The 56,174-nt window shown below is 63.9% G+C and carries 58 protein-coding genes, 1 tRNA gene and 3 pseudogenes (1 of these 62 running past the window's edge); 36 read left to right on the forward strand and 26 right to left on the reverse strand.

Annotation, left to right across the window (positions count from 1 at the left end):
- Positions 1–30 precede the first annotated feature (30 nt).
- Positions 31–444 (forward strand): hypothetical protein, encoded by a 414-nt coding sequence (locus tag C486_RS22775; RefSeq protein WP_008454485.1) that lies wholly within the window; start codon positions 31–33, stop codon positions 442–444.
- Here the strand turns inward: C486_RS22775 and C486_RS21630 are convergent.
- Positions 438–605, reverse strand: a complete 168-nt coding sequence (locus C486_RS21630; RefSeq protein ID WP_169316573.1) for a hypothetical protein — start codon at positions 603–605, stop codon at positions 438–440. The two genes, C486_RS22775 and C486_RS21630, sit on opposite strands and share 7 nt — an antisense overlap.
- A gap of 269 nt (positions 606–874) precedes the next feature.
- Positions 875–948: transfer RNA gene (locus C486_RS06725), tRNA-Tyr, on the reverse strand.
- Positions 949–1,075: 127 nt separating this feature from the next.
- Between C486_RS06725 and C486_RS06730 the strand changes: the two genes are divergently transcribed.
- From C486_RS06730 to ftsZ, 3 genes are all read left to right on the forward strand, one after another.
- A complete protein-coding gene (locus C486_RS06730) occupies positions 1,076–1,690 on the forward strand; it encodes a double zinc ribbon domain-containing protein (RefSeq protein WP_008454486.1) in 615 nt (204 codons plus the stop codon).
- A gap of 195 nt (positions 1,691–1,885) precedes the next feature.
- Entirely contained in the window at positions 1,886–2,065 is a 180-nt protein-coding gene (locus C486_RS06735; RefSeq protein ID WP_006185704.1) for a ribbon-helix-helix domain-containing protein, read from the forward strand.
- Positions 2,066–2,067: 2 nt separating this feature from the next.
- Positions 2,068–3,255, forward strand: coding sequence for a cell division protein FtsZ (gene ftsZ / locus C486_RS06740; RefSeq protein ID WP_008454487.1), 1,188 nt, complete (start codon positions 2,068–2,070; stop codon positions 3,253–3,255).
- 310 nt (positions 3,256–3,565) lie between these two features.
- Here ftsZ and ncsA read toward each other — a convergent pair whose 3' ends face one another.
- Positions 3,566–4,525 (reverse strand): tRNA 2-thiolation protein NcsA, encoded by a 960-nt coding sequence (gene ncsA, locus C486_RS06745; RefSeq protein WP_008454488.1) that lies wholly within the window; start codon positions 4,523–4,525, stop codon positions 3,566–3,568.
- Between the two features lie 152 nt (positions 4,526–4,677).
- On the reverse strand, positions 4,678–5,397 hold the full coding sequence (locus C486_RS06750; protein ID WP_008454489.1) for an alpha/beta fold hydrolase: 720 nt from the start codon (positions 5,395–5,397) through the stop codon (positions 4,678–4,680).
- 177 nt (positions 5,398–5,574) lie between these two features.
- Between C486_RS06750 and C486_RS06755 the strand changes: the two genes are divergently transcribed.
- Positions 5,575–6,273, forward strand: coding sequence for a DUF7095 family protein (locus C486_RS06755; RefSeq protein ID WP_008454490.1), 699 nt, complete (start codon positions 5,575–5,577; stop codon positions 6,271–6,273).
- 54 nt (positions 6,274–6,327) lie between these two features.
- Here C486_RS06755 and C486_RS06760 read toward each other — a convergent pair whose 3' ends face one another.
- From C486_RS06760 to C486_RS06770, 3 genes are all read right to left on the reverse strand, one after another.
- Positions 6,328–7,116 (reverse strand): ABC transporter permease, encoded by a 789-nt coding sequence (locus C486_RS06760; RefSeq protein WP_008454491.1) that lies wholly within the window; start codon positions 7,114–7,116, stop codon positions 6,328–6,330.
- Positions 7,109–8,077 (reverse strand): ABC transporter ATP-binding protein, encoded by a 969-nt coding sequence (locus C486_RS06765; protein WP_008454492.1) that lies wholly within the window; start codon positions 8,075–8,077, stop codon positions 7,109–7,111. Before C486_RS06765 ends, C486_RS06760 begins: the two co-directional genes overlap by 8 nt.
- A gap of 109 nt (positions 8,078–8,186) precedes the next feature.
- Positions 8,187–8,837 carry a helix-turn-helix domain-containing protein gene (locus tag C486_RS06770; RefSeq protein ID WP_008454493.1) on the reverse strand — a complete coding sequence of 217 codons (651 nt, stop codon included), beginning with the start codon at positions 8,835–8,837 and terminating at the stop codon, positions 8,187–8,189.
- 559 nt (positions 8,838–9,396) lie between these two features.
- Between C486_RS06770 and C486_RS06775 the strand changes: the two genes are divergently transcribed.
- The 4 genes from C486_RS06775 to C486_RS06790 are packed head-to-tail and all read left to right on the forward strand — an operon-like array spanning position 9,397 to position 11,886.
- A complete protein-coding gene (locus C486_RS06775; protein WP_008454496.1) occupies positions 9,397–10,008 on the forward strand; it encodes a DUF6230 family protein in 612 nt (203 codons plus the stop codon).
- A gap of 6 nt (positions 10,009–10,014) precedes the next feature.
- Positions 10,015–10,581 (forward strand): DUF6114 domain-containing protein, encoded by a 567-nt coding sequence (locus C486_RS06780; protein WP_008454498.1) that lies wholly within the window; start codon positions 10,015–10,017, stop codon positions 10,579–10,581.
- Positions 10,582–10,618: 37 nt separating this feature from the next.
- The gene (locus C486_RS06785; protein ID WP_008454500.1) at positions 10,619–11,443 is read left to right on the forward strand and encodes a hypothetical protein; all 825 of its coding nucleotides are present in this window, start codon (positions 10,619–10,621) and stop codon (positions 11,441–11,443) included.
- Positions 11,440–11,886, forward strand: coding sequence for a hypothetical protein (locus C486_RS06790; RefSeq protein WP_008454502.1), 447 nt, complete (start codon positions 11,440–11,442; stop codon positions 11,884–11,886). The genes C486_RS06785 and C486_RS06790 overlap by 4 nt, the downstream gene beginning before the upstream one ends.
- Positions 11,887–11,934: 48 nt before the next feature.
- Here C486_RS06790 and C486_RS06795 read toward each other — a convergent pair whose 3' ends face one another.
- Entirely contained in the window at positions 11,935–12,732 is a 798-nt protein-coding gene (locus tag C486_RS06795) for a class I SAM-dependent methyltransferase (RefSeq protein ID WP_008454504.1), read from the reverse strand.
- 121 nt (positions 12,733–12,853) lie between these two features.
- Positions 12,854–13,738 (reverse strand): deoxyribonuclease IV, encoded by an 885-nt coding sequence (locus C486_RS06800; RefSeq protein ID WP_008454505.1) that lies wholly within the window; start codon positions 13,736–13,738, stop codon positions 12,854–12,856.
- A 214-nt stretch (positions 13,739–13,952) separates the two neighbouring features.
- On the opposite strand from C486_RS06800, the gene C486_RS06810 reads away from it, so the two are divergent.
- Complete coding sequence (locus C486_RS06810) at positions 13,953–14,624, forward strand: HAD family hydrolase (RefSeq protein ID WP_008454509.1); 672 nt, start codon at positions 13,953–13,955, stop codon at positions 14,622–14,624.
- A 31-nt stretch (positions 14,625–14,655) separates the two neighbouring features.
- Here the strand turns inward: C486_RS06810 and C486_RS06815 are convergent, their stop codons facing one another.
- Positions 14,656–15,492: a lipoate--protein ligase family protein gene (locus tag C486_RS06815; RefSeq protein ID WP_008454511.1), complete on the reverse strand. Its 837-nt coding sequence runs from the start codon at positions 15,490–15,492 to the stop codon at positions 14,656–14,658.
- Positions 15,493–15,959: 467 nt separating this feature from the next.
- Between C486_RS06815 and C486_RS22230 the strand changes: the two genes are divergently transcribed.
- On the forward strand, positions 15,960–16,346 hold the full coding sequence (locus C486_RS22230) for a GNAT family N-acetyltransferase (protein WP_008454513.1): 387 nt from the start codon (positions 15,960–15,962) through the stop codon (positions 16,344–16,346).
- Positions 16,347–16,477: 131 nt separating this feature from the next.
- Complete coding sequence (locus tag C486_RS06825) at positions 16,478–17,386, forward strand: serine/threonine-protein kinase RIO2 (RefSeq protein ID WP_008454514.1); 909 nt, start codon at positions 16,478–16,480, stop codon at positions 17,384–17,386.
- Positions 17,387–17,823: 437 nt separating this feature from the next.
- Here C486_RS06825 and C486_RS22780 read toward each other — a convergent pair.
- From C486_RS22780 to C486_RS06840, 3 genes and pseudogenes are all read right to left on the reverse strand, one after another.
- Positions 17,824–19,301: pseudogene (locus C486_RS22780) on the reverse strand (transposase).
- A 30-nt stretch (positions 19,302–19,331) separates the two neighbouring features.
- Positions 19,332–20,558, reverse strand: a complete 1,227-nt coding sequence (locus tag C486_RS20095) for an HAD-IIA family hydrolase (RefSeq protein ID WP_083866010.1) — start codon at positions 20,556–20,558, stop codon at positions 19,332–19,334.
- Positions 20,559–20,576: 18 nt separating this feature from the next.
- Positions 20,577–21,779: an MFS transporter gene (locus C486_RS06840; protein WP_008454518.1), complete on the reverse strand. Its 1,203-nt coding sequence runs from the start codon at positions 21,777–21,779 to the stop codon at positions 20,577–20,579.
- Positions 21,780–21,947: 168 nt separating this feature from the next.
- Between C486_RS06840 and C486_RS21635 the strand changes: the two genes are divergently transcribed.
- Complete coding sequence (locus tag C486_RS21635; RefSeq protein WP_008454519.1) at positions 21,948–22,097, forward strand: hypothetical protein; 150 nt, start codon at positions 21,948–21,950, stop codon at positions 22,095–22,097.
- Between the two features lie 300 nt (positions 22,098–22,397).
- Here C486_RS21635 and C486_RS06845 read toward each other — a convergent pair whose 3' ends face one another.
- The 3 genes from C486_RS06845 to C486_RS06855 all read right to left on the reverse strand — a co-directional run bounded on the left by C486_RS06845 (position 22,398) and on the right by C486_RS06855 (position 25,711).
- Positions 22,398–23,504 carry a FecCD family ABC transporter permease gene (locus C486_RS06845; RefSeq protein ID WP_008454521.1) on the reverse strand — a complete coding sequence of 369 codons (1,107 nt, stop codon included), beginning with the start codon at positions 23,502–23,504 and terminating at the stop codon, positions 22,398–22,400.
- Positions 23,505–23,510: 6 nt separating this feature from the next.
- Positions 23,511–24,650 (reverse strand): ABC transporter substrate-binding protein, encoded by a 1,140-nt coding sequence (locus C486_RS06850; protein WP_008454523.1) that lies wholly within the window; start codon positions 24,648–24,650, stop codon positions 23,511–23,513.
- Positions 24,651–24,829: 179 nt separating this feature from the next.
- Entirely contained in the window at positions 24,830–25,711 is an 882-nt protein-coding gene (locus tag C486_RS06855) for a helix-turn-helix transcriptional regulator (RefSeq protein ID WP_008454524.1), read from the reverse strand.
- 118 nt (positions 25,712–25,829) lie between these two features.
- On the opposite strand from C486_RS06855, the gene C486_RS06860 reads away from it, so the two are divergent.
- The 3 genes from C486_RS06860 to C486_RS06870 all read left to right on the forward strand — a co-directional run bounded on the left by C486_RS06860 (position 25,830) and on the right by C486_RS06870 (position 27,759).
- Entirely contained in the window at positions 25,830–26,360 is a 531-nt protein-coding gene (locus C486_RS06860) for a hypothetical protein (protein ID WP_008454526.1), read from the forward strand.
- A gap of 225 nt (positions 26,361–26,585) precedes the next feature.
- Positions 26,586–27,176, forward strand: coding sequence for a 50S ribosomal protein L15e (locus C486_RS06865; protein ID WP_008454527.1), 591 nt, complete (start codon positions 26,586–26,588; stop codon positions 27,174–27,176).
- A gap of 148 nt (positions 27,177–27,324) precedes the next feature.
- Complete coding sequence (locus C486_RS06870; protein ID WP_008454529.1) at positions 27,325–27,759, forward strand: universal stress protein; 435 nt, start codon at positions 27,325–27,327, stop codon at positions 27,757–27,759.
- 80 nt (positions 27,760–27,839) lie between these two features.
- On the opposite strand, the gene glmS is transcribed toward C486_RS06870, so the two are convergent.
- Together glmS and C486_RS06880 are read right to left on the reverse strand one after the other, a co-directional pair.
- The gene (gene glmS, locus C486_RS06875; RefSeq protein WP_008454531.1) at positions 27,840–28,286 is read right to left on the reverse strand and encodes a methylaspartate mutase subunit S; all 447 of its coding nucleotides are present in this window, start codon (positions 28,284–28,286) and stop codon (positions 27,840–27,842) included.
- Between the two features lie 191 nt (positions 28,287–28,477).
- Positions 28,478–29,188 carry a phosphoribosyltransferase family protein gene (locus C486_RS06880; RefSeq protein WP_008454533.1) on the reverse strand — a complete coding sequence of 237 codons (711 nt, stop codon included), beginning with the start codon at positions 29,186–29,188 and terminating at the stop codon, positions 28,478–28,480.
- Between the two features lie 481 nt (positions 29,189–29,669).
- Between C486_RS06880 and C486_RS06885 the strand changes: the two genes are divergently transcribed.
- Positions 29,670–30,107, forward strand: a complete 438-nt coding sequence (locus tag C486_RS06885) for a hypothetical protein (protein ID WP_241432471.1) — start codon at positions 29,670–29,672, stop codon at positions 30,105–30,107.
- 57 nt (positions 30,108–30,164) lie between these two features.
- Here the strand turns inward: C486_RS06885 and thrS are convergent, their stop codons facing one another.
- Positions 30,165–32,111, reverse strand: coding sequence for a threonine--tRNA ligase (gene thrS, locus C486_RS06890; RefSeq protein ID WP_008454537.1), 1,947 nt, complete (start codon positions 32,109–32,111; stop codon positions 30,165–30,167).
- 332 nt (positions 32,112–32,443) lie between these two features.
- Between thrS and C486_RS22240 the strand changes: the two are divergent.
- From C486_RS22240 to C486_RS21640, 3 genes and pseudogenes are all read left to right on the forward strand, one after another.
- Positions 32,444–32,551, forward strand: a pseudogene (locus C486_RS22240) (IS6 family transposase); the annotation flags it as partial.
- Between the two features lie 133 nt (positions 32,552–32,684).
- A complete protein-coding gene (locus C486_RS22245; protein ID WP_241432472.1) occupies positions 32,685–33,269 on the forward strand; it encodes a hypothetical protein in 585 nt (194 codons plus the stop codon).
- Positions 33,270–33,362: 93 nt separating this feature from the next.
- Positions 33,363–33,536 carry a hypothetical protein gene (locus C486_RS21640; protein ID WP_008454541.1) on the forward strand — a complete coding sequence of 58 codons (174 nt, stop codon included), beginning with the start codon at positions 33,363–33,365 and terminating at the stop codon, positions 33,534–33,536.
- A gap of 34 nt (positions 33,537–33,570) precedes the next feature.
- Here the strand turns inward: C486_RS21640 and pyrE are convergent, their stop codons facing one another.
- Positions 33,571–34,095, reverse strand: a complete 525-nt coding sequence (gene pyrE / locus C486_RS06900) for an orotate phosphoribosyltransferase (RefSeq protein WP_008454543.1) — start codon at positions 34,093–34,095, stop codon at positions 33,571–33,573.
- Positions 34,096–34,257: 162 nt separating this feature from the next.
- Between pyrE and C486_RS06905 the strand changes: the two genes are divergently transcribed.
- Complete coding sequence (locus tag C486_RS06905) at positions 34,258–35,217, forward strand: alpha/beta hydrolase (RefSeq protein ID WP_049910227.1); 960 nt, start codon at positions 34,258–34,260, stop codon at positions 35,215–35,217.
- A gap of 43 nt (positions 35,218–35,260) precedes the next feature.
- Here C486_RS06905 and C486_RS22785 read toward each other — a convergent pair.
- The 3 genes and pseudogenes from C486_RS22785 to C486_RS06910 form a co-directional block, all read right to left on the reverse strand.
- Positions 35,261–35,467 (reverse strand): annotated as a pseudogene (locus tag C486_RS22785) (RNA-guided endonuclease TnpB family protein); the annotation flags it as partial.
- Between the two features lie 9 nt (positions 35,468–35,476).
- The gene (locus C486_RS20105) at positions 35,477–35,686 is read right to left on the reverse strand and encodes a hypothetical protein (RefSeq protein ID WP_083866009.1); all 210 of its coding nucleotides are present in this window, start codon (positions 35,684–35,686) and stop codon (positions 35,477–35,479) included.
- A gap of 341 nt (positions 35,687–36,027) precedes the next feature.
- Entirely contained in the window at positions 36,028–36,573 is a 546-nt protein-coding gene (locus C486_RS06910; RefSeq protein ID WP_008454546.1) for a CDP-2,3-bis-(O-geranylgeranyl)-sn-glycerol synthase, read from the reverse strand.
- A gap of 175 nt (positions 36,574–36,748) precedes the next feature.
- On the opposite strand from C486_RS06910, the gene gdhB reads away from it, so the two are divergent.
- The 9 genes from gdhB to argS all read left to right on the forward strand — a co-directional run bounded on the left by gdhB (position 36,749) and on the right by argS (position 45,741).
- The gene (gdhB, locus tag C486_RS06915) at positions 36,749–38,056 is read left to right on the forward strand and encodes a glutamate dehydrogenase GdhB (RefSeq protein WP_008454548.1); all 1,308 of its coding nucleotides are present in this window, start codon (positions 36,749–36,751) and stop codon (positions 38,054–38,056) included.
- A 106-nt stretch (positions 38,057–38,162) separates the two neighbouring features.
- On the forward strand, positions 38,163–38,828 hold the full coding sequence (locus C486_RS06920) for a DUF502 domain-containing protein (RefSeq protein WP_014864205.1): 666 nt from the start codon (positions 38,163–38,165) through the stop codon (positions 38,826–38,828).
- A 442-nt stretch (positions 38,829–39,270) separates the two neighbouring features.
- Complete coding sequence (locus C486_RS22645) at positions 39,271–39,498, forward strand: hypothetical protein (RefSeq protein WP_338042879.1); 228 nt, start codon at positions 39,271–39,273, stop codon at positions 39,496–39,498.
- 127 nt (positions 39,499–39,625) lie between these two features.
- A complete protein-coding gene (locus tag C486_RS06930; RefSeq protein ID WP_008454554.1) occupies positions 39,626–40,228 on the forward strand; it encodes a hypothetical protein in 603 nt (200 codons plus the stop codon).
- A 32-nt stretch (positions 40,229–40,260) separates the two neighbouring features.
- Entirely contained in the window at positions 40,261–40,698 is a 438-nt protein-coding gene (locus C486_RS06935) for a DUF4870 domain-containing protein (protein ID WP_008454556.1), read from the forward strand.
- A gap of 239 nt (positions 40,699–40,937) precedes the next feature.
- Entirely contained in the window at positions 40,938–41,897 is a 960-nt protein-coding gene (locus C486_RS06940; protein WP_008454558.1) for a succinylglutamate desuccinylase/aspartoacylase family protein, read from the forward strand.
- A gap of 1 nt (position 41,898) precedes the next feature.
- Entirely contained in the window at positions 41,899–43,053 is a 1,155-nt protein-coding gene (locus C486_RS06945) for a pyridoxal-phosphate dependent enzyme (protein WP_008454559.1), read from the forward strand.
- Between the two features lie 159 nt (positions 43,054–43,212).
- The gene (gene udk, locus C486_RS06950) at positions 43,213–43,887 is read left to right on the forward strand and encodes a uridine kinase (RefSeq protein ID WP_008454560.1); all 675 of its coding nucleotides are present in this window, start codon (positions 43,213–43,215) and stop codon (positions 43,885–43,887) included.
- Positions 43,888–43,962: 75 nt separating this feature from the next.
- Positions 43,963–45,741 (forward strand): arginine--tRNA ligase, encoded by a 1,779-nt coding sequence (gene argS, locus C486_RS06955; RefSeq protein ID WP_008454561.1) that lies wholly within the window; start codon positions 43,963–43,965, stop codon positions 45,739–45,741.
- Positions 45,742–45,805: 64 nt separating this feature from the next.
- Here the strand turns inward: argS and C486_RS06960 are convergent, their stop codons facing one another.
- The gene (locus tag C486_RS06960; RefSeq protein ID WP_008454562.1) at positions 45,806–46,351 is read right to left on the reverse strand and encodes a hypothetical protein; all 546 of its coding nucleotides are present in this window, start codon (positions 46,349–46,351) and stop codon (positions 45,806–45,808) included.
- 298 nt (positions 46,352–46,649) lie between these two features.
- The gene (minD, locus tag C486_RS06965; protein WP_008454564.1) at positions 46,650–47,555 is read right to left on the reverse strand and encodes a cell division ATPase MinD; all 906 of its coding nucleotides are present in this window, start codon (positions 47,553–47,555) and stop codon (positions 46,650–46,652) included.
- Between the two features lie 180 nt (positions 47,556–47,735).
- On the opposite strand from minD, the gene prf1 reads away from it, so the two are divergent.
- Positions 47,736–48,995 carry a peptide chain release factor aRF-1 gene (prf1, locus tag C486_RS06970; protein WP_008454570.1) on the forward strand — a complete coding sequence of 420 codons (1,260 nt, stop codon included), beginning with the start codon at positions 47,736–47,738 and terminating at the stop codon, positions 48,993–48,995.
- 88 nt (positions 48,996–49,083) lie between these two features.
- On the opposite strand, the gene C486_RS06975 is transcribed toward prf1, so the two are convergent.
- Positions 49,084–50,175: a DUF2891 domain-containing protein gene (locus tag C486_RS06975; protein WP_008454571.1), complete on the reverse strand. Its 1,092-nt coding sequence runs from the start codon at positions 50,173–50,175 to the stop codon at positions 49,084–49,086.
- A gap of 121 nt (positions 50,176–50,296) precedes the next feature.
- On the opposite strand from C486_RS06975, the gene C486_RS06980 reads away from it, so the two are divergent.
- The 5 genes from C486_RS06980 to C486_RS07000 all read left to right on the forward strand — a co-directional run.
- A complete protein-coding gene (locus tag C486_RS06980) occupies positions 50,297–51,223 on the forward strand; it encodes an NAD-dependent epimerase/dehydratase family protein (protein WP_008454572.1) in 927 nt (308 codons plus the stop codon).
- A 136-nt stretch (positions 51,224–51,359) separates the two neighbouring features.
- On the forward strand, positions 51,360–52,526 hold the full coding sequence (locus tag C486_RS06985; RefSeq protein WP_008454573.1) for a lysylphosphatidylglycerol synthase transmembrane domain-containing protein: 1,167 nt from the start codon (positions 51,360–51,362) through the stop codon (positions 52,524–52,526).
- Positions 52,527–52,540: 14 nt separating this feature from the next.
- Positions 52,541–53,722, forward strand: a complete 1,182-nt coding sequence (locus C486_RS06990; RefSeq protein ID WP_008454574.1) for an alpha-1,4-glucan-protein synthase — start codon at positions 52,541–52,543, stop codon at positions 53,720–53,722.
- 39 nt (positions 53,723–53,761) lie between these two features.
- A complete protein-coding gene (locus C486_RS06995; protein WP_008454576.1) occupies positions 53,762–54,922 on the forward strand; it encodes an extracellular solute-binding protein in 1,161 nt (386 codons plus the stop codon).
- Positions 54,919–56,174 carry the 5' portion of an ABC transporter permease gene (locus C486_RS07000; RefSeq protein WP_008454577.1) on the forward strand. It continues 358 nt past the right edge of the window, so only the first 1,256 of its 1,614 coding nucleotides appear in the window; it begins with the start codon at positions 54,919–54,921; its stop codon lies off the right edge, out of view. The genes C486_RS06995 and C486_RS07000 overlap by 4 nt, the downstream gene beginning before the upstream one ends.

Below are 56,174 nucleotides of genomic sequence, written 5' to 3' on the forward strand. Positions count from 1 at the left end.
CTATCACTCGCTCGAGCGTCCCATCTGAGCATGGGAGCAGACAACCCGCCACCGACTGACGAGAAGCTTCCCGACGAGATCTACCACGATCGAAATCTCCTCGCGATCGCCTTCGCGAAGGCGATGCGACTCACCTGGGGACCGGACACCACGGGCTGGTATCGCCACGACGACTGGCCGGTCGTCTGGGTCGACACGCCAGCCGGCCAGCAATCCTGGCACGTCACCCCCGACCTCGAGGATGTCCTCGAGCGCTCACCACTCGACAAGCGTGAGCCGATCGGCGGCTACGACGGCCACNAATCCTGGCACGTCACCCCCGACCTCGAGGATGTCCTCGAGCGCTCACCACTCGACAAGCGTGAGCCGATCGGCGGCTACGACGGCCACTCGCGGACGCTCAAGAACTGTCGATTCGCCCGCTACATCACCGGGGCCTACTGATGACCGAACGGATCGAGTTCGGCTCGAAAGCGGCGGCCGACAGTTTCCGCGACGAGTACACGGACCACCTCGTCGTCGGGGCTGCCGTCGGTCGTCTTCACGTCGATCAGCTCGAGGAAGTCGATGGACTCCCCATCAGTAGGTTCTGGGAACGCGCTCATGGGCCGTGGAACACCTCCGGTAGGTCATGTGGCCCGTTCTCACAGACGCGACGGGGGAGGCCGCCGGGAGAGGTCTCAGTTGTCATACGGCCACCGCAGTGCGGACAATGCCGGCTCACACGTCCCACTCTCTGCTATGGGATTCGCCAGACGGCGCGGGGCCGTGTTTTGAAACAAGTTCCACTCCAAATTTTCGGCCGTCTCAAACAGGGTGAAATCGCAAGACGGCGGGCTCTTCGGTGTCTGCCACGAATCGACGAGGAAGGAAGTCCGCCCTCCCCGATTTGAACGGGGGGCAAGTCGATCTACAGTCGACTGCTCTACCAGTCTGAGCTAAGGGCGGGCGCACTCAAACGTAGCCGCCGTGGTACACATAAGGGTTATTATTCGAGACGAGGGAAACCTGTCAGCGATCGTGATCGGCAGCATGATTGATATAGCAGGCGTGATAACACGGGAGCAACTCGCCAATGAGCAAGATCACGTTCCGTGCCGACGACGATCTCGTCGAGCAACTCGAGGAGTTGGACCGCTCCAAGAGCGAAGCGATGCGGGAGGCGCTGCGCTCGTATCTCGAGTCCGACGGGTCGGCGCGGAGCGGTGGGGACCGGAACTGCGATTCGGAGGGCGCGATCGACGAACTGGTTCGGAACCGGGTCGACGAACGACTCGAGACGCGATTGCGTGAATTCGGACTCGAACGTGTGGACGCGCGACCACCGTCGACGGATCCACACGCCGTTACCGTCACCGTCTCGCTCGAAGGGGAACCGCGGTCCGACGAACGCGTCGATCTCGGGCGCACGCGTGAGACGCTAATAACTCAGCCGGCCGACGACGGGGACCCGGCACGGACTCACGAGCCGTCGGACACGCCGCCCGGTGACGGTGACATCCAGTGTAACCAGTGTGGCGACCACCTCGAGGAGGACCATGTATACTGCCCCAACTGCGGCGAAAAGGCCTCCCGACGGTTGTTCTGTGACTGCGGCGACGAGGTCCGTTCGGACTGGTCGTTTTGTCCTGGGTGTGGTCGTCGGACGCCGGCGGCGGATGTCCTCGAGTCCGACAGTCACCAGTACTGACCGGTGTAAGACACGGAAAGTCAGACTCGGCGAAAGTTTTATTATTCCGGCCGAACTTCCAATTATTCGCGTAAGACGGATTGTCTTACACCCGTCGAAAAGACGGAAAACCGCCCGATGTCGGGCAGTTCCGCCGTAAGACACGCCGCGTCTGACAGGGGCGCGCCACCGTCTTACCCAACGGGGAATACAACCATGGAGCGTGTGACACTGCGAATCCCGAAACAGCAGATCGAGGAAGTAGAGCAACTGGTCGACTCGGGCGAGTTCCCGAACCGGAGCGAGGCGATCCGGTCGGCCGTCCGTGAGATGATCAACGAGCAACAGGACGGACCAAGCGAACAGTCCGGTAAACGCAACTGGGCCAAGGTGTAACGATGCAGGATATCGTTCAGGATGCCTTAGAGAACGCGGAGGAAGAGGCCCGGGAGATGGACGCCCCGATGGACGACGACGAGTTCGGGGAGCCACGAATCGTCATCGTCGGCTGTGGCGGTGCCGGTAACAACACCATCAACCGGTTGTACAACATCGGCGTCGACGGTGCTGACACCGTGGCGATCAACACGGACAAACAGCACCTCAAGATGATCGAGGCCGACACGAAGATCCTCGTCGGCAAATCGCTCACGAACGGGCTCGGAGCCGGCGGCGACCCGTCGATGGGCGAACGCGCGACCGAGATGGCCCAGGGAACGATCAAGGAAGTGCTGGGCGATGCGGATCTCGTCTTCGTGACCGCGGGGATGGGCGGCGGGACCGGCACGGGTGCCGCCCCCGTTGTCTCGAAAATCGCCAAAGAGCAGGGTGCGATCGTCGTCGGGATGGTCTCGACGCCGTTCAACGTCGAGCGCGCCCGCACGGTCAAAGCCGAGGAAGGCTTAGAGAAGTTGCGCGATCAGGCCGACTCGATCATCGTACTGGACAACAACCGACTGCTCGATTACGTCCCGAACCTGCCGATCGGGAAAGCGTTCTCGGTGATGGACCAGATCATCGCCGAGACGGTCAAGGGCATCTCGGAGACGATCACACAGCCGTCCCTGATCAATCTGGACTACGCCGACATGTCCACGATCATGAATCAGGGCGGCGTCGCGGTGATGCTCGTCGGCGAGACCCAGGACAAGAACAAGACCGACGAAGTCGTCAAGGACGCGATGAACCACCCGCTGCTCGACGTCGACTACCGCGGCGCGTCGGGTGGTCTCGTCCACATCACCGGCGGCCCCGACCTCACGCTGAAAGAGGCCGAGGGTATCGCCGATAACATCACCGAGCGCCTCGAGGCCTCGGCGAACGTCATCTGGGGCGCGCGCATCCAGGAGTCGTACAAGGGCAAGGTGCGGGTCATGGCGATCATGACCGGCGTGCAGAGCGCGCAGGTGCTCGGTCCAACGACCCAGAAGCAGGCCGACAAGTCCCGCCAGAGCATCGAGGGGGTGACCGAGGCCGACTTCGACGCGAGCAAAAACGTCGAGACCGGCAGCCCCGAGTTCGGTGCACAGAGCGACGGCGGCCGCAACGAGGTCGAGCGACAGAACGGCGTCGACGTGATCCGGTAGTCGCGACGGACCGGCACGACCGCACGGCTGACACACCACCGTCGTGCCGGTCGTCCCTCGAGTTCGCGATCGCGTTTTTTCGACACACGACGCGGCAGTGGCGACCCTCGACTCGGAATCCGCGCCGGGCCACCGATACCGAGAACGTGTCATGTCCGGCTGCTCGACGGTTCGTTCGTCGAACCGGCCGTTTACGGCCGTATACGGGCAAGAGTACCGATACGTCGGGGGACCCGACCGACCACGACTGTGGGATGACCGGGTCCGGACTCGAGAGTATCACCCAACGGAGGGGAGAACGGGCGTCCCGTCAGACCAGGGCCTCGAGCAGCGAGCACTTCCGGCACACGTCTCGCGTGGTCGTCGACCCGCACTCGGCGCAGTCCTGCAGCTCGGCCCCGTCGTCGCCGGCGTACTTTTCGGCGGCGATCGTCGCGAGTTCCTCGTATCCCGAGAGGATCGAGTGGCGAGTGCCGGGATGGTTCTCCTCCAAGTCATAGAGGAGTTGCTGGATCTCGCCGCGGTACGCCTCGCTCGCGTGGGGACATTCGGTGATGTGGGCGGGCAAATCGTTGACGTGGGCGTAGAGGGCGACTTCCTTTTCGGGGACGTCCCGCAGCGGTTTCGCCCGCGGGACGAACTCGTCTTGCTCCTCGCGCTCGGAGAGGGGGCCGAGGCTGGCGTCGAAGTGTTTCGCCATCTGTTCGACATCGCCCTCGAGGACGTTCATCAGTGCGGTCTGTGCCTCGTCGTCGAGATTGTGGCCGGTGAGAAGGAGATCGGCCTCGAGCTCCTCGGCGTATTTCGAGAGCAGGTCCCGCCGGAAGACCCCGCAGTAGGCACAGGCGGCCATGTTCTCGGGGTCGTCCTCGACGACGTCGTCCATCCGGACGCCGAACTCATCCTCGTAGCTGACGAGTTCGTGGCGGATCTCGAGGTCCTCGCAGAGTTCCACACACGCCTCGACGGACTTGTCGCGGTAGCCTTCGATCCCCTCGTGAATCGTCAGCCCGACGAGTTCGATTCGGGGGTCCTCTGCGAACGTGTCGTGGAGGATCCGCGTGAGGACGACGCTGTCCTTGCCACCCGAGAGGCCGATCACCCAGGTTTGGGGGGTCTCGGGCGTCGCGTAGTGAGGAACGAGATCATCCCTGCGGACTCGACGGCGCACCCGCTTTTCGACCGACTCGCGGAAGTGATCCGCACAGAGGTGTGCCCCGGAGTAGGCGGCGTGCATGACCGCCTCCTCGTCACAGCGGTTACAGTCCATTAGCGGTCCGTTGTCGGTCGCCGCCAATCACGGTTTCGTCTGGCCGAGACGACCGACGGCCGCTCCCGATGGGGTCCGACAGGGTATGCGGTGCGGTTGGCCGCAGTCAGCGTGCGCCGAGGGAGGCCGGCGTCGGACGGACCCGAGTGGCTTCAGGCAGGAGCCGGTTCCCGCTCCTCGACGGCGGCGGAGCCGTTCTCGAGGGCGGCGAGCAGGCGGTCGACGTAGTGGTCGCGGGCGGCCGAGGAGAACAGTTCGTGGCCGCCGTTGTAGAGGACGACGTGTTCGGCGGGCACTCGCTCGCCGATCGGCCGGAGGCTGACGACGGGATCGCGCAGCGAACAGAAGACGACCGCGTCGTGGTCGATGGTCAGGAGTTCGTCCTGTGCGCGACGGGTCTCACGGACGAACGCCGGCGAGACCCACGACGGCGTCGTCTCGATCTGGTGGTCCGTCGTCCGTTCACCCAGCGCGTCCTCGTCGAGGTCGCCGATCGGGAGACACGGGAAGGTCGTCGGGAGGGTCGACACCGCATCCAGCAGCGGCTCCGGGAAGTTCTCGCCGTACCCCCACCACGGACTCAGGTAGACGTGGTTGTCCGCGCCGTCTAAGGCCTGTGCGATGAGCGCCCCCGCGCTGTGGCCCAGCAGCTGGTATGCCCCGAGGTCGCGGACGTACTCGGCGATGGGCTCGAGCCAGTCGGCTTTGAAATCGTCGATATTCGTGGGGAGTTCGAACGCGTGCACGCGGTAGCCGGCGTCGGTCAACTGCCCGATGAGCCAGCTGACGTTCTCGTGGGTCCAGCGGTTGCCCCAGCCCATGACGAAGACGAGATCCTCGTCGCCGTCCGCGTTGAAGATCCGGTGTCGCATAGGATTCCGTTCACCGGGAACCGATAAAAAACCTGATCTCTCACTGCGGTGCTCGAGACGGTCGCAGTGTCGTGGCAGTGCGGCCGCGACTGCCGGGCACGAGGCCGCGGAACCGCTGACGGGTGTCGCGATCGGCACTGAGAAACGGCTTTGCGCGTCGACGCCCAAGGGAACCCAATGACAGGATTTGACCGCAGTGACGCGGTCGATCGCCTCGCGGAGATCGTCGATACCGTCGCGAACGAGCGGATGCCGGTCCCGGTCCGCGAAGTGTGGGCCGTCGGCGACGTTGCGCTCGGTCTCGATCCGGTCGAGCGCCTGGACGTTTACGTGGCCAAGGATGTCCTGCTGCGCGACGACAGCGAGCCGACCGCCGCGAGCGCCGATGGGGATGAGTCGGACGAACGGGACCCGAATGCCCGGTTCCGCGAGTCTCACGGCATCGAGGGCGTCGGGAAGTCCGTGCGGGCGGACTGGGCGGCCGAGTTTCCCGACTCGCTCCGGGCCAATGCGAACGGCCACGCCGCGCCCGAACGGTGTCTCGCCGCGCACCTCCTTGCGGACGACGAACCCGTCCATCTCGAGGTCTGTAACTCGTCGTTCGAGGACAACGTCACACAGCGGCTGCGGGGTGCACAACTGCGCGAGGACTACACCCAGTTGCTCGATCCGCGCGGGGTCTGTCTCTGGGCCGAGGGGACCAGAAGCGACGAGGCGTTTCGGAAGCTCCGAGCGGGCGACCTGGCGCTGCCGACGCTGTCGGCGGCCCTCGAGATGCTCGGGCTGGACGACGACGAAGCCGAGACGGCGGCCCGCGAACTCCACGCCTGGCGCGACCGGCAAGACGGCGTGACGGTTCGGGGCGATGTCGTCTAACGTAACCGTTGGCGTCGATGGTCGATCCGCATCCACGCCGCCATCGTGCGACTCTCAGTGGATATCAGTCCGGCCGAACCACAGTTGGCTCGCAACGAGGAAGGCAAGCGTCATCGCAACGAGCATCCCCGCCCCGACGAGATCGTAGTGTCCCTCGAGCAACACCGCGTTCGGGTCGTAGTAGCGCATCGGTGCGATCGAACCGACCGTCTCGGCGTCGGTGCCGGTGAGCAGCGATTCGGACAGGAAGAGCGCGAACGTGACCCCGAGCGCGACCCGCTGAGCGATCGCCGCGCGATCGAAGACCACCGACGCGAGCAGGCCGATCCCGGCGCAGGCGAACAGATACGGGATCGACAGCAAGTGGACCGCGAGCACGTCCGTGGCGGCGAGGGGGTGGTCGATCAGTCGCGCACCGATGAAGACGACGACCGGCGGCAGGAGGTTCGCACCGACGATCGGCACCGCCATCGCGGCGAACCGCTCGGCGACCAGCCGCCGCCGGGAGAGCGGCATCGAAAGCAGGACGTCCATCCGACCACGATCGACATCGTCGGCGATCGTGCCCGCCGTACTGTAGGCCAGATACAGGCCGAGCATGATGACCCACCCGAATGTGTACAGCTCGAACGAGAGGAATCCGCCGAGACTCGTCATCGTTTGGACGCCCATCACCTGCAGGATCGGGTCGGGATAGGCGGCAAGCAACTGGTCGAGGTCGACTTCGGCCTCGAACGACGGGTAGACCCAGATGACCATCGCGGCGAGCGCGGACAGTCCGACCGAGAGGGCGATACTCCCGCGAACGCGGCGTCGGCCGTCGTACCGTGTCAGTTCAAACATCGCCGCTCCCACCCCGGTCAGTCCCGGCCGCCGCCTGCTCGGTCGCGGGGGGTGCATCGGCCGCATCACTGCCGTAAAACCGCATGAAAACCTCTTCGAGCGGCGCTTCCTCGATCGAGAGGTCGACCAGCCGGTACTCCCGGATGGCCGCGAGCAGGGCGTTGATGTCGCCGGTGAACGTAAATGCGTATTCGGTCCCGTCGCTCGGGCCAGCTCCGTCGTTGGACTCGAGCCCGTGAACGCCGTCGACCTCGAGCGAGCGAATCGGGATCGGCTCGTCGGCGTGGAGTCTGACGAACTTGCCGCTCCTGTCCAACAGCGATTCGACGGGGTCGACCGTGACCAACCGTCCGTCACGAATGATCCCGACGCGGTCACACAGTTTGCGGACCTCGCTCAGGATGTGCGAGGAGAAAAACACCGTCAGTCCCACCTCCCGTTCGGCTCGGACGAACTCGTTGAACCGCTGTTGGAGCAGGGGATCGAGCCCGCTTGTCGGCTCGTCCAAGATCACCAGCTCGGGATCGTGCATGAACGTCGTCACCAGTCCCAGTTTCTGTACGTTGCCCCGCGAATACTCCCTGATTTCGCGGTCGAGCGGTGGGTCGAACAGCTCGAGCACCTCCGCGCTGCGCTCGTCGCCCTTGAGCGATGCGTGCAGGTCGAGGATCTCGCGACCGGTCGCCGTCTCGTCGAACGCCGGATCGTCGGGGAGGTAGCCGAGTCGGCGTTTGGCCTCGAGGAGTTGCGCCTCGTCGGTCACGTCCCGACCGAGCAGCCGGACCGTTCCGGCGGTCGGGGAGAGCAGTCCGAGTACCGTCCGGATCGTCGTCGTCTTCCCCGCGCCGTTCGGGCCGAGGTAGCCGAAGACCTCGCCGCGCTCGACGGCGAACGTGACGCCGTCGTTGGCGCGCACCTCGCCGTAATCCTTCGTGAGCCCCTCGAGTTCGATCGCTGCCATACCGACCCCGTCGACGGCCGGCCGTATGTAACCGGGCGTCGATCCACCGTCCGCCGCCAGAACCGGGTTGGACGCGGTCGGAATCCCCGTTCGTGTCGACTGGGACCCGTTACGGGACGATCTGGGTCAGGATCGTCGACTCGATCTTTCGCAGGTGGCCGCCAACCGTCCCCCCGGTACAGCCCAGCTCCTCGCCGATGTCGTCGTGGGTCACCGCTCGCGGAACGTCGTAGTACCCCATATCGACGGCGGTCCGGAGGATCTCCTGTTGACGGGCGGTGAGCTGGGAGAACAGCCGATCCGTGTTCGGTTCGTACCGCCCCGTCTTGAGAAGTTTGAGCCTGATCCCGTCGGGCACGTCCGGAACGGCCGCCTGAAAGCTCTTCACGTCGCCAATCATCGTGACCCGCAGGCCGCCACGGCGGGTGAATTCGAGGGGGGTATCGTAGATGAATTCGAACTGTCTGAGCATGCTCAACAGCCCGACGAGTCGGTCGTGGGCCTCGAGGTGGATGTAGGCGTGGTGTTCGCCGTCGGCGCTCGAGAGTTGGTACTGGTTGACCATCGGCGACTCCGACAGGATCGACTCGAGAACGGTTCGTTTCCCCGAGAACCGGTAGAGCGCGACGATCGTCTCGTCGGCAAGGAGGTTGACGTTATAGAGGAGTTCACGCGTCACATCGGGGTGGTCCGCGATCCGCCGATCGAGCGGGTGCAGTCCCTCGTCGTCGGGGATAATAACGCATTTCGCGTATCTCATCGTCCGACAGTCACGACATCGTACACGTATTTTTCAGTATCGTTCAACATATATTCGGCCAACCGTAACTTACGGCCTCGATCGCCGACGTAGCCGTCGAGCACCCGCCGCCGCGCCGACGTCGCAGCCGTCACTGGTGTCACTGTGGCCGTTGCCGCCGCTGCGAGGGTCCCGTGGAGTCGGGACGAACGCGGTACAGCAGACGATACTCCCGTCGGTTCCAGTCCGCTTCGTTCGCATGCTCTGACACGAGCGGTTCTTCCCGATAGGCGTTCCCCCGCGTTTCCACGACCTTTTATATCGGGTGAGGCGGACCCCGTTCAGTTCCCCTCGAGCGACTGTCGTGGCTTCCCGATCGGCACCCATTGATTACCCCCGTAATATTTCCGCTCGATCGGTTATAAATGCCCCCGTATACAAGGAGGAAAAATGATCCGAGGCCGTGTTGGGTGTGCACCTGTGACGTTCGAAATGACACCGCAATATCAAAGCGGACACGGCGTGAGATCGGCGAATAGGACGAAAGCGGCCGAATCGATCGTTCGGGGGTGGGTCTAGTATGTATCGCCGAAAGCGACTCGCGGTCGGGACCTGCGCCTCGTTTCTGGTCGTCGCCATAGTCGGTCTCGTCGTCCTCTCCTCGGGGACGGCCTACGCGACGGCGATGGCCACTGCCGAGGGTGGCGGCTTTACCGTTACGGCCGACGAGATCAGGTCGGACGAGTTCCTCCTCTATCCCAGCGTCGGGGAGAACACCGAGGGGACGACGCCAGTTGCCGTCGTCGAACAGCGCGGCGTCGAGATCGACGGCATGGTCCTGAGCGGGGAGAAGTCCATTCCCATGATCGATGGCTCGATGGAGATCTCGTTCGCCGCCGACGAGACGGTCAAGGCCGACGAGCAGTACATCAAACTCACCGACTTGCAAGCCGAGGAGGCGACGTTCAACGGACAGGTCGTCAACGCTCAAGCGAGCGACAATCCGGAAAAACAGTTCCAGCAGACGGCCGGCGAGAACGCCGATCCCGAGGACGGCTACCTCACGGACATCTCCGGCGGCAGTCCCGGGATGGTGCAGAAAGACGTCGAGATGGATGCGGTGTACCTCGCCTCCAACGAGATCACACTCCCCGGTCTCAACGTCGACGTGGAGTTCCACCCCGACGGGTGATCGTCCATGTCGTCCGAAAGCGGCCAGAACGAGTCCGAGACGCTTCCCGCACGGGTCCGTCGGTGGATCGGGACCCGATGGAGTCGGTTCACCGCCTGGCGGAGGGGCCGCCCGTTCCTCGGTGGCAGCCTGCTGTGTCTGGCCGGCCTCCTCATCACGTGGGTCCCGATGCGAATCCTGCCGGATATCGCCTTCATCGGCGGAGAGATGGCGGGCTTTCTCGCGATCGGTGCTCTCTTCGGCGTGTTCGTCGTTCTGTCGGGACTGTACGCGCTGTCGAGGCCCGCTCGAGCCCACGGAGCCGGCGTCGTCGGGATCATCCTGTCGATCTTCTCGCTGTTCGGATCGCTCGGCGGGTTGCTGGTCGGCATGCTGCTCGGCATCATCGGCGGGAACCTCTGTATCGCCTGGAAGCCAAGCGGCGACGCCGTCGACGAGGCCGTCGCCGAGCCGAGCGTGATCGACAAAGCGGCGGCCCGGATCAACGCGGGGTTCGCTCGCCTCGTCGGCACGGTCGTCCTGGGCTGTCGCGCGGGCCTCGAGCGCATCAAGCGGCGGGGGACCGACGAGTGACGCCAGGAAGAACGCGACCGACGGACCGTCCCAACGCATGATTCGGACCGGTACGCTCGCCGTCGTGTTGGCGGTTGCTCTTGGTGGGGCCGTGGTCGGATCGACCCACGTTACCGGCCAGACCGACGAGCGAGACCTCACAGTCGACCTCGACGGGATCGATGGGGCGACCGTCTGCGTTCAGCAACTCACGTCGGATACCAACCGCGTCGTCGTCCGAAGCGGGGGCGAGAACGTCACGATCTACCTCGACGAAACCAGACGCGTCGACCTCGGAGAGACGCGGTCCTCAGCGGGAGCCATCGTGTTACGAACCGATCGGCGAAACGCGACGCTCAACGACCTCGCGGCGGCCGAGGAGTGTTTCACGGCGCAGCGCACTGACGTCGTTGTCGATGTCCGCTCGGTCGAGTTGCAGAACCTCGCCGTCACCGGGTATGGCGTCGAAGTTGGCCCGCAAAGCGACATCCCCGCACCTGCCCCGTTCGACCCACCGCACGAAAGCAACGGCCAGGGCGGTAACGGTGACAACCGAAGTAACGAGACCGATCACCGAGGGAACGAGACTGATCACCGAGGGAACGAGACTAACGATCAGGGTAACGAAACGGATCGTCGGCCCGGGGAGACCGATCGACAGGACGACGAAAGCGACGGCGACCCTCGAGAGACCGAACGCGACGGGTCCCCGGGTGACTCGGGTGGCGACTCTCCGTCGCACGACTCCGAGGACAAGCGCGCGGATCCCGACAGTGACCGGACGGCACCCACGGTCCCCTCAGACACCGACGACACCGAGACGCCGGCGCGCGAGCGAGCGACTCGCGACGGACCCAGTGCCGATCGGGCACGCGAGCCATGAGCGACCACGAGGAGACGCAGCCATCGTTCGCGACGGTCGACACGGGGATCGTCCTCCAAGCCGCCGCCGTCGGGGCGTTCGTTTCCCTCTCCTCGCTTCTGGTACCGCTTTTCGCGCGGATCGGCGGCGGCATCGTCGCCGGCGGTATCGCCGCGTACGCCGCCGGCCGGATGGCGACCGGGCTCGCGTACGCGGTGACTGCGAGCGCGCTCGCCGGTGGCCTCGCGGGGTTCTGCATGGCGTTTGTCGGTGCCCTCTTCGGCCTGTATACCGAGCCGCCGCTGTTCGTGTTCGCCTCGATCGGGCCGCTCAGTCCCGGGCTCTCCGGACTCGGTCTCCCGAGCGTCGTGTTGCTCGCCATCACCTTTTCGCTGCTGACCGCCGTCGACGGGCTTGTCGGCGGTCTGATCGGCAGCGGACTCCGGCTGCTTCGGCCGTGGTGACGGGATCGACACGCTTCGACCGACGAAACGCGGTCGCTCTCGTCCGAACTAGGGATGTCGGCCGACGGTAACGAAGAACGGCACCGCTTCCGTGCGGCGATACTCCCCGGCTTCCATCTGCTCGATGACCGTCCGTCCCATCTCCCGCCACGATCCGCGGAGGTCGTCGTACTCCGCCTCGGTCAGCGGCCCCGAAAGCATCGTCTCCCGATCGTCGGCCAAGCCCGCTCCGGTCGCCTTCCGACGGGCCGCGACCAGCGCCGGCTCGCCGTAGGGCGGTTCGATCGTCCGGACGTGGTCGTACCGACGCGTCTCGCTGACCTCGAGACCCGCCGCCTCGAACGCCTCGCGAGCGTCGGCCCCGAGCGCGACATCCGTCGAGACGCCATCGAGATAGGCCCGCCGCGCGCGGCGCTCGAGGCGGCCTTCCGCGTCGACGCTCGAGTCGATCTCGACCGCGGCGTTGTCGGGTTCGACGGCCGCCACGAGGTCCGTGGAGACGCGCGCGAACTCGGACACGGCGGCCGCGGGATCGGGCAGGTTGATCAGTAATGCCTGACAGACGACGAGATCGAAGGCGTCGTCCGGAAAGGGGAGTTGGAAAGCGTTGCCGGCGACGACCGGGACGTGCTCGCCCGCGGCCGCGAGCAGGTCGGGGTCGGCATCGCAACCGACCACCTCGCCCGACGACTCCGCGGCGAGGACGCGGCTCAACTCGCCGGTCCCACAGCCCACGTCCAGAATCCGGTCGTGGGCGTCGAGAGCCAGCGGCTCGAGCGCCGCGCGGGAGTCGGCCCACATCCCCTCGCGGGTCCGACTGAGGTAGGATTCGGAAAACTCGCGCACGGTCGGCCGTACGAACGAATCGAGTAAAAACTGGTCGGTTTCGTGCCTCGAGACGGCGCGAGTCAGTGCCCACGGTCCTGTGTGGGCGTCGCAACCGGCAGCGTCGCCGCACCGCCTCTCGTTACGGTCGCATCGGCTCCGCCTGCCGGAGGTCGGTGACCGTCTCGATGTTCCACGCGAAGCCCCGGCCGTCCTCGGTCGGCGTCTCGAGCGCGAACGGCAGGTCCCGCAGCTCGGGGTGGTTGACGATCGCTTTCATGCCGTCCTCGCCGATGTACCCCTCGCCGATGTGGGCGTGTTCGTCCTTGTGAGTCCCGACATCGTGTTTCGAGTCGTTGAGGTGGATGTATTGCAGGTGCTCCAGCCCGACCTCGTCGTCGAAGCGGCCGACCGTCTCGTCGACCGCTTCGGGCGTCGTGAGATCGTTGCCCGCGACGAGCGTGTGAGCGGTGTCGATACAGATGCCGATCTCGGTCTCGGTCCGGTCGATGATCCCACCGAGATGGGCGAACTCGCCGCCGAGTTTCGTCCCGCTGCCCGCGTCGGACTCGATGAGGATCTGCACGTCTTCGGGCACCTCGAGTTCGTCGATCAGGCTCGCCGCGTTGTCGAGGCCGCCCTCGACGCCCGCACCGGTGTGGGCCCCGAGGTGGACGTTGACGGAGGGAATGCCCAGTTGCTCGGCGGCGTCGAGTTCCGCCTGCATACTCTCTTTGGACTTCCGGCGGAGGTCGTCCTTGGGCGTACAGAGGTTCACGAGATAGGACGAGTGGATCACCCACGGCCCCTCGAGGTTCGCGTCGCTCTCCTCGCGAAAGCCCGCGGCGGCCTCGTCGCTGATCTCGGGTTGGGCCCAGACCTGCGGCGAGGTGGTGAAGATCTGCCCGCAGTTGCCGCCGAAGGCGAGTTGGCGATGAACTGCGTTACGCAGATCGTCGTACGGCGGTGTTTCCTCGTCGGACGAGACGCGCGACCCGGAGATCGAAACGTGTGCGCCGACCTTCATGGCCGTCCGTGAGTACCGACTCGTGATAGGTATATCGGACCTGGGTAGGGGCTACGACATCGGAGTCGATCCCGAGACTGTCGTGGGCCGGATCGGAATTCGGAATACGACGGGTGAGAGCCGCCATCCGACCGATTACGGAAAGGGACTCTTCGGACCAAAAGAATCAGTTATTTGGATAGAGTAGCGCCCGCAAGTGACCGCATACGATACGGTGCTGTTCGACAACGACGGGATACTCGTTACACCACCCGCGGACGAAACGCAGACCGCTGCCACACGAGCTGCGTTTCGGGCGGTCGGCGTCGATGCCGTCGCGCAACACCACCTCGACGCGATCGTCACCGGTGTTACCGTCGCCGACCTGGCCGAGATCTGTACGACCTACGATCTCGAGGCGGAGACGTTCTGGAACGCACGCGAACACCACGACGCCCGATCCCAACGGCAGGCGTTCCGCGCGGGCGATCGGGACTGCTACGACGACATCGACTGTCTGACCGCGCTCTCCCAGAACTGCGGTGTCGTGAGCAACAACCATCACAGCACGCTCGCGTTCGTCTTGGATCGGTTCGATCTAGAACCGCTGTTCGAGACCTACTACGGCCGCGAGAAAACGATCGAAAGCCTCCGATTGAAGAAACCGAACCCCCATTATATCGAGCGAGCGCTCTCCGATCTCGACGGCAAATCGGCGCTCTACGTCGGCGACAGCGAAAGCGACGTGATCGCAGCCGACCGCGCGGGAATCGATTCGGTGTTCGTCCGTCGCCCCCACTGCCGTACCGCCGACCTCGACGTCACTCCCACCTACGACGTGGAGACGTTACGCGACGTGGTCCGGATTGCGGACGGCCACTCCGTCGACGAATCACGGCCGCGCTAACGTCCCCTCCGGCCGGCCGTTTCGGTCTCCCTTACTGGCTGTCCGCCTCGAGCACCTCCCGATTCCGAACCCAGGCGTCGGACCCGAACTTCCGGTCGGCGAGTTCCCGCGCGGCCTCGAGTTCGCCGTCCCGCCACGTCGCTTCGTCCGCTGCACACCAGTCCTGCAACGCTCCGGCGATCGTCTCGACCGCTTCGTCGCGGTCACACCCCGTCTCGTCGCGAATACACGTGACACGATCGGTAAACGTCGCCTCCTCGATATCGCCCTCGAAGACGCCGACGTGTGTCCGTGGCTCGAGGGCGTAACTGATCGATCCGTGCTGGATAACGACATCGCGCTGGCGGTACTGGGCGTTACCGCTGATCTTCTCGGCGTCCGCACCCGCGGCCGCCGGCGCGACGATGTCGTGGGCCGGATTGATGTCCCGGAGATAGCACGACGGCCGGTAGATGGCGTCCTGCTCGGCCGACGCGAAGGCGGCGTCGACGCCCAGCCGGTCGAAGGCCTCGAGGATCGGCTCGCAGAACAGCTCGTAACAGTCCATCAGGTCCCCCGGAACCTCGTCGGCAGGAGCGACGATCGTATACGAAATGTCGGCGTAGCGGTCGTGATAGATCCCGCCGCCGCCGGTCTGGCGGCGCGTGACGTCGATGCCCTCCCGTTCACAGAACTCCCAGTCGACCGTGTCGGCGTCCTGGCGATACCCCAGCGAAAGCGTGCTCGGCTCCCAGGCGTACGTCCGGACGGTTCGAACGTCGTCTTCAAGAGCCGCTCGGGCTGCGATCTCCTCGAGTGCCATCTGCGTCGCTCCATCGCGGGAATCGTCTCGGATCAGCCGCCACTTCCGGTCGGCGAGATTGCTCATACACGGTCGATGAGTGGCGAATGAGTTAGGGATTGCGACGAATCCCGATCGCAGGCTCGAATATGGACATCGCGTGAGTCTCCGTCCGGACATCACTGGCGGAGCCACTGACGGTCACTTGCTCCCCGAGCACACGACGGGAACGCGGTGGAGTACGACCCAGCAGCGATGCTGGTTCAGTATGCTGGGTCGACGCAACTGTTATTTTGATTGGTTATGGTAACCGGAGCCATGGATGTTAGAACCCTCGAATCTCGATCGGAGGTCAGGGGCTTGATCAGAGCCCACGGATTGTCGTGACGTGAAGCGTACGCGGGACTGCTTCCGGAGCGTGTATTACAGGCCCAGACAGTCGACCCGACCGATGAGGACGTCGATCGATGGGTCGAACGATTGTGGGATGATCGTGATGGGGTCGTGATCGCAGTGGAGACGGACGACATCGTCCGAGGGTTCGCGGATTTCAGATGGGGGGGGGTGGGGCGTCCGTGACGAAACCGTTCGTGCAGACGAACGACGCCGAGTTGAAAGCGATTTATGTCGATCCGGACTGCTGGGGACGAGGAACGGGAACCGCACTCCTCGAGCAGGGACTCGAGACGCTTCCGGAACGGATCACACGACTTCGACTCGAGGTCCTGTTCGACAACGACATCGGCACGCACTTTTACGAGGTACGGGGGTTCGAAAAAAACGGGCACCAGCAGCGACGAACTCGGCGGCGAGTCGTATCCGACCTGTATTTACACGCTGGAACTCTGAGTCGATCGAAGCGAGCCGGATCGTTACGTGCCGAAACCGACAACGGCTCGGCGACTGCCACACCGAGGTGTAATTCATATATCGACATGTAGTATATCGTTCCAGTCGGACAGTTAGGAAACGACGGACTCGGCGTCGCACGGACGACACGTGTCCGCCGTGGTCGCCAGTCTGGTGATAGCTCGTCACGCCGTTTTTACGTATCCGCCGGCTACCCACCCTCATGGTGCGAAACGTCGCCGGGTTGCTCCCGGACCTCGACGAGGAAGACTTCTATCTCCTCTCGGGGGTCGAACAGGGGATGCGGTTCTCCGAGTGGGTCCAACGCGAGAAGCTCCCGAAGTTCGCCAACTTGACCGAGGAGGAAGTCGACTACCGACTCGAGCGTTGCCTCGAGCGCGGGTTAGTCGAGAAAAAGACGATCCAGTACGAGGGGTATACCCTCCAGTTCGAGGGGTACGACGTCCTCGCCTTGCGGGCGCTCGTCGAGCAGGATACGATCTCCGAGTTCGGCTCCCCGCTGGGCGTCGGGAAGGAAAGCGACGTCTACGAAGTCAAATCCTACAAACCGCTCGCGCTGAAGTACCACCGCGAGGGCTATACGAACTTCCGGGAGGTCCACAAGGAGCGCGATTACACCTCGGACAACGACCACGTCTCGTGGATGTACACCGCACGGAAAGCCGCCGAACGCGAGCACGACATCCTCGAGGACCTCTATCCTGACGTCGCGGTCCCCCAGCCGATTGGACAGAACCGCCATGCCATCGTCATGGAGAAGATGACCGGTGTCGAACTTTCCCGGACCCGTCTCGAGGACGAGCAGGTGCTCGGGGTCCTCGAACTGTTAGTCTCCGAGATCGCACGCGCGTACGCGGACGGGTACGTCCACGCGGACATGAGCGAGTACAACGTCTTCGTCAACGAGGAGGGAGTGACGATCTTCGACTGGCCCCAGGCCGTGCCGACGGACCACGAGAACGCCACCGAGTTCCTGCGCCGTGACCTGACGAACATCGTGGGCTACTTCCGGCGGAAGTACCCCCAGCACGTCCCCGACACCCTCGCGAGCGACGATCTCGCCCGAACCATCGAAAGCGAGGAGTTCGACTCGCTCGAGCGCCACGTGTGAGGACTCGGGTCCGCTCGAGCCGAGAGTTCGGGTCTCGATTTGGAGGCGTTGTGAGCCGGGCCGCTGTCAGTCAGTGCCGGCGACCCACGACCCGCTGTGGGCTCGCCGGGAAATCGGTACAGCAGACCGTCTGCGTCAGTACTCTACGGCGAGCGGTTCGCTTGGCACAGCCGTTGTTCTGATCTCGGCCGACTAATCGGTCGATCGTATGGGATAAACTAATTATCGCTATATCAAAACGTGAGTTTCCAAGTTGAGACGACAGCGGGTATAGCGGGGCTGTGATGCGTGGTTTCGGCCGATCCAGTGGTCGAAATCTGCTCGGATTCCGCTCCAGACAGTCAGCTTTGTTAGAATTTCAACTATATACACAAATTTCGGTGACTTCCGGCAGCATAGCCACTCAGACGCCGCGATACACGGGGTAGGTCCTGTTACTATCCGTTCCTGTTCTTCTTCAACAGCGTTAGCGTGTTGTCGGCTGTCACAATTGGCGGGTGTTCGTATTCACCGGTCAACGCCACCTGTACCAGCAAATCAACTGCGCGCCAATCGAGTACAGCAGACACGCGAACGCGAAGTAGAAAAACCGCAGGCCGAAGTGCTTCGATGTCGTGGCGGCCATGAATCGCTTGATCGACTTGTAGCCGCTCTCGATCTCCAACCGGTTACCCCTACTCGGTGAGACGGCCACTGCCTCGGTTCACCATGCACATTCAGGATGTGCTGGCTATCGAATTCCCGATCCATCAGCACATTAGCGACGTGAACGAGGGTCTTTCCAGAGTCCAAGGTCCGCGACAATCTCCTTTCGTGTGTCTCCTTTCCGCACCGGACGTGTATCTAGCACGATTGGACAGCATTCCCGACCAGTTGGACGGAGCCCACTGGTACGCATGCTCGTCGGTCTTCTCTTTGATTCCGATGATCTCGTCTTCGTTGCCACACGGTCGCCAGTGAACGGATCGGGTTCAGTAATATCGATGGCAACAATGCCAGCCCGGAAGAACACCTCTGTCTCCGTTACTCGGTTCAGGAGTCGGCTCACAGACTGTCGGTACACCACTCCTATTGCTTGATTGAAAGATCTCGAGGATGCTCGCGATGGGCGTGATCGAGCGGTGTCCGCTCCCGATTGGATTCGTGAATGAAACTCCGAGTACTCACATTGGCAGCCAAGTTCTCGCGGAGGCCAAGATACGTTTGGGGGTCCCAGTAGGCGTTCTCGTGGATCTCACAGCCCTCGCCATGGTCCAATGAGAGCTGGGAAGGTGACACGACCCACTTGCTCAGTGACTGTCTTTGCCTGTTCTAATACGGTCTGGTCATTGGGATTTGATTCCGTATTCTCACCACCGCGACTGCGGCTCTGTCGTTCTGGTTCTCGTGGCACTGTGACACCCGCGTTCTGCGCTTTGATGAGGATGGTTCGCGCTGCCGTTCAACAGCACCACGGAGAGCAGCCGTGAAGCGGTGGTGCCAGCTACGCCAGAGTGTCGACTGGTCTGGAACTGTCTCCAGGCCACGTCGACCACGGAGATCTGGGTGCTGGGTGAGGTATTCAACGAGGGTAGTCTCGTGGTCCCAGTCATAGCGTTCCTTCAGCAAGAACAGCCGAAATAGCCTCTCCATCTCGTCGCTCCTCGAGCCTGCGTATCGGTCGTGGGCATCGAATCGGACGTATCCAAGCAGTACGTGGACGAATGATTCGACGCCTTCGTTTCGTCGCGTTGGCACCACGTTTCCGCGACGAGGCGAACGTCTGATTCCAGCGTGGGGAAGGTGAGCGATCGAACAGCGGGCTATACTCGTACGTTGGCCAGTCGATGTCGGATAGCTGGGCGATCCGGCGGAAGGCGGTGCGGCGGGTCTCACGTGTGGGGCCACGAAAGAAGGCTGACCACGGGACGTTCAAGTATTCCTCCAACCGCCCAATACAGTACACCTATGCAATTGTAACGTTAGTGTCCTCGACTGCATCAGCGATCCACCGTGGGTGCATCGGTAGTATTTCACTCGGGAGTCGGTCCGTGTCGAAGAATCCGACGTCAAGTGCCTCATCTTGATCTGCTTCAAGCGTGCCGCCGTCGACGCTACATGAAAAACAGTTCGTCACGAAATGGACCGTCTCTCCGGACGGATACGAGAACACCTGCTGCTTCGGGTGGGAGTACACCCCCGTTAGTCGGTCGACCGTGATTTGAAGACCTGTCTCTTCTCGCACCTCTCGCGAAATTGCCTCCGAAACCGCTTCACCTCGTTCAACCGTCCCCGTCGGGAGTGCCCATTGTCCTCTGTCGGCCCGCTTCAACAGCAATACTTCATCAGACCCGTTCAAGACGACCGCACCTACCCCCGGTCGGATATCCTCCGGCCAAGAGTACTGGGGATTATCCCAGGGAGTCACCGTGTGTGAGAACAACCCCGCAAGTGATCGAATCACGGCATCGGGATGAGTAAAGTCCCGGGCCGAGGCTGCGACTGGTGCTTCATCTGCGACGAGAACTCCTGTGAGACCCGCGCGGTGTGCGCCGAGGATATCCGTTGCTGGATTATCACCGATGACGACTGCATCTTGATCAACGGAGGTTCCTTCGAGAGCCACCTCAAACATCAGGGGCTCGGGTTTGCCGACGATGGTAGGCGAGGTCCCTGTCGCTGTTTCGACCGCGCGAACGATGGCTCCCGCACCAGGTGCGGGACCGTCGGGGGTCGGAAACGCACCGTCCGGATTCGTCCCGATGAATTGTGCCCCCTGATCGATATGCCTCGTTGCTCGTCTGATGTCTGCATACGTTGTTTGTTCATCAGCTCCAACAACGACTGCATCCGGAGATTCATTTGTGACTGTGATTCCCTGCTGACGGAGCTCTGTCCGCAGCCCTTCACTTCCAACTGCCGCCGCCGTGGCGACCTCTTTACGACGAAGGTGAGCTGAAGCCGCCCAAGCTGCCGTTACTATCTCTTCCTTACCCGCCCTAATTCCGAGTTCACGAAGACGTGACGCGACTGCCTCCCGCGTCGGTCGTGGATCGTTCGTGAGAAACCGGATTTGCTTTTCCTGTTCGTAGAGCCGATTTACACCGTCAACGGCATGCGGGAGCGCTTCATCCCCAAGATAGATTACGCCATCGAGGTCGAATAGAAACGTTTCGAATCGGTCAGCGATCATTATAACCATGTGATAGTATCATTCACTTATGTTTGTCTCTGCGGTCCTGAATACGACGCTTGGGGTAACTGCCAGTAACGCACCGGCGCCCAACATAAAAACGAGCGCGAGCACGGCGAGCATCAGGAGTGGACCACTCATGTCCGCTAACACACCACCGATGGCCCGGAAGGTGATTGCAGAGACGCCGCCTCCCAGTGAGACGACACTCAGAATAGTCGCTCGTCGGCGGTCCGGGGTCCGCTCATTGACAATACTGTACTGAAACGTCCGGCTAACCTGCCAGATGGCCTCCATTCCAATGAACGACGGGACTGCAAGAGCTGGCGCCACCGGCAGTAGTATGAAGCTCCCAGCCAGCAGAAACGGGGCCACGAGGAACCAGCCATGACGTCCAACAGTGCGCTCAATCCCGCTAGCGGTAGCGCTCGCCCCGGCAGCGACGATATTGAAACTCGCATACAGTCCCCCGACCGCGGCGACGGGAAGCCCGACTTGATTACCAACAACGATCGGCTGGACGAACGTCTTAGCAACCTCAACGAGGCCAAAGAGCAGAATCGTGTATCCAATGAAACTTCGCACCCCAGGCTGGTCCAAGAGGTGCTTCAAATCCCTCCGTGTTGTCGAAAAGCGCCACGATTCCGACTGTGATCGGCTTGAATCGTCCGAAACCGCCGGAAACGAAAAAACGATGGCCGCGTTGACCGCTAACAACCCAGCAGTGAGTACGAATGGAGCACTGATCAGTCGACTATAGAGGACGCCACCGATGACGGCCGTTACCGCAGTGGCAGCTAACTTGAGTGCTTGGCCCCGACCGCGGACGTGGGTGTAGGTGTCCGACGCACCGGACTGCGCGAGTGCATCATAGAGCCACGCGTCGGCTGTCCCGGACCGAAACGTAATCCCAACTGCCCAGATCGCAAGCCCGAACGCGAGAGGTACCAGTGTCTGAGCAAAAGCAAGCCCGCCAATACCCACTGCCGTCACAACCGCAGCCATGAGTAGACTTTGTCGCCGGCCCAGACGGTCGCCGATGTATCCGGTTGGAATCTCAGCGAGAACGAGGACTGCCCAATAGACGGCTCCGAGAAATCCTATGTCAGTGTATGAAAGCCCTCGGGCCTGGAGCAATAGAACCCAGACTGGAGCAATGAGTCCCTGGGTTTCGGTAAGAGAATACAAGTAATAGCGCCGCCTGAGCGAGCCTGTCATCATCTGCACAGTTACCCTCGAGTGGCGCTGTTGAAATCCTAATGGTTCGACACCCTCTCTACTGAATCAGCCGGTAGGTAGAACTGCGTCCCGACCTTTTGCTGCGGTCGCTCACGTGAGTGGCTCATCTGTACTAATGCATCCTCGACCGATGATGAGGCGTTCGAAGGCGTGGCCCAAACGCTCTTCCAGCACGACCCGTTCGCGAGTACCGATAGCAAAGATCACTGGATCGTCGCCGACAAGGGAGCAACGTACGTCACGATGCTCGATCCAGTCCGGTACGAGAGTCTCCAACAGGATTTGCCGACGCCGTCGTAACCGGCGGAGTCCGCGCCAAGCAATCGCGACACAGATCGGTGCCCCTCACGATTATCTGACGACCACTTGCCCAGTGGTCGTCAGATAGCTCATGCAATGTGCATTGAGACGACCACTCTCAACTACTGCACAGGTTACGTGCTGCCACTGGCGGTAGGACACCCAGTACCGACGAAAGCGATGTGGAGAACGGACTGATGCGGTACTCGTGAGGAGTCTATCCGGCACGGACGGGACCTCGAGAACCGATAGGACTGTGCGGTGGGGACGCGAACGACGGGACAGCGCTCGCTCGAGCCCCTAGATCTCGCCGATGTGTTCCTGTTTGCGCATCAGGTAGAGGAAGTAGGGGCCGCCGAGGAGACCGGTGATGATTCCAACCGGCAACTGGACTGGATTCAATGCGAGGCGCGCACCCACGTCCGCACCGACGAGCAGGGCGGGACCGACGAACAGGCAGCCGACGAGGAGTCGTTTGGTGTCGCCGCCGACGATGTTTCGGACCATGTGCGGGACGATCAAGCCGACGAAGCTGACGAGGCCGGCGACGGCGATTGCGGCGGCCGTCGCCAGGATCGCGATGCCGGCGACGAGAAAGCGGACCCGTTCGACCGACATGCCAAGCGATTTGGCGGTCTTCTCCCCCAGCAGGAGGATATCGAGCTGGCGGGTGACCGCGAGGGCCAACACGAGCGCGAGTATCGTAAACGGGAGCGCGATCCGCACCTGCTCCCAGTCGGTTCCCAGCAGCGATCCCGAGAGCCACGTCTGGGCCGCCATCGCGATCCCGAGATCGTCGATAAAGAAGAACAGGGCGCGCTGGACGGAGCCGAATACGGTCCCCACGATGACGCCGGCGAGGACGAGCCGGACCGGACTGGTGCCGTTTTTCCACGCGATGACGTACACGATGAGGAAGGCCCCGGCTCCGCCTGCGGCCGCCAGCACCGGGAGCCACGGCATAAGCCCCGAGAAGGCCGTCAGCGTCAGCAGGACGACGAGTCCGGCTCCATCGCTGATTCCCAGGATATAGGGGCTCGCGAGTTCGTTTCGGGTCACGATCTGGAAGATCGCGCCCGAAATCGCGAGATTCGAACCGACGAGAATCCCCACGAGGATCCGCGGGAGACGGATGTTCCAGACGATGAGTTGACGGGTCGTGAGCCAATCGGGGATGTCCCCGCCGAGGAGAAACGCTCGCCAGACGCCGAGGTGGAAGACGACCTGTGGGTCGAACACGGTTCGCCACGCCTCGCCTAACGTCAGCGGATACGCGCCGAAGCTCACTTGCAAGAGCGTGGCGGCAAGGAGGACGCCGAGGCTTCCGAGGATCACCGAGACCAGTCTAGAATCGATCCACGCGGCGCTCGAGCGGTCGGTGTCGTGAGTCGCCGATGAGCCCGCCATCAGCCGTCAGAACTCCCCGTTGATGATGGCCGCGAGTTCCTCACGGTCGAAGAGTCGTTCCGCCTCGGGCACGTCGGCGACCGCGCCTGGCCACGCACCGAACCGGTCGGGGAAGACTTGCTTTGCAAGGGCCTCGGTCGAATAGAGATCGACGATCGGGCCCATATACTGCCCACCGGTGCGGACCAGGTTCCCGTTCTGAACGGCGGTCAACTGCTGGCCGTTCGGATCGTTCTCGAACGGTTCGACGGCCGTTGAGACGAACTCCTCGTGTGTCAGCGACGTGAGTCCACCGACGGCACCGATGTAGTCGGGGTCGACATCGAGGAGTTCCTCGTAGCCGATGGGACCGTCGGGAATCCGTCCCTGGAAGGCGTCCCGAAGGCCGAGTTCGCGGTACGTCCGGGTGTTGTTCGCCATCGCGTCGATCTCGGCGATGCGGAACTGCCCGGACTCGGGATTGACGCCGCGCCAGATCGCGGCGACCGACGGGCGCTCGTCTTCGGGTGGCAGTTCCGATCGGATCCCCTCGATGAAGTCGTCGTAGAACGACTGCCACGCGTCGAACTGAGCCTGCCGCTGGAAGATCCGTGCGGCCTGCTCGAACGCACCGTAGAGATCGTAGGGCGGCTCCTTGCCGTCGGTCAGGGCATCGGACTGGAACCGGATCGTCGTCCCGAGGAACGGGCCGGTCGCCGATTCGATCTCCGCGATGTCGTCGTCGCTCCAGTCGGCGTAGAACTTCAGCGCCCGCGGGTCGATGAGGTTGACGTCGGCGTCCGCGGCGTAGAAGTTCTCCTTGTCGTAGCCCTCTTCCGCGCCGCCCGCGAGCAGCGTGACCGCGTCCGTGTCGAGGGAGACGTCAGGTAGCAACTCGTAGTACTTCAACGGAGCCCGGTCGAAGCTCGCGACGGCGGTGGGCTCGATTCCGAACGCCATTCCGATATCGAGCCAGACGCTCGGAATCGCGGTGTACGATTCCGGCACCGAGTCGAACGTATGGCGAAAGTTCGGTTCGACGGTCACGGTATACGACTCGGTATCCGATCCCGAGTCGTCATCGGCGGTTGGATCCCCTGTACACCCTGCGACGGTCGCCGCAACGAGACTCGCACCGCTGGCGAGTACCGTTCGTCTCCCGGGCATACTTTTAGGCACGCCTAAGACCACATTAGTGATTCCGCACGTTCTCCGTTACACGCCGTGTTACGCGTAACGCGGGTCGTAACGGACGCGCTTGCTGTGCGGACGAACATGGCCGATCGTCTCCCCATGCCGAAGCCGATACAAGGCGATCGAAAGAGCGACTGCAGTCGGACGAACTGCTACGTGTGCGGCCCCACGGGTTCGGTTTCGGACTGTCGTCGCGCAAGCGGGATCGACTCCGCCCGTTTCTCGGCGACCAGTTCCCGCGCCCAATCGACGACCGCGGGATGCGTACTCCTGACGACGTGGAAGCCGCCGGTCGCCCCGTTGCTGACCGAGAGGAAGACCGTCTCGTCGTCGATGAGATCGACGTTACACGGGAACCGTTGGTCGGCGCTGTAGTAGACCGGTCGCTCCGTCGCGGCCTCGATCATCTGCCATCGGTCAACGAGGTCCGGGTTCTTGAGGCTGACATCGGTCGCGCCACGATCGAAGACGACTGTCGCGTCAGGTGCATCCCCAGCGTGGAGGGATTCGGCGTGGGCGTACATCGGCAGCGTGGTGAACGAACTGACGATGGCGCGGACGGTCGTCGCACGGCCGACCGCGTTCGCCACGACCCGCATCCCGGCGAGCGGGTCAGTCCCGTCGGTCGCGACGACATCACTGTCGGCGAGGCATCTGAGTTCGAAATCGAACCAGTCCGTCGGAAGCGCGTCGATCACGTCGGGATACCGTTGCCCGACGGTGACCGTCTCGAGGAGGCGACGGAAATCGTCGTACACCGCCGCCCCTGTGTCCGTGATCGCGTAGCGTCCGTCGTCGTGGCAGCGGTCGATCCAGCGCCGGTCGGCCAGATCGCCGAGCGTCCGGCTGAGCGTCACTCGCGTGACGTCGGTTCCGGTAAGGAGTTCTTCGCGCGTGTGCGGTCCGTCCGCGAGGAGTCCGAGGACGCGGACCCTGTGTTGTGACCGCGCGAGAAACGCTGCCCCCTCGATGGCCTCGGCCGTCGATCCACCACTCTCCCGTGTCGTCGTTGCCGGCAGTTGATGCTCACTCATCGTCGCCCCTGGTATCGAATTATTTAGGCTGGCCTAAAGATTGTCGTTCTTCCCCGGAGACTGTCGCGGCGACCGACGGATGGTGGAATTAATCCCCCTTGCGTTCGTACTCCGTTGCATGAGTGGTGACAATACGCACAGCCTCGACGGCGTCGGTGTCTGGGGCGGCGGCGTTACCGGCGGGCTCATTGCCGGCATCGCGATGGGGCTTGTCCTCCACTTCGGGGGCAACCAGATCGAGCTCCTCGGCGGCCTCGCGACCGATCCCGGCACGGCGGTCGGCGTCGGTTGGACGATCCACCTCATGTTGAGTATCGCGTTCGGACTCCTGTTCGCCGCCATCTCCTCGAGAGCAGCAGTTCAGCAACTAGTCGACGACTTCAGCGATTACGTCGTCATGGGACTCGCATTCGGGTCGGTCCTCGGACTCTTCGCCGGCGGCGTTCTGTTCCCGCTTGCGATGGAGCGAGCCGACGTGGCGGCGCTCCCGGTCCCGTTCCTCCCGATCTCGGGAACCACCGGGGAGCTGGTCAGCGCGCTCGTGTTCGGCCTCGGCCACCTCGTCTACGGACTGGTGTTGGGTGCCGTCTTCGCGACGGTCAACGGGATCACGCCACGCGGCGTGCGCGATTTCGCCGCGATACGGTGACGCGGCGGTCACCAGCGCGCACGGTCGAACGTCACGTGACTCGCTGGCATGGCTGTTCTCGGAGTTCGAAGCCCTTATACTCGAGAGTTGGGAAGTGTGAGTAGACTCGCTGGTTCGCGGGCATCAGCGGGCACCTGTCCGACGGTCGGTCACAGGTCGGGATGTGATCCGCGGGGCACACGCTCCGGTCGGGATTGAACCACGAAACGCCCGCGGTGAATACAGATGGCAGAAAGCTTCTATTCCCACATCAAGGACGCATGGAAGGACCCCGACGACGGCAAGCTCGGGGAGCTGCAGTGGCAGCGCAAACAGGAGTGGCGCGACCAGGGTGCGATCGAACGGATCGATCGCCCGACGCGTCTCGACAAAGCACGCGAACTCGGCTACAAGGCCAAACAGGGCATCGTCGTCGTTCGGGTTTCGGTCCGCAAAGGGACCGCCCGGAAGGAGCGGTTCACGGCCGGTCGGCGCTCGAAGCGCCAGGGTGTCAACCGCATCGGGCGGCGCAAGAACATCCAGCGCATCGGCGAGGAGCGCGTCTCCCGGAAGTACCCCAACATGCGGGTGCTCAACAGCTACTGGGTCGGTGAAGACGGGTCCCAGAAGTGGTTCGAAGCGATCCTCGTCGATCCGAACCACCCCGCGATCGAGAACGACGACGATCTCAGCTGGATCTGCGACGACGATCACACGAACCGCGCGTTCCGCGGCCTCACCAACGCCGGCAAGGCCAACCGTGGTCTCAACAACCGCGGCAAGGGCGCTGAGAAGGTCCGACCGTCCAATTCGGGCGGCCAGGGCGGCGCGAAGTAACGCGTCGTCACCGCAGCCGATTTCACGCCGACTTTTTCGCGACGCCACTCGAGAGCGGACGCGCTGCCGGCCGCTCGAGTCTGATAGACTTCACCGGTCAGTGGGACTCAGAGGTGGACTTATTTCGGGGGCCGACGTATCGGGAGACATGGCAAAGCACGTTCTCGTCGCGGTCGACGACTCGACGCAGTCGACGGAAGCACTCGAGTTCGCCTGTACGGAGTATCCGGACGCGACGATCACCGCGCTCTACGTCCTCGACCCGGGCGATTTCTACGCGGTCAGCGGCGTCGAGGGGACCGCGGTGGCGAACTACGACGAAATCGAAGGTCACCATCAGGATCGGGCCGAGGACGTTCTCGACGGGGCGCGCGAGCAGGCGGCCGAGCACGGCATCGACCTCGAGACGGAGCACGTCATCGGCGGCGTCTCGCGGTCGATCGTCGACTACGCTGCCGAACACGAGGTCGATCACATCGTCGTCGGCAGTCACGGCCGGACGGGCGCGAGTCGGATTCTCCTCGGGAGCGTCGCGGAAACGGTCGCCCGGCGGTCGCCGGTGCCGGTGACGATCGTTCGCTAGCGGGACCCTGGTACGGCGGCTGTAGGCCGAACACGGCGACCACGGACCGACAGCGTGTCAAACGAAGCCGGCCGATCGGGTCAGGCCGAAACGGCTTGGTGTTCCCGCTCGCTCTCGGTCGAGCGCATGTCGAGATCAGCCATCAGCGCGTCGATGGCCTCCTCGGGATCGGTCTCGGAGTCGAAGACCCGATCGAATCCCATCTCGCGGAAGAACGCGCGCGTTTCCTCGAAGTCGTCCTGTCCGACGGCGAGGTTGCCGCCGATATAGGTCGTCACGTCGAGGTCGGCCTCGGCGATCCGACGATGGAAGCCCTCACAGTCCTGCTTGGCGTGGCCGTAGAGCGAGGAGACGAGTACAGCCTCGGCGTCGTTGGCGGATGCGGCTTCGACGAACTCCTCCTGGGAACTCTGGACTCCCAGGTTGACGACGTCGAATCCGGCTGCCTCCAGCGCCTGTTCCAGGATGGTAATCCCGACGACGTGAGCGTCGGACCCGATCACGCCGAGGATGACTGTCTGCGTCATGTACGTACCACCACACACTTCGGGGACCGCAATAAACTTAATGATTAATAATGGTGTGGCCATTCGTACGGTTCTCCGCCGGCGACGACATAGTATCGCTCACTGTTTCTCACATCGAGAAGGCGTTCGTATCTCCGCTCGGAGCATTCCTGCCCGATCGTCGACCACTGAGTGCGACTCGAGGCAGGTGGTCAGACGGTCGTCAGCGCGCCGACCGATGCGTCGGTGCGTTCGCGGGCGCGTCGGATGCCGTCCTCGCCGGCCGCGATGAGCGCGAAGACGCCGGCGACATCGGCGTCGGCGGTCCGAACGATGTCCAATAGGAGTTCCTGGGTTTCGCCCGATCGAATGAGATCGTCGACGACGAGCACCGATTCACCCGGGTCGATGGCCGAGGCGGGCAGATAGTAGGTGAGTTCGATGCCGGACTGCAGGCGCTGGCGGGCTTCGATGAACTCCTCGACGGCGGTTTCCTTGCTCTTTTTCGCGTAGGCACAGCGGACACCGTAGTAGCTCGCGAGCGCGGCCGCGAGCGTGATGCCGTCGGTCGCGGCGGTGAGGACCACATCGGGCCGTTCGAAGTCGAACCCGTTGGCAACGACCGGCGCGGCCAGATCGAGGAACGGCTGATCGAAGACGGTCGCGCTATTGTCGACGTACCCCTCGTCGTCGACGCGGATGCGGGCGGCGAGTTCCTCGGCGAGCGCCTCCCGGCCGAGATCCTCGACGACCTCGCGTGCGCGCTCGGTCCCCGGGAGGACGTGCCCGTTGACGTACCGATTAAGATCGCCCGCCGGAAGCCCCGTCGTCTCGGCGAGTTCGTCGTAGGTCCGCGTCTCCTTCAACATCCGCAGCACGTCGACAGCCCGCAACTGCAGGGCTGCCTTCTCGGCTCTGTTCATAGGTAGTATGCACGATCCTGCAAGTATGGGGGTTTCGATCGGCAGGGACGTTCGAGATAGCCACGCCCGTGTGGGGCGACGGTTGCGGGTCGACGGGATCCGGCCGCGTCCCCGCTGTAGCGGCCACGACACGGTTTCCGATTATGGAGGTTGTCCTCCGAGCCACCCGTTCCGGACGCGACCGCATTCCGTCTCGTCCTCGAGCAGGCCCGGTTCGAGCGCGGCGTTCGTCGTCGGCCGTCGTTTAGTATCTCGGTGAACTCGGAGTGATTCAAAGCGTAGCAGCGGTTCCACCACACTCGAGGCAAGGACGACACTGAGCGAGAGACGTTCGAAATACGGGTCGATGAAGTGCTCTGATTGACCATACCGGTTGAGAACTCAGCCTATTCGACCGCCCGTTTCAATACGCACATCATGGATAGAAAACACCACTAGCAATGAGTTCTTGGAGACGTGTGTGGGTGTTAACTACTATTCGATGACTGAAATCCAACTAAACCATCGGCGCGAGTTCTTTGGGACAATACTGGTGGCTGTGTCCATTGTGACCGGTGGCTGTTTAGACGTGCTTCGTGACGAAGAGTCCAAATACGAGAACAAAGCACGAATCACGATTATCAACTCTCACTACGAGAACGAAACGACTACGTTTGAATTCACAGCTAGAGCAGAAAACGGAACGGTAATCTACGAAGACACGTGGGAAGTGACGAAGAGTCACTCGTTTACCTCTGATCCGATCCCTGACGAAGTCCGTACCATTGAGTACCGGACCGACGACGGAGCAAACGGCGTCGTCTCGATCCCTGCCGAACCGGAATGTCCACCGCACCCGAGTGTCTCACGCAAGATCGATCTCTATTACGGAGACAAACGGGAAATGACGTATCGAGAAATCGTACCCAACTGTGACTAATCGGACGTCACTCGACTCACGAACGCCACGGGCACCGTCGCAGGACTGCCTGCAACGCTACTCGTCCTGCAGGAAGTCGGGTTCCGTCCGCTGTTCCTCGATCTCGGCCTCGAGATGCGCGCGGAACTCATCGATCTCGACATCGTACTCCTGGTCCTCGAACCGGTCCCGAACCGAGATATTGCCGTCGGCTTCCTCGTTGTCGCCGACGATGATCTGGTAGGGGACCCGGTCGTCGTGGGCCGCGCGAATCTTCCGTTCCAGCGTACTGTCGCGGCCGTCGACCTCGACGCGGAAGTCATCGAACTCGTTTGCCACCCGGTGGGCGTAGCCGAGGTTGTCGTCGGAAATCGGCAGCACGCGGACCTGTTCCGGTGCGAGCCACAGCGGGAACCGACCCTCGTAGTGCTCGATGAGCATCATGAAGAACCGCTCGTAGCTGCCGTAGAGCGCGCGGTGGATCATCACCGGGCGGTGTTCCTCGTTGTCCTCACCGACGTAGTTCAGATCGAACCGCTCGGGCATGTTGAAGTCCAGTTGCACGGTTGGACCGTCCCACGAGCGGCCGATGGCATCCTCGAAGGCAAAGTCGATCTTCGGACCGTAGAAGGCACCGTCGCCTTCCTCGATATCGTACTCGTGGCCGTGGGAGTCGAGAACGCTCTCGAGTTGCTTCTCGGCTTTTTCCCAGATCTCGTCGCTCCCGACCGACTTCTCGGGCCGGGTAGCCAGGGCCATCTCGTACTCGAGGTCGAACGTCTCTAAGACGTCCGTGATCATGTCCATGATCGCCTCGACTTCCGACTTGATCTGCTCGGGACGGACGAACAGGTGGCCGTCGTCGATGGTAAACGCCCAGACACGCGAGAGGCCGGAGAGTTCGCCGCGTTGTTCTTTGCGGTAGACTTTCCCGTTCTCGGCGTAGCGGATCGGCAGGTCCCGGTAGCTCCAGGAGTGGTCCTGGAAGATGGCGGCGTGGCCGGGACAGTTCATCGGCTTCAGGCCGAACTCGTCGTCGCCGACATCGAAGATGAACATATCGTCCTGGTAGTTCTCGTAGTGGCCCGACCGGTGCCACAGATCCGTCTTGAAGACGTGGGGCGTCTCGACGTAGTCGTAGCCCGCGTCCTTGTTGAGGTCCTCGACGAAGTCCTCGAGTTCCTTGAGGACAGTCTTCCCGGCGGGGTGATAGAGCGGCAGCCCCGGCCCCGTCACGTCCTGGATCGAAAAGAGGTCCATCTCGTTGCCGATCCGGCGGTGATCGCGCTTCTCGGCCTCCTGTTTACGCTCCAGGAAGTCCTCGAGGTCGCCCTCGTCTTCGAAGGCGGTGCCGTAGATGCGCGTCTGCATCGTGTTGTCCTCGTCGCCGCGCCAGTAGGCACCGGCGATCTCGAGCAGTTCGACGACGCCGATCTCGCCCGTCGAGTCGACGTGGGGGCCGGCACAGAGGTCCTCCCAGTCGCCCTGCCGATAGAACGTGACGGTGTCGTTCTCGTCGGCGAACTCGGAGAGCAGTTCGAGCTTGTAGGGTTCGCCGGCCAGTCGGTCTTCCGCGTCGTCGATCGATACCACCTCGCGCTCGATCGCGTAGTCGGCCTCGATGATGGCCGCGATCTCGTCCTCGAGGGCCGCGAGGTCCTCCTCGTCGATGTCGAGGTTGTCGAAGTCGTAGTAGAACCCTTCGTCGGTCGGCGGGCCGATCGCGAGGTCGATGTCGTCGTAGTGGCGCTCGACGGCCTGGGCGAGACAGTGGGCCGCGGAGTGGCGCATGACATCGAGGTACTCCTCGGACTGGTCCGTAATGATCTCGAGTTCCGCACCGTCGTAGACCGACTGCTCCTTGGCGACGAGGTCGCCGTCGAGTTTGCCGGCGACGGTATCGCTGCCGAGGCCGGGGCCGATCTCGTAGGCGCAGTCCTCGACCGTGGCGTCGGCGTCGACTTCGAGTTCGGATCCGTCCGGCAGTACGACCGCTACCTGCTCCTGTGAGTTTGATTCTGACATGGCTGTGGGTGTGGTGAGAATTCCGGTGGCGTGTCCGCGTCACGTCCCGCACACTGGTCGACTCGTGCCGACACAATACGCGGTAGGTGGGAATTAGAAACGGGGGAACGCCCCTGTAAAGCGGACACCTACCATCGTGGCTACGGGTACTTTCGAGCGGGATAAAAGCATTGTGATGGGCAGCGAAGCGGTGTCCGGATACGGTTGAAAGACTGATGCGTAGCGCTTTCAGAGAGAGTCAGACCCGAAAACGCACGCATCAGTCCTCGTATCGGCCAGTTCGACTTGAGTTTTGTGGCGCGAGAAGCAACACCGTGACTGTCGATGACGTTCGGATTTCCCGTGAGGTGAAACGACGCACTTCGGCGGTTTCAAACTGTGTCGGTCACGTCGCTGTAGAAACAACCGGCGACTGGCTCAGGTCGTTCACGTTCGCATAGAACCAGCATATCGGACACTACGTTCGGTTGGAACACGTGGAGGTCACACGGGTTGTTCTCTCGAGTCAGCATCTGCGTAAGAAAGATCATCGAATGCCGGAAAATAGTTCATGAACCGTGGGCAATTACCACTGTGAATAGGCGTGAATGTCTTGCAGCAGCATGTAGTACTGGAGTCATCGCAACGGCGGGGTGTAGCGCAATAGGTGATGAACAAACACTTTCCGACCCGATCGTGCATGGGGATTCGAGTGGGCGAAAGGCGCTCGTCTTCACAACCACCGATGGGGACATCGGGAAATTTGGGGCGAGTAGCTATGGTAACTCTGGGGTAATCGACGTACCAATCGAGATCTGGCACCGTGAGGGGACGGCTGTGAAGTCGATCAAACTCAGAGTGTGGATGCCCGAAGTGGCGAGGGAATCACCCGCCGAGGTCGCTCTCACCTCACCAGTAGAAGGTGATAGTTCGCCACCACCCTCAGTAGCGCTCTACACGCCTGACCGTGGTCTCGGAACAGTCATAGAGATTTCTGATTTGGATGATCTTGCAGACGAGACTATCAGTATTCTCAAGTTGCTCGTCAAGCCGACAACAGAAACCGCCACTAAGATCACTATTCACGCGACGATCGGTCTTACGAGTAGTGGCATCCTCGAAGGAGACTACACGCTTGACGGCGACCTCCAGTTAACGTACTCTGAACTCGATAATTGAGCGTCAAACATGCCCGACAGCTTCTGAATCCAATTATCCGTTTTAATGTATACGGATAGACAGGTTCTTATTCGAATCGATAGTAGGGCGGATATGAACCTGCGAGATCCGACCGTCCGATGGGGTATCGGCCTCACCAGTGGCACACTCGTCGCCGCGATTGCGCTCCTGTTTCTGGAGGGAACGATGCAACTCCTCGTGTTGGGCATCGCCGTCTTCGATGCGATTTCGACGCCGCAGTTCCTGAAACAAGCGGTCGAGAACTGATCGGTAGCCGTTACGGAGCCCAGTGGCGGCCCGGTTACTGGCTCTCGAGCAACTCGCTCGCCGTCACCAGCGAGTCCATCTCGACGCCGGCGTCTTCGACGGTCTCGCGGCCGCCTTCTTCGCGGTCGACGACGACCAGCGCGCGCTCGACGGTCGCACCCGCCTCGCGGAGCGCCTCGACGGCCTCGACGAGGCTCGTTCCCGTCGTTACGATGTCCTCGACGACGACGACCTCCTCGCCCGACTCGAGTCGTCCCTCGATCAGATTGCCGGTGCCGTACTCCTTGCGCTGCTTGCGCGCGATGACGTAGGGGACGCCGGCGGCGACGCTCGTCGCGGCCGCCAGCGGCACGCCGCCGAGCGCGACGCCGCCGAGTTTGTCGTCGGCATCGAGTCGCTCGGCGAAGGCCTCGGCGATGGACTCGAGGCAGTCGGGATCGGTCTCGAAGAGGTACTTGTCGACGTAGTACTCGCTGGTCCCGCCGTGTGAGAGTTCGAACTCGCCGAACTGGACGGCGTCGGCCGCGCGAAGGGCGTCGATGAGGTCCTGATTCGCCATTGCTCGACAAGGCGCGCCGGATCGAAATAAGCGGTGTGGAACGCGATGCCGACGCGAGCGGGTCGGCGGTGTTGCGATCGGGCCGCTATCGGCCGGTCGCGACGCCGCAAGCGGCTGCCGCTGCGGGTAGCTTTTTATCTCCACCGGGATGTGTGTCGCGTGATGACAGCAGCTAGTGCAGGCGACCTCCATCCGGACCTATGGGCGTTGCTCGAGCGCTACGAATCGCTCGACGTGCCGTCGTTCAACGAGGTCTCGGCCGAGGAGGCCCGCGAACTGTTCGACCGGTTGCACGTCGCCGAAGACCCCGATGTCGAACTCGAATCGGTCGAGGACCGACCGATCGACGGTCCACACGGCGAGTTGCCGCTCAGGATCTACGATCCCGGGACCGAGGGGACGGCCCGCCCGCTGCTCCTGTACTTCCACGGCGGCGGCTGGGTCATCGGGAACGTCGACACCCACGACGGCATGTGCCGCAAACTCGCCGCCGACACCGGCTATCCGATCGTCAGCGTCGACTACGGGCTCGCGCCCGAACACCCGTTCCCGGATGGGCTCGAGGACTGTTACGCCGCCCTCGAGTGGGCGGCGGAGACGGCCGCCGAACTGGACGCGGACCCGGACCGGCTCGTCGTGGCGGGCGACAGCGCCGGCGGCAGTCTCGCGGCGGGGCTGTCGCTGCTCGTCAGGGATCGAGGTGGGCCGGACATCGCGTATCAACTGCTGATCTACCCCAGCGTTGGCGATGCGACCGCGACGGAGGCCTACGAGGAGCACAGGCAGGGGTACTTCCTCACGGCGGACGACATGGCGTGGTTCCGCGACCACTACTTCGAAACCGAGATCGACATGGGCAACGTCTACGCGTTTCCCCTGCTCGCGGACGACCTTTCGGGGCTCCCGCCCGCGACGGTCATCACCGCCGGCTTCGACCCCTTGCGCGATGTCGGTGCGAACTACGCCGACCGACTCGAGGCGGCTGGCGTCCCCGTCGAGTACCACAACTACGACGACATGATCCACGGCTTCTTCGGCATGCTTTCCGAGCCGGTCGCGCTGGAGCGCGCCCATGAGGCCCACGAGGCCGCCGTCGCGGATCTGCACGCGGCGCTCGAGTGAACTGCCGCGCGGTCGAGTCGCGCGGCTTCCCGTGGATTAGTCGAACCGCCTTCACGACGACGCGCTGGAGCGTATTCTTCACGAGAGCCACGTCGTCGGCAACGCGGTCCGGGATGGTATCCCAGTCGACGCCGGCCTTCGTTAGTCGGATGGGGTCGTTGTACGTTCTGCGGACCTCGTGGGTGGCTCCACGGAGCAGGTCTTGGTTGTCGCTCTCGATGTCGAAGTGGAACACCAGCGCCTTCACCAGCCTCCGCGGTCACTCATCGTTCTCGCAAACAACGTCGCGGAGTTCGTCGAGCAAATCTGGGTGGTTTTCAGCAAGAACCGTTACGTCCTCTGTTAATTCGTCTTCAATCCGATTGCGGACTTCAGAGACGACTTGGTATCTCCGAGAACCGCTTTCCGTCTCGTCGGATTCCAGCCATTTACGCTCTGTTTCCGTAAGGAGCGCCCTCGTTCGTGCCATCGATGTTTGGCCATTCGCACACACCACACATCAACATACTCGGTTGAAAGTCCTCAAGGTGTGGCTATTGGAAAATGGTTTGAATATGAACAAATATTAAGTGCCTACAGAAGTATCTCTCTGGTAGGAAGCGCGGTCCGATGGGTCTCAGAAAGTGGCCGCCTGTTGTAGCAGGCGACCGCGCTTCGCCTGAAGGACGAAGCATGTCAACGAACGATCTCGAGTCTCTTCAAACCGATCCACACGGCGACGCATCGTTTACTCTGTAGATCGGTGCCTCCGAGAACGGACGGCGCGGCAGTTTCGTCGGCCCGGTGCGAAGAGAAGCGATCGAACGACGCCTACCAGGGCTCGTTTTTCAGCCCGAGTTTGTACGCGATCACGTTCGTCGTCACGTGGAGGATCGGCGTGAGCACGACGACGACGAGGATGACCTCGAGCGAGAACCACGCGCGAAACCAGTCGGTCGCCAGCAGCGCGGTCAGCGGTAGGGAGACGACGACGAAATCCAACTGATCGAGGCCGGGGAACATCGCCCCGCGCTGGCGGCCGCTTCGGCGTTTGAGAAACGAGGCGAGGATGTCGCCGAGCATCGCGCCGCCGGCGAGGCCGAGCGCCGCAAGCGGGGTGAATTCGGGGACATCGAATCCCACCGCGTCGCCGACGTCGGGCGCGATGACCGTGAGGCCCGCCGCGAGCGCGAGGCCCGCCACGGTCCCCATTGCCGTGCCACGCCAGGTCTTCCCGTCGCCTAACACGCGTCTGTCTCCCCACGTCCGGCCACCGTCGATCGGTCGCCCGCCGCCGGCCAACACGGCAGCGTTGTTGGGGACGTAGGCAGGCAACATCGCCCAGAACGCGATCGCGATCGTCTCGAAGAGAGCCATATCGGCCGGGACGAACCGACGTGTCTTAACGGGCGGTGGTTCGGTGGAGCCGCCTCGCAAGCGATGGCGCGGAGACGCCGGCCCCCGTGCCGAGGGAAGGATTCACAATGTAACGCGACTCACACGGAGTAGAGAATAACTGGGATACTAGTACCAGCAACACGACTTCCAACTGATGACGGCACAACCTTCTGCGACCGACGACGAATCGGCGGCCGAACCCGATTCGGCACTGGTCACCGCCCGCCGACAGCTCGAGCGAGCCGCCACCCACGTCGACGTCGATCCCGGCGTCGTCGAGCGGCTGAAACACCCGACACGAGTTCAACAGGTATCGGTACCGCTCGAGCGCGAGGACGGCTCCGTCGACGTCTTTACCGGCTATCGGGCCCAGCACGACGACGTTCGCGGCCCGTACAAGGGCGGTCTGCGCTACCATCCCGAAGTCAACGCCGAGGAGTGTACCGGCCTCTCGATGTGGATGACCTGGAAGTGCGCCGTGATGGACCTGCCGTTCGGCGGCGGAAAGGGCGGCATCGCCGTCGATCCCAAATCGCTGACCGAGGACGAGACCGAACGGCTCACCCGCCGGTTCGCCGAGGAACTGCGCGATGCGGTCGGGCCGACGAAAGACGTCGCCGCGCCCGACATGGGAACTGATGCCCAGACGATGGCCTGGTTCATGGACGCCTACTCGATGCAACAGGGCGAGACGATCCCCGGCGTCGTCACGGGCAAGCCGCCGGTCATCGGCGGCTCCTACGGCCGCGAGGAGGCCCCCGGTCGGTCGACGGCGATCGCCGCACGCGAAGCCGTCCGGTACTACGGCCGCGAGATTTCGGACACCACTATCGCAGTTCAGGGCTTCGGGAGCGTCGGGGCAAACGCTGCCCGCCTACTCGAGGAGTGGGGCGCGACGATCGTGGCGGTCAGCGACGTCAACGGCGGGGTCTACGATCCAGACGGAATCGATGTTTCGGCGATCCCCTCCCACGACGAGGAGCCCGAAGCGGTCACGCGGTTTGCGACCGAACTCGACGCGGGCGACGACGTGTCCCGCCTCTCGAACAGCGAACTCCTCGAACTCGACGTCGATGTCCTCGTTCCCGCGGCCGTCGGTAACGTCATTACTGCGGACAACGCCGACGCGATCGCCGCCGACATCGTCGTCGAGGGCGCGAACGGCCCAACAACCTTCGCCGCTGACACCATTCTCGAGGAACGTGGCGTGCACGTGATCCCGGACATCCTCGCGAACGCGGGCGGCGTCACCGTCTCCTACTTCGAGTGGCTCCAGGACATCAATCGCCGCCAGTGGTCCCTCGAGCGAGTGACCGAGGAGCTCGAAGACCACATGCTCGAGGCCTGGGAGGACGTTCGCACGGAGGTCGACGACAAGGGACTGACGTGGCGCGACGCCGCCTACGTCGTCGCGCTCTCCCGCATCGCGGAGGCAAAGGAGACCAGGGGGCTCTGGCCGTAGCCGGTTCCGATCGGCCGCGAGAACGCCGGACGATCCAACGGATTTCTCGCCGGGTGCGACGGGACGAAGGAAAGGGCTCATGTCCGAGCAGTCGTATGGTCCGATAATGACGCCGTGGAAGCGGGTCTTCGCGAGCGGGCTAATCCTCATCGGACCGATACTCGTCACGCTGTACGTCGTCTACCGAGCCTACGCGCTCGCGATCGGGTTCACGCCGGCGGGCATGCTCGATCCGGAAATGCTGGCCGGCTTCATCGGCCACGAGCCGACCCGCGTACTGCTCATCCGCGTGATCCAACTCGTCGTCTCGCTGGGGTCCGTCGCACTGATCGCGATCGCGATCGGTACCCTGACCCGAACGACCGTCGGCGATGTCTTCACGCGAAGCGTCGACGGAATCGCGAACCGCGTCCCGGGGCTGCGCGTCGTCTACAACGCGTCAAAAGTCGCGGCCGAGACCACGCTCGGCGAGGAACAGGCCCTGCAGGAACCGGTCAAAGTCCGAAGCTGGGACGGCACGCAGATGCCGGCGTTCAAGACCGGCCACACCACCAGCGACGGACGGGTAGTGCTGTTCATTCCCACGTCGCCGAACGTCTCCTCGGGCTTCGTCGTGGAAGCCGATGCTGACCGGGTCATCGAAACCGACGACTCCGTCGAGGAGACGCTTGCGCGCGTGCTGAGCGGGGGCTTCGGCGACTCAACACACCCGCAACGACACACGGAGTCGCCGGTGGGTCCGTCCGAGGACCGATCGACGAACGAGGAGTGACGGGGGCCAACCTCGAGGGAGACGATGCTCGACGTGAGAGCACGGTCGGCGTCCGTCAAATCCGGTCGGGCATTTATGCGATACCGAGTCGATCGGGACCGACGCATGTCGACGCTTCCGTCATGGATCGAGGATCGGATCGACTCGAAGCCGAGCCGTGCGCTCACACAACGCCGCGTCGCCGAGGTGATGCTGACAGCGGACCGGCCGTTCTTTCTCGGTCACCCAACTCGAGGCGCGGGTCGGCCCGGATATCGGCGAGGAGCAACTCCGGAAGCGGCTCGCGGAACTCCGCGAGCGCGGCGTCGTCGCCGTCGAGACGTATCCGGCGGCGACGACCCTCTACTATATCGATCACCCCGGAGCGGCCGACTCGTCTCCCGCAGGCGAGACGCGGTCGGCTGCGAATCCGCTCGATCGGCTCTCGGCGCGGGACTTCTTGTTGCTTCGCGAACCAGACGCGATCGGGACGCTCGTCCTCGCGGGCTATCAACTCAGCCTGGTGTTGTTCCTCCTCGGGACCGTCTTGGCCGCTATCGGACTAGAGGCACCGGTCCACAGCGACCACGGGCTCTGGACCGCCGCACTGAACCTGCTCCTGCTCTGTGTCGTGCTCCGGCTCGCCGATCGAACCGCTCGACGGGTCCGTTCGCAACGGGATCAGTCCTGATTCGCGCCCGCACCCAGCGGGTGTCGCACCCGATCACTGATCGGGTTTACGGGCGCAACATCGCGTTTGGTGCCCGCCAAATCCATCTTGGGGTTTAATGTATCCCCCGCCGATTGCCCTGCCAACGATGGCGACTCTCCCGAGGTGGATCGACGAACGGCTCGATCCGACGCTCGACAAGAAACTCACGCAGCGACACGTCGTCGAGGTCATGGTCGACTCCGACCGGCCGTTCTTTTCGGTCCAGCAACTCCAGTCACGCGTCAGCCCGACCGTCAGCAAGGAGACCGTTCGGAATCGGCTCAACGAACTCCATGAGATCGACGTCGTCGCAACGGAGACCTATCCGGAGACGATCACGCTGTACTACATCAACCACCCGGAATCACCGTGGCCGCTCTCACCGGCGGGGCAACGCGCGCTCGATCACGATTCGCCCCTCGAGACGCTGTCGCTCGCCGACTTCCTTCGACTCCGGAACCCGGCCGGCATCAGGACGCTGATACTGGCGGGCTTGCAACTCTGTCTGGTGCTGTTCGCCGTCGGCGTTGGGCTGATCGTGCTGTCGATAGACGCCCCCGTCGAAGCCAGCCACGGGTTGTTGGGTGCCGCCGGCAACCTCTTCGTCGTCTGTCTGGTCCTGCTCGGTGCCGAACGCCTCGCTCGAGCGGTCCGTGACGACGGCGTCAGTGGAGCCGTGCCGACGCCGAACAGGTCCGGTCCGAAGTAACGGCCGCCGACTCACCGCTTACGTTCAAAACGATGTCAACGAACTCATCACCGACCGAATCGCCCACGACCGAACCCGGCCCATCTATCCTCGCGGAGCGGACGCTCCTGGGTATCTTCGTCCATTTCATCGCGATACTGCCGTTTATCGGACCGATCGCCACCGTCGTCATTTACCTGGTCTCGAGCCACGAGTTCACGCGGGCGAACGCTCGGAACGCGCTCGACTGGCACCTGTTCGTCATCGGATCGTTTCTCGCGACGTTCGCGCTCCTGTTCGGGCTGGACACGCTGTTCGAGTACGTCACGGTACCGGGCCTCCTCGAAGCCGCCGTCTTGCTTCCGGTCTTCGTCCTGGCGCTCGCCGCGATGTCCCTCGGATTTCTCAGCGCCGTCATCTGGATCGTCGCGATGGCGAAAGCCATCTTCGGCGAGGCATGGCGCTATCCGTTCGCCCCCGAACTCGTGTGACCGCCCGCGGCCGTCGCCGAGAACCGGAGGCACACCCTTCCGCGTGGCTCCCAGGGGCACCAGGACATCGGAACGCTGGCAGGCCGTCGGAGTACGGACGCCAGCCGCCGATCGAGGAGTGAATCAATCGACCCACTGCGACTATTTTTCTCCGCCCGAACCCCGCCGCCGGCACACGGAAGGCCCGCTGTTCGAGAGCAAAGGATAGTATAAAGGCGAGCGGGTTCATCATGAGGGACATGACGACGACGCTCGGAACGGCGAGCGCGGGGCCCGGCGAGATCGATACGGGCCGTCTCGAGGTCGGCGAGACGCGGGACGGCACGCCGTTTGGACTCCCCGTCGCCGTAATAAACGGCGCAGCTGCGGGAAAGACGCTCTACATGCAGGCGGCCAGTGATGGCGACGAACTCAACGGTGTCGGTGTTATCCAGCAGGTCGTGCCGCAACTCGACCCCGCTGCACTCTCCGGAACGGTCCTCGTCGTAGGGATCGTCAACTACCACGCGTTTCAGGTCGCCGAACACCGGAACCCGATCGATGACACGAAGATGAACCGCGCCTATCCCGGCAACGAGGGCGGCACCTCGAGCGAGCGGATCGCGGCCGCGACGTTCGACATCGCGACCCAGGCGGATTTGATACTCGATCTCCATCAGGGGTCGACCAGTCGGATGCTCGACGAGGTTCGCGTTCGTTGCGGGAAGCGCCACCGGCTCCACGACCAGTGTCTTGAGCTCGCGAAAGCCTTCGGCTGCGGGTACGTACTCGACCAGAAGGGGCCGGACGGCCAACTAGCTCGCGCGGCTCCCGACGACGGGATTCCGACCGTCGATCCCGAACTCGGCGGGGCCGTCGGCTGGGACGAAGAAAGCATCCGAACGGGCGTCGACGGCGTGTTCAACGTCCTCCGCTACTACGACTTCCTCGACGGCGACCAGCCGCTCGAGACTCAGACCCGCGCCAGGGGGTTCGAACAGTACGGGGCCCCGGCGGGCGGGCTCGTGACCATGCACAAGGACCTCGGCGACCGAGTCCGTGCCGGCGAGACCGTGTTCGAAGTAACGACTCCCTTCGGGGAACCGAAAGCCGAGGTGACGGCCAACGGGAGTGGCATCCTCTGGCGGGCCCGGCGGCTCCCGCAGGTCGCGACCGGCGAGTACGTCTGTTCGATCGGCACGGATGTCGGTGAGTACTGAGATGGCCGCCGATCTAACCTGTCCCGACTGCGGGACCGTCTACGAGGCCGGACCGGACGAACCGTGGCGCTGTGGCTGTGGCCGCGCCCTGGAGTTTACCGAGCGGCCGCATCCGCAGGGCGATCCGCTGCCGCTGCACAGCCTCGATACCAGCGAGGGGCTGTGGACGTTCTTCGAGTTCCTCCCGATCGAACAGCACGTCACCTTCTACGAGGGCTTTACGCCGACGGTCGAGGCCTCCGACTGGGACGCGCGGTTCAAACTCGAGTACGTCTTCCCGACGGGCTCGTTCAAGGACCGCGGCGCGACGACGACCCTCTCGCGGGCGGTCGAACTCGGCGTCGAGAAGGTGCTCGAGGATTCCTCCGGCAACGCGGGCGCGTCGATCGCGACCTACGCGGCCCGCGCGGGCGTCGACGCGGACATCTACGTCCCGGCGGACGTCAAACAGTCCAAGCTGATGACGATCCAGCGGGCCGACGCCCGCCCGGTTCGCATCGACGGAACCAGAGCGGACGTGACCACAGCCTGTCTCAAGGCCGTCGAAGGCGACGCGAACGATGGCGATTCGACGGGTGAGGGCAGCGCCCCGTACCAGACCGGCGAGGGCTGGTACGCCAGCCACGCCTGGAACCCCGCGTTCTACGCCGGGACGATGACGTTCGCGTTCGAGGTGGCCGCCCAGCAGGGGTGGACGGTCCCCGACGCCGTCGTCCTCCCGCTCGGTCACGGCACGCTCTTCCTCGGCGCGTATCGGGGCTTTTCCCTCCTCAACGAGGCCGGCATCGTCGACGGCATGCCGCGCCTGCTCGGCGCACAGGCGGCCGGTTACGCGCCAATCGTCGCCGCGCTCGGCGGCGATACCACCGACGCGGAGGGCGAACGGACGGACATCGCCGACGGCATCCAGATCACCGAACCCGCCCGCGGCACCGAGATCGTCGACGCGATCGAGGCGACCGACGGCGACGCGATCGCCCTCGGCGGGGATGCGATCGAAACCGCGCTGGACCGACTCCACCGCAACGGCTTTTACGTCGAGCCGACCTGCGCGATCGCGCCGGCGGCCCTCGAGCAGTACCGCGATGACGGCGTCATCGACGCCGACGACGATGTCGTCGTGCCGTTGACCGGCAGCGGACTGAAAACCCTCTGACGGTTCAGTTCTGCACCCTCGGTAGATGGGCAGCCGACCGCCGACGTTCTGCTCCGACTGCGGCATTCACCTCGAGTCGATCAATGGTGCTCAGCGGGGAGCCAGCGCGGCCGCCGCGGGATCAGGGGATTCATTAGCGACCCACCCCAGATTCGGACGATGAGTTCACCGTCGTTCGCTATCGGGATCGCCGGCGGGACGGGTGCCGGAAAGACGACGGTCGCGCGCACGGTGTCGGAGACCGTCGGCGAGGCCGTGACGCGAATCCCGCTCGACAACTACTACAAGGACCTCTCGCATCTCGCGTTCGAGGACCGCGAGCAAGTCAACTACGACCATCCATCGGCCTTCGAGTGGGACCTGCTTCGGGAGCAACTCGAGGCGCTGCTGGCGGGCGAGTCGATCGAGATGCCACAGTACGACTTCGAAGTCCACAACCGCACTGACGACCGCGTCACCGTCGACCCCTCGGAGATACTCGTTCTCGAGGGCATTCTGGCCCTGTACGACGAGGAGATCCGCGACCTCCTCGATCTGCGAGTGTACGTGATGACCGACGCGGACGTCCGCATCCTGCGGCGGATCGAACGCGACGTCATCGAGCGCGGCCGCGACCTCAAGGGCGTCATTGACCAGTACCTCGAGACGGTCAAACCGATGCACGAGCAGTTCGTCGCCCCAACGAAAAAGCAAGCGGACGTGATCATTCCCGAAGGCGCAAACCGGATGGCGATGGATCTCCTGATCGAGAAGGTACAGGCCGAACTGCCGGACGGCTCGGACCGGCCCGGCGTCGACCGCGAACTGTCGGTTAACGGCCAGGCGCTCGACTGACACCCCCGATTCCGACACGACGGGAGCGAGACCAAACCCGACATTCCTTTACTCGAGCCCTGAATACGGGCGGGTATGTTCCTCTCCCTACGCGCGGAGGTCGAGGGCGCCCTCGAGCGGGCGCTCGCCGAACTCGACTTCCCGACGGACGATCTCGGGATCGAAGAACCGCCGGACGACGTCGCGAGCGTCCTCGCCTCGAGCGTGGCGTTCCGACTCGCCGGCGAGGCCGGCGCGCCGCCGCCGCAGGTCGCCGGACGGATCGCCGACGAGATCGACGCCGACGAACTGACCTACGTCGCCGACGTGCAAACGCAGGGGCCGTATCTCAACTTCCTGCCGAGCGACGCCTATCTCGCCGACACGCTCGCCGACGCGACCGACGAGACGTACGGACACCTGTCGGACTGCGAGGAGTCAGTTGTCATCGAGCACACGAGCGCGAATCCGACGGGACCGGTCCACGTCGGCCGCGCTCGGAACCCGATCATCGGCGACGCGGTCGCGAACTTGCTCGATTTCGCGGGATACGACGTCGACCGCCACTATTACGTCAACGACGCCGGCCGGCAGATGGCCGTCTTCACCTGGGCCTACGAGACTTTCGACGAGGCTGCTCTCGAGGACGACCCCGAGCGCGACCGCATCGAGTACGATCTCGTGCGCTACTACCGCAAAGGCAACGCCTACCTCGAGAACGCGCCCGAAGCGGACGTCGAGGCGGCCGAGGCCGAGATCGAGGCGATCATGCAGGGGCTCGAGGCCGGCGACGACGAGGCCTACGAACGGGTCAGCGAGGTCGTCGATCAGGTTCTCGGCGGCATGACGGAGTGTCTCGCCCGCCTGCCCGCCGAGTTCGACGAGTTCGTCAAGGAGACGCGGTTCATGCGAAACGGGGCGACCGACGATCTCGTCGACCGCCTGCAGGACCTCGACGAGGCGGTCTACGAGGACGACGCCTGGCAACTCGAACTCGACGAGTACGGCATCGACAAGAACCTCGTCTTCCTGCGGTCGGACGGCACCTCGCTGTACGCGACCCGCGACCTGGCCCACCACGAATGGAAGTTCGACGAGTACGACCGCGCGGTGACGGTCCTGGGCGAGGATCACAAGCTCCAGGCCGAGCAGGTCCGGACGACCCTCGAGTTGCTGGGCAACGAGACCGACCAGCTTCGACAGGTCCTCTATTCGTACGTCAACCTCCCCGAAGGGAAGATGAGCACGCGCCAGGGAACTGGCGTCGATCTCGACGACCTGCTCGACGAGGCGATCGACCGCGCCCGCGAAGAGGTCGAGGACCGACTGGACGACCGCATCCGGGACGACGACCTGGACGAGGACGACATCGAGCGCATCGCCCATCAGGTCGGCATCGGCGCGGTCCGCTACGATATCGTCTCGAAACAGCCGACGAAGGCGATCACCTTCGAGTGGGACCGCGCGCTCGACTTCGAGGCCCAGTCCGCCCCCTACGTCCAGTACGTCCACGCGCGCTGTTGTGGTATTCTCGAGGAGGCGGGCATCGACCCAGAAACCGGGATGGCCGACATCGAGACGGCCGTCGACGCCGACCTGCTCGAGACCGAGGCCGAGCGGGCCCTCCTCGAGACGATCGCGCGATTCCCGGCGGTCGTCGACGAGGCCGCCGACGACCTCGAGCCACACCAGATCGCGACCTACACCCGCGAGTTCGCCGACCGGTTCAACGGCTTCTATCGCGAGTGCCCGGTGCTGGCCGACGATGTCGACCCCGCGGTCCGCGAGGCGCGACTGGCCCTGGTCGCGGCCTCGAAACACGCGGTCGCGAACGCCCTCTCGATCCTGGGCGTGGCCGCGCCGCGGTCGATGTAGGCTCGGTGACCCGGCGGCTGGTCGTCGGTACGGCCGAAAGAACAACGCCGCGCAGCACGGGCCGTTAGTACGTCTCGTCGGTCGTGTCGAGGACGTTCTCGACGAACTCGTCTTCGTTCATCTCGTCGTTGATGTACGCCAGCGCCCACTTGACGTCGACGTAGAACGACATTACCTTCGCGCCGTCCTTCTCGAGCACCCAGGAGATGCTGTTGATCGCGGCCGCGAACTTCTCGGCGTCGGTGATCGCCGCAGTGAGCGTGCGTCCGAGCGACTCAAGTTCCGCGGTCAGCGTCTCGGGGTCGGTCGTCGTCGTCGTCGCGATGATATCGATCTCGTCGCCGTCCTTGTTCACGTCCTTGATCGAAATCTTGGTGCTGTCGAGAGTCAGTTTGTCACTATCGAGACCGGGGATCTCGGTTCCGTCGTCGGTGTCGTCGGTGCCGTCGGTACCGTCGGTGCCGTCGGTCTCATCGCCACCGTCGTCAGCGAGCGATTCGTCGCCATCGGAGTCCGACGCGGAATCGTCGTCGGTCTCGTCGCTGGAACAACCGGCGAGCACGGTTGCGAGCGCTGCGCCACTGCCGAGGAGGATCTTTCGTCGCTCCATGGCCGACCCATCGGGAACCGTTGTGATTAGTAATCAGTTCGTTACGCGTTCGCTCGCCGAGAGCGGCGGTTGCGGAAACTGCGACCCGCCGCACCGCCGTCGGAAGGGGGCGACAAACGGATCGCAACGCGGCCGTGTCGGGCGGCTCACGTCGAGACGGACCACATGACTGTCAGCCGGCGATGACAGTCACGCTTCGGTGGTAATCACTGCATTCGACCCATCGAGTCGAACGACGGGTGCTTCGAGGGCGGAAGGAACCGCTTACCGACGGCCGGCCGTCGGTGGCCCACTCGACTCAGGGATCGGATTCGGCTTCCGTGATCGCACTCGAGACGTCGTCGTGAGCCGCTTCCCGACCGTCATCGTCGCTCGTCGGCCCGGTCGCGGCGGCGGTCGACTCGGTGTCCGTCCCATCGTCGCTCGTCGGCCCGGTCGCGGCGGCGGTCGACTCGGTGTCCGTCCCATCGTCGCCGTCCGCCGGGAGCGAAATCTCGACACCGGTCATCGACATCGCGAGCCGGCGATAAGCGATCGCCGCGGGGCCCTCGGGCTCGAAGACGACAAGCGGCGTCCCGGCGTAGACGCTGTCGCGGGCCGCCGGGTCTTCGGGGATCGTACCGAGCAGGGGCACCTCGAGTCGGTCGGCGATATCGTCGTGGGAGATGTCGCCGTCCGGGTGGGTGCGGGTGAGGACGAGGCCGGCGACGCTGCCGCCGGACCGCTCGGTCAGCTCGATGGTCTTTTTCGTGTCGTGGACCGCAGCGGGTTCGGGCGTCGAGACGAGGACGACGGCGTCGGCCAGCCCCAGCGGCAGGACGGTCTCGTGGCTGATACCGGCACCGACGTCGAGAAAGACGTAGTCGAACTGGGACCGCAGCTCTTCGATCGCGTCACGCAGGCCTTCGGGGGAGGTTTCGGCGTACTCGTCGAGGCTCGTGCCGCTCGGAACGGCGACGATGTTGTCCGCCAGTCGATAGGTGGCGTCGTCGATCGATGCGTCTCCGGCTAATACGTCGTGTAGGGTGGTCGAGTCGGGGGTGAGGCTGACGAACCCGGCGAGGTTCGCCATGCCGAGGTCGGTGTCGACGATCGCGACGCGCTCGCCCGCCTCGGCCAGCGCCGTGCCGAGGTTGACCGTCGTCGTCGTCTTCCCGACACCGCCTTTCCCGCTCGCGATGGCATAGACCGTCTCGTGGGACATACGTAGATACTGTCCGGACAGTAGAACGGCACCCCCTTAAATCGTGACCTCCCGGCTCGCGGCGACCGGCCGACACGCCGCCGGGACGATCCCGGTCGCATCGACCGCTCCACCGGCAGCCGTTGGCATCCGGCGGGTGTGTCAAAGGATTCTTACCGACAGCCCGGTTTTATACGTGTAATGAGCCAGGAGGGCGAGCAGGAGCAATCCGACCGGAAAAAGTACGAGTTCCGGAAGGTCATCGAGGACCTCAAGGACTACGACGGCTCCGGAACGCAGCTCGTGACGATCTACATTCCCGACGACAGACAGATCAGTGACGTCGTCCAACACGTCACGCAGGAACACAGCGAAGCGGCCAACATCAAGTCCAAACAGACCCGAACGGCAGTCCAGGACGCGCTGACGAGTATCAAAGACCGACTGCGATACTACGACACCTACCCGCCGGACAATGGCATCGTGCTCTTTTCCGGTGCCGTCGACTCCGGCGGCGGCCGGACCGACATGGTCACCAAGGTCCTCGAGAGCCCGCCCCAGCCCATCCAATCTTTCCGCTATCACTGCGACTCGGACTTCCTGACCGAGCCGTTAGAGGAGATGCTGGCCGACAAGGGTCTCTACGGCCTGATCGTCCTCGACCGCCGCGAGGCCAATGTCGGCTGGCTGAAAGGCAAGCGCATCGAGCCGGTCAAGTCAGCATCCTCGTTGGTTCCCGGCAAGCAGCGCAAAGGTGGCCAGTCCGCCCAGCGATTCGCCCGCCTGCGACTCGAGGCCATCGACAACTTCTATCAGGAGGTCGCAGGGATGGCAAACGACCTGTTCGTCCCCAAGCGCCACGAGATCGACGGCATTCTCGTCGGCGGTCCCTCGCCGACCAAAGACGAGTTCCTCGACGGCGACTACCTCCACCACGAACTGCAGGACGAAGTGCTGGGCAAGTTCGACGTCGCCTACACCGACGAGTCCGGTCTGAAAGACCTCGTCGACAGCGCCGAGGACGCCTTGGCCGACGCCGAGGTGATGAAGGACAAGAAGGTGATGGAGGAGTTCTTCGAGGAACTCAACGCCGGCGACCTCGCGACGTACGGCTTCGAGCAGACCCGCCGCAACCTCATGATGGGGTCGGTCGACCGGCTCCTGATCAGCGAGGACCTCCGGAAGGACGTCATCACCTACGAGTGTCCGGAGTGTGACGCCACCGAGCGCGAAGTGGTCGACCGCCGCAAGTCGACGCCGACCCACACCTGTACCGAGTGTGGTACAGACGTCGAGGGGACCGAGGAGGATCGCGAGGATGCGATCGATCACCTCATCGATATCGCCGAGCAGCGCGGCACCGAGACCAAGTTCATCTCGACGGACTTCGAGAAGGGCGAACAGTTACTGAACGCCTTCGGCGGGTTCGCCGGGCTCCTGCGGTACTCGACCGGCGTCTAACGCGTTCCGGGTACTGAAATCGCTCGCCACCACACACCGTCCGACTGGTCAACTCGGCCGATCCGACGGCGGACGCCGGCCATCCGCGTTAGTCGAGGGGGGTCGATGCCGGCGCGATACCGCCATCGTTTCTCGTCAGGAGATAGAGCACGAACGACGAGAGCCAGTGTGTGCCGGCGTAGTGCTCGGTAAACGCCTGTGACAGACCGCTCTCGACGTGTCGCTTGGCGCTGCGTTCGAACGGATCGGCGTATCGGTGATCGCCGAGGGTCGATGCGATTCCCGCCAGACACCACGCTTTCGAGACGTTCAGCCCGAGGAGGTGGTACGCGACGCCCTCGTCAGGATCGGACTCGACGCGAACGGGCTCGAGAATCGAATCGGACGGCGAGGCAGTCACGTCCGGCAGGAAGCCGTCGATCCAGACTGCAAACTCGTCCCGGTCGTAGACGCGTCGCATGAGGTCAGCCTCAGTCAGCGACGGCGACAGGAAGTCCCAGCCGAGCGGTTCGTACGCGACGGGCGCGTCGCGGTCGTCGGCGAAGAACTCGACTGCTGCCTCGGAGACGGCCGCTTCCAGCGACTCGTTGCCAACCGTTCTCGCGTAGTCGAGGATACAGTGCAGGGCAAACGCCGAGTTCCGATGGGTGCCCACTCTGAACGGGCGTTGCTCGGACAGGAACTCGGATTCGACCAGTGAGACGATCGTCCGCTCGAGGGGCTCGAGGATCGATCGCCACTCGGCTGCACGGTCGTCGTCCCAGAGCGACAGTTCCGATGCGAGGTGTAAGAGCCATGCCCAGCCGTACGGTTTCTCGAAGGACGGGTTCGCGTCGATGAAGTCGACTTCGCGGGCGATGTTGTCGGCGGTAAACCGGGCATCGAGGCTCGCGACGATCTCGGACCGTGCGGGATGGTCATCGAACAGCCGAAGCTGACGGACGAGCGACCAATGACTGTGGACCGCCGAGTGCCAGTCGTAGCAGCCGTAAAACACCGGATGTTGCTCCGCCGGTCGCTCGACCCCGTCCGGCGAGTCGATCGAGCGAACGACATGCGGGAACTCGGTTTCGATCGATTCTAACGGGTGGCGCGAAAGCGTTGCTGCCGTGTCCGGCCCGAACGGGTCACTGTTCCCGGACAGAATTGTACTCGTGTCAACGTCGTCGGGGAAGGTCACTGTCAGTCTCAGTTTCAACTTGCCCTACATAAATCCTCGAACCGATCGCAGAGTGGGTCCGCCGCGGGATGAGCCGCGTGAAAGACAACAGGATTAACACCCCGCCAATGAACCATCGACCATGTCCCTCTCGAGCCAAGCCGTACTCGTCACGGGCGGAGCCGGGTTCATCGGCTCTCATCTGACCGACCGCCTGCTCGCCGACGGCGTGACCGTCACGGTCGTCGACGACTGCTCGAACGGCGACCGACGCCGAGTACCCGACGCCGCCGACTTCCTCGAGGCCGATCTCACCGACCCCGACGCCCTCGACGGCCACCTCGACGATATCGACCTCGTCGTCCACCTGGCTGCATCGAAACACGTCGACACGGACCGACCCCACGCCCAGTTCGATGCCAATACGCGGATGACGCGTAACATCCTTGAGGCGATGGCCGACGCGGGGGTCACGGAGATCGCGTACACGTCGTCCTCGACGGTCTACGGCGAGGCTCCCCGGCCGACGCCGGAAGATTACGCCCCCCTCGAGCCGATCAGCGCCTACGGGGCGAGCAAACTCGCGGACGAGGGGTTGCTCTCCGCGCGGGCTCACAGCCACGACCTGACGGTCTGGAACTTCCGCTTCGCGAACGTGGTCGGGCCGCGCCTGCGGGGAGCGGTGATCCCGGATTTCATCGAGAAGCTACAGGACGACCCCGAACACCTGACGATCCTCGGCGACGGCCGACAGGAGAAGTCCTATCTGCACGTCGAGGACTGCCTCGATGCGATCCTCCATACGATCGAGCACGCCGACGACGCGATGAACACCTACAACCTCGGCACACGGACGACGACCTCGGTCGACCGGATCGCGACCATCGTCGCCGAGGAGTTAGGCGTCGACCCCGACCGCGAGTACACTGGCGGCGAACGGGGCTGGACGGGCGACGTGCCGAAGATGCGCCTCTCGATCGAGAAACTCTCCGCGCTTGGCTGGGAGCCCCGTCGCTCGAGCGACGAGGCGGTGCGACGGGCGACCCGCGAGATAATCGACGAACTGTAGTAAGCCGAGAGGCCCCACGTTGAACCGACCGGCTGCCGTCGTTCTCTCTGCCGGAAAACATACTCGAGAGTGACGGTATCCCCCGCCAGGAGGTGTTTTAGGTGGGCTTAAATATCTGGGCTCGAAGGACCCGGGCATGAACGACGGGGGCGAGGGAGCGGACTCGCGGGGCATTGACCGCGAGTCGCGAGGAGGGGGTGGGCGAGTGGCGAGCGAGCGGCTCGCTGCGGCGCTGACTCGCCGTCGGCTGACGATCGGGGGAACGCTGCTCGTCCTCGTGGGCCTGGTCGTCGCCTTCCGCGGGATCGATCTCCGGACCGTCGTGGCCGAAATTTCGAGCGCCGATCCGTTCGTGATCGGGGCCGCAGTCGTCGTCTATACCGCGTCGTGGCCGCTTCGCGGTCGCCGGTACCGCGACGTGCTAGCCGCGATGGGGTATCGAGGGGGGACGGTCGTGCCGACGCTGGCCGTCTTCGTCAGTCAGACGGCGAACCTCGCGATTCCCGCGCGGGTCGGCGACGCGGTTCGCGCGTACGTGATGCGGACCCACCGCGATATCCCCTACGCCGCCGGGTTCGCGTCGCTGGCCGTCGAACGGGTGTTCGATCTGGCCACGATCGCCGCGCTCGCGGGGCTGGCGACCGGCTGGCTCGCGCTGGGCGGCGGGACCGGGCCGCTCGAGATCGTCGCGGCGGCCGGCGGTGCACGGACCGCTCTCGTCGCCGCGGCGGCCGTGAGCACGGCGACCGCCGGTGTCGGTATCGTCGTCGTCACGTCGGCTCGAGCCGATCACGGCTTCGGCGCGTGGCTACGAGTCCGAGCGGACGGCCGACCGCGTCTCGTGGGGGCGCTCGAGGCCGCGCTCCGGTTCGCAGGGGACGTACAGATAGTCGCCCGGCAGCCGAAAGCGGTCGCGGCGATCGGCGTCGGGAGCCTGCTGGTGTGGATCCTCGACGTTCTCACGGCGGTGCTCGTGCTCGCGGCGCTGGGCAGCGGGCTTGCGGTCGGGCCCTTGCTGGCCGTCGGGACGCTGGCGGTCAGCGTGGGAAACCTCGCGAAGGTCCTCCCGCTGTCACAGGGCGGCGTCGGGCTCTACGAAGCCGCGTTCACGGCGCTCGTGGTCGGGCTCACCCCGATCGGTGCGAGCACGGCGCTGGCCGCGGCGATCGTCGATCACGCGCTGAAAAACGGTCTGACGCTGGTCGGCGGGGGCGGGGCGGTCCTCTCGCTTGGTCTCTCCGTCTCGGAGGCGACGGCGGAGGGGAGCGACGCGGGAGACCGACAAGCTTTTAGGCGAGCCTAAAAGACTGCGGAGCAATGAGCCAGGATATCTGCGTCGTCGTCCCGACGATCCGGGAGTACGAGTGCATGCGCTCGTACTTCGCGAACGCCCGCAACCACGGGTTCGATCTCGATCGATTGCACGTCGTCCTCGTCACCGAGGACTTCTGTGAGACCGACGAGATGGCGGCCATGCTCGAGGACGAAGGCGTCTCCGGCGAGGTCTTCGACGGCTCCCGGCGCGAGGAGTGGTACGACGACCACGGCGTCTCCGAGTACAGCCACGTCGTCCCGGCGGCGAGTCACGCCGAGACGAGTTTCGGTTTGCTGTACATGTGGGTCCACGACGAGTTCGACTACGGTTTCTTCATCGACGACGACACGCTCCCACATCCCGACGAGGATTTCTTCGGCACTCACATGGCGAACCTCGCCTTCGAGGGCGAGCTCGAGTCGGTTGCCTCCGACGAGCAGTGGGTCAACGTTCTCTACCAGAACGCCGACGAACACGGCCTCTATCCGCGTGGGTACCCCTACTCGGCGATGAACGAGACGGTCGAGACCGGGACGGCCGAGATCGGTGGCGGCGAGGTCGTCGCCTCGCAGGGCCTGTGGACCAACGTTCCCGACTTAGACGCCGTCCGCATCCTTATGGACGGCGACCTCGAGGGGCAGGCCCAGACTCGGACCTCGAGCGACGACTTCGACGACGACTTCGTCGCCGAGCGGGGTAACTACCTCACCGTCTGCTCGATGAACCTCGCCTTCCGCCGCGAGGTCATCCCCGCGTTTTACCAGCTCCCGATGGACGACAACGAGTGGGACGTGGGCCGGTTCGACGACATCTGGTCGGGCGTCTTCCTCAAGCGCGCCTGCGACGTGCTCGGCACACGGATCTACAACGGCGCGCCACTGTGCGAGCACAACAAGGCTCCCCGGAGCACCTTCGACGATCTCAACAACGAAGTGCCGGGTCTCGAACTCAACGAACACCTCTGGCGCGTGATCGACGACGTCGGTGGCGACGCCGACTCCTATGCCGGCGTTTTCGAGGCGATGGCGGACGAACTTGCCGACGGCGACTGGGAAGCGTACAACAACGGCGCGTTCTTCAACTACGTCGGCGAACACATGCGCGACTGGCTCGACTGTCTGGCGACGCTGCGCCCGGCGTCCGGTTTCGCGGCCGACCGCGAGCGCGTCGTCGCGGACGACTGAACCGTCAACTATAAGTTTTTAGGTTAGCCTAAAGCAGGTATGAACGACGAGCAGGATGATCAGGGGGTTTCGCGTCGCCGAGCGTTACAGGTCGGCTCCGCGTTCGGGGCTGCGTCGCTTGCGGGCTGTCTCGGGATGTTCGGCGACGACGAGGGCACGACCATCCCGTCGATTTCGGAGTTTCGGGGCTCCGGATCGCTGGTCGACGGCCGACCGGCACCGGGCGGGACCTCTATCGAGGAGTTGCCGGACCTCTCGGGGGACCTCGCGCTCTACATCGGCGGCGGTGAAGGGGGAATCTACTACGAGTTCGTGGAGATGCTCCAAGAGATTTACCCCGAGTTCGAGGTCTATCCGACCGATAACAACTCGGCGTCGCTGGCACAGACGATCGTCGAGGAGGCCGGCTCCGGCGCGTCGCAGGCCGACGTGTTCTGGTCGATCGACGCCAGTTCGCTCGGGTTCGTCGCGGAAAACGACGCCTACGAACCGCTGTCGGACGAGGCGGTCGGCGCAGTCGGCAACAGCCAGTTCGTCGGCGACGACAACGCATGGGCCGGTGTCGCCGGGCGCGCACGCGCCGTCCCGTACAACACGAACCAGTTGAGCGAGTCGGACATTCCGAACACCGTTCAGGACTTCCCGGACACGAGCGCGTTCCAGGATGCGATGGGCTGGGCCCCGACCTACGGTGCGTTCAAGTCGTTCGTGACGGCTATGCGGCTGCTCCGCGGCGACGACGAGACCCGCAACTGGCTGCGCAGTATGCAAGATGCCGGGACCGAACGATACAGCAACGAGTACGCCGTCTCCCAAGCGGTTGCCAACGGTTCCCAGTCGGCCGGCTTCGCCAACCACTACTACGCGATGCGGGTCAAGAACAAGCGGCCGGACGCCCCGATCGATCTAGCCTTCACCGAAGGCGACGCCGGGGCATTGATCAACGTCGCCGGCGCGCTGAAGGTCAAGGGTACCAAGCGCGGCGATCTGGTCGACGACTTCGTCCGTCACCTGCTGTCGTCCGAGGCCCAGGAGTTCTTCGCGACGATCAGTTTCGCCTACCCGATGATCGCCGGGGTCGAGCCCGTCGGTGGCCTGCCGACGATCGATGAGCTGAGCCCGCCGGATATCGATCTCGCGGACCTGGCGAACATCGAGCCGACCCTCGAGTTGATGGACGACGCCGGCGTCTCGGGATGAGCGGTCGGGAACGCGTTGCGAAGGCAGTCGAGCGAACGGGCGACGGCGGGAGCGGTGCCGCCGGCGTCGGGCTCACGCTGCTCGCCGCGGCCATCGCAGCCGTTCTCGTGCTCCCGCTGCTCTGGCTGGTTGTCGATGCCGCCGGACTCGGTCCGCGAGCGTTCGAGCTCGCCGTCGACCCCCAGACGATCGACGTACTGGTCCGGAGCGTCGCCCTCGTCGCCATCGTAACGGGGGCGAGTATCGTCATCGGCGTGCCGCTCGCGGTGTTGACGGTGCAGGGCGAGATCCCGTTTCCCCGGTTCTGGACCGTCCTCATCGCGCTCCCGCTTGCCGTCCCGAGCTATCTCGGCGCGTTCGCGTTCGTCTCGGCGTTCGGTCCGCAGGGCGAACTCGTCGACTTCCTCGAGCCGCTGGGAGTCGATGCGCTCCCCTCAGTCTACGGATTCGCCGGTGCCGCGTTCGTGCTGACGCTGTACACCTACCCGTACGTGTTCCTGACGACGCGTGCCTCCCTGCTTTCGATGGATGGCTCGCTCGTGGAAGCCGCTCGCACGCTCAATTCGGGCCGCTGGGAGGCGTTTCGACGGATTACCTTCCCACAGATCCTGCCGGGAGTCGCGGCCGGGGCCCTGCTCGTCGCGCTGTACGCCCTCGCTGACTTCGGCACGCCGAATATCATGCGCGTCGAGGTGTTCACGCAGTTCATCTACGCCAGATACAACGCCTTCGCCCGCGACTACGCCGCGTTGCTGTCGCTACAGCTGTTGACGGTGACCGCGATCATCCTCGCGATCGAGTCCCGGATCGGAGTCGACGAATCGGGCGCGTACGAGAGCGGCGGCGATCGCGGCACCGCCGACCTCGAGCTCGGCGCGTGGCGATATCCGGCGCTGCTGGTGCCGGTCGTGATCGCCCTGCTCGCGATCGGGCTCCCGATCGCGATCTTCTGGATGTGGCTGAACACGGGCGGCCCCGGCTATCAGGTCGGCCGCCTGAGCTTCGACTGGGAGTACGGATTCAACTCGGCGTACGTCGCGTTGCTGGCTGCCGCGGTCTCGGTCCTCGTGGCGCTGCCGATCGCGATCGGATCGGCGACCTCCGACTCGCGGATAGCCACGTTGGCCGATCGAGCCCCCTACGTCGGCTACGCGACGCCGGGAATCGTGCTGGCGATCGCGTTGCTCAGTTTCAGTCTCGACGTGCTACCGGAGATCTACAAGACGGTCCCGTTGCTGATCTTCGCCTACGT

The sequence above is a fragment of the Natrinema gari JCM 14663 genome (assembly GCF_000337175.1).
Taxonomy (GTDB): Archaea; Halobacteriota; Halobacteria; order Halobacteriales; family Natrialbaceae; genus Natrinema; species Natrinema gari.

Coding starts and splice junctions, on each gene's coding strand:
- C486_RS06905 (WP_049910227.1), top strand. CDS start 34,258: ATGACAGCAGCTAGTGCAGGCGACCTCCATCCGGACCTATGGGCGTTG.
- C486_RS06860 (WP_008454526.1), top strand. CDS start 25,830: ATGAGTGGTGACAATACGCACAGCCTCGACGGCGTCGGTGTCTGGGGC.
- C486_RS20105 (WP_083866009.1), bottom strand. CDS start 35,686: ATGGCACGAACGAGGGCGCTCCTTACGGAAACAGAGCGTAAATGGCTG.
- C486_RS06865 (WP_008454527.1), top strand. CDS start 26,586: ATGGCAGAAAGCTTCTATTCCCACATCAAGGACGCATGGAAGGACCCC.
- C486_RS06750 (WP_008454489.1), bottom strand. CDS start 5,397: ATGCGACACCGGATCTTCAACGCGGACGGCGACGAGGATCTCGTCTTC.
- C486_RS06755 (WP_008454490.1), top strand. CDS start 5,575: ATGACAGGATTTGACCGCAGTGACGCGGTCGATCGCCTCGCGGAGATC.
- C486_RS06730 (WP_008454486.1), top strand. CDS start 1,076: ATGAGCAAGATCACGTTCCGTGCCGACGACGATCTCGTCGAGCAACTC.
- C486_RS06785 (WP_008454500.1), top strand. CDS start 10,619: ATGATTCGGACCGGTACGCTCGCCGTCGTGTTGGCGGTTGCTCTTGGT.
- C486_RS06840 (WP_008454518.1), bottom strand. CDS start 21,779: ATGATGACAGGCTCGCTCAGGCGGCGCTATTACTTGTATTCTCTTACC.
- C486_RS06855 (WP_008454524.1), bottom strand. CDS start 25,711: ATGAGTGAGCATCAACTGCCGGCAACGACGACACGGGAGAGTGGTGGA.
- C486_RS21630 (WP_169316573.1), bottom strand. CDS start 605: ATGAGCGCGTTCCCAGAACCTACTGATGGGGAGTCCATCGACTTCCTC.
- C486_RS06765 (WP_008454492.1), bottom strand. CDS start 8,077: ATGGCAGCGATCGAACTCGAGGGGCTCACGAAGGATTACGGCGAGGTG.
- prf1 (WP_008454570.1), top strand. CDS start 47,736: ATGAGCCAGGAGGGCGAGCAGGAGCAATCCGACCGGAAAAAGTACGAG.
- C486_RS21640 (WP_008454541.1), top strand. CDS start 33,363: ATGAACCTGCGAGATCCGACCGTCCGATGGGGTATCGGCCTCACCAGT.
- C486_RS06850 (WP_008454523.1), bottom strand. CDS start 24,650: ATGCCCGGGAGACGAACGGTACTCGCCAGCGGTGCGAGTCTCGTTGCG.
- thrS (WP_008454537.1), bottom strand. CDS start 32,111: ATGTCAGAATCAAACTCACAGGAGCAGGTAGCGGTCGTACTGCCGGAC.
- C486_RS06960 (WP_008454562.1), bottom strand. CDS start 46,351: ATGGAGCGACGAAAGATCCTCCTCGGCAGTGGCGCAGCGCTCGCAACC.
- C486_RS22230 (WP_008454513.1), top strand. CDS start 15,960: ATGGGGGGGGGTGGGGCGTCCGTGACGAAACCGTTCGTGCAGACGAAC.
- C486_RS06770 (WP_008454493.1), bottom strand. CDS start 8,837: ATGAGATACGCGAAATGCGTTATTATCCCCGACGACGAGGGACTGCAC.
- ncsA (WP_008454488.1), bottom strand. CDS start 4,525: ATGGACTGTAACCGCTGTGACGAGGAGGCGGTCATGCACGCCGCCTAC.
- C486_RS06880 (WP_008454533.1), bottom strand. CDS start 29,188: ATGAACAGAGCCGAGAAGGCAGCCCTGCAGTTGCGGGCTGTCGACGTG.
- C486_RS06885 (WP_241432471.1), top strand. CDS start 29,670: ATGACTGAAATCCAACTAAACCATCGGCGCGAGTTCTTTGGGACAATA.
- C486_RS06780 (WP_008454498.1), top strand. CDS start 10,015: ATGTCGTCCGAAAGCGGCCAGAACGAGTCCGAGACGCTTCCCGCACGG.
- C486_RS06735 (WP_006185704.1), top strand. CDS start 1,886: ATGGAGCGTGTGACACTGCGAATCCCGAAACAGCAGATCGAGGAAGTA.
- C486_RS06920 (WP_014864205.1), top strand. CDS start 38,163: ATGACGCCGTGGAAGCGGGTCTTCGCGAGCGGGCTAATCCTCATCGGA.
- C486_RS06945 (WP_008454559.1), top strand. CDS start 41,899: ATGGCCGCCGATCTAACCTGTCCCGACTGCGGGACCGTCTACGAGGCC.
- C486_RS06845 (WP_008454521.1), bottom strand. CDS start 23,504: ATGGCGGGCTCATCGGCGACTCACGACACCGACCGCTCGAGCGCCGCG.
- C486_RS06985 (WP_008454573.1), top strand. CDS start 51,360: ATGAACGACGGGGGCGAGGGAGCGGACTCGCGGGGCATTGACCGCGAG.
- C486_RS06935 (WP_008454556.1), top strand. CDS start 40,261: ATGTCAACGAACTCATCACCGACCGAATCGCCCACGACCGAACCCGGC.
- C486_RS06775 (WP_008454496.1), top strand. CDS start 9,397: ATGTATCGCCGAAAGCGACTCGCGGTCGGGACCTGCGCCTCGTTTCTG.
- C486_RS06930 (WP_008454554.1), top strand. CDS start 39,626: ATGGCGACTCTCCCGAGGTGGATCGACGAACGGCTCGATCCGACGCTC.
- minD (WP_008454564.1), bottom strand. CDS start 47,555: ATGTCCCACGAGACGGTCTATGCCATCGCGAGCGGGAAAGGCGGTGTC.
- C486_RS06760 (WP_008454491.1), bottom strand. CDS start 7,116: ATGTTTGAACTGACACGGTACGACGGCCGACGCCGCGTTCGCGGGAGT.
- C486_RS06790 (WP_008454502.1), top strand. CDS start 11,440: ATGAGCGACCACGAGGAGACGCAGCCATCGTTCGCGACGGTCGACACG.
- C486_RS06825 (WP_008454514.1), top strand. CDS start 16,478: ATGGTGCGAAACGTCGCCGGGTTGCTCCCGGACCTCGACGAGGAAGAC.
- pyrE (WP_008454543.1), bottom strand. CDS start 34,095: ATGGCGAATCAGGACCTCATCGACGCCCTTCGCGCGGCCGACGCCGTC.
- C486_RS06910 (WP_008454546.1), bottom strand. CDS start 36,573: ATGGCTCTCTTCGAGACGATCGCGATCGCGTTCTGGGCGATGTTGCCT.
- C486_RS20095 (WP_083866010.1), bottom strand. CDS start 20,558: ATGATCGCTGACCGATTCGAAACGTTTCTATTCGACCTCGATGGCGTA.
- ftsZ (WP_008454487.1), top strand. CDS start 2,068: ATGCAGGATATCGTTCAGGATGCCTTAGAGAACGCGGAGGAAGAGGCC.
- C486_RS06800 (WP_008454505.1), bottom strand. CDS start 13,738: ATGAAGGTCGGCGCACACGTTTCGATCTCCGGGTCGCGCGTCTCGTCC.
- glmS (WP_008454531.1), bottom strand. CDS start 28,286: ATGACGCAGACAGTCATCCTCGGCGTGATCGGGTCCGACGCTCACGTC.
- gdhB (WP_008454548.1), top strand. CDS start 36,749: ATGACGGCACAACCTTCTGCGACCGACGACGAATCGGCGGCCGAACCC.
- C486_RS06995 (WP_008454576.1), top strand. CDS start 53,762: ATGAACGACGAGCAGGATGATCAGGGGGTTTCGCGTCGCCGAGCGTTA.
- udk (WP_008454560.1), top strand. CDS start 43,213: ATGAGTTCACCGTCGTTCGCTATCGGGATCGCCGGCGGGACGGGTGCC.
- C486_RS06980 (WP_008454572.1), top strand. CDS start 50,297: ATGTCCCTCTCGAGCCAAGCCGTACTCGTCACGGGCGGAGCCGGGTTC.
- C486_RS06870 (WP_008454529.1), top strand. CDS start 27,325: ATGGCAAAGCACGTTCTCGTCGCGGTCGACGACTCGACGCAGTCGACG.
- argS (WP_008454561.1), top strand. CDS start 43,963: ATGTTCCTCTCCCTACGCGCGGAGGTCGAGGGCGCCCTCGAGCGGGCG.
- C486_RS06940 (WP_008454558.1), top strand. CDS start 40,938: ATGACGACGACGCTCGGAACGGCGAGCGCGGGGCCCGGCGAGATCGAT.
- C486_RS06990 (WP_008454574.1), top strand. CDS start 52,541: ATGAGCCAGGATATCTGCGTCGTCGTCCCGACGATCCGGGAGTACGAG.
- C486_RS06815 (WP_008454511.1), bottom strand. CDS start 15,492: ATGAGCAATCTCGCCGACCGGAAGTGGCGGCTGATCCGAGACGATTCC.